The sequence below is a fragment of the Streptomyces sp. NPDC002669 genome (genome assembly GCF_042889165.1).
Classification (GTDB): domain Bacteria; phylum Actinomycetota; class Actinomycetes; order Streptomycetales; family Streptomycetaceae; genus Streptomyces.
Map to the genome: position 1 here is coordinate 57,672 of NZ_JBIAQQ010000030.1, position 47,191 is coordinate 104,862.

General features: G+C 72.2%; 41 protein-coding genes, 4 tRNA genes and 1 other RNA gene (1 of these 46 running past the window's edge). 18 read left to right on the forward strand and 28 right to left on the reverse strand.

Annotated features, from left to right (window positions below):
• A protein-coding gene (locus ACFYW1_RS32440; RefSeq protein ID WP_389001325.1) for an MFS transporter crosses the window boundary here: on the forward strand, positions 1 to 181 show its end. Its footprint begins 1,340 nt before the window's first position; 181 of the gene's 1,521 nt are visible here — the last part of the coding sequence; the start codon falls outside the window, past its left edge; its stop codon occupies positions 179 to 181.
• Between the two features lie 123 nt (positions 182 to 304).
• On the opposite strand, the gene purL is transcribed toward ACFYW1_RS32440, so the two are convergent.
• The 3 genes from purL to purS are packed head-to-tail and all read right to left on the reverse strand — an operon-like array spanning position 305 to position 3,494.
• Positions 305 to 2,554 carry a phosphoribosylformylglycinamidine synthase subunit PurL gene (gene purL, locus ACFYW1_RS32445; RefSeq protein ID WP_389001328.1) on the reverse strand — a complete coding sequence of 750 codons (2,250 nt, stop codon included), beginning with the start codon at positions 2,552 to 2,554 and terminating at the stop codon, positions 305 to 307.
• Positions 2,551 to 3,231: a phosphoribosylformylglycinamidine synthase subunit PurQ gene (purQ, locus tag ACFYW1_RS32450; RefSeq protein WP_389001331.1), complete on the reverse strand. Its 681-nt coding sequence runs from the start codon at positions 3,229 to 3,231 to the stop codon at positions 2,551 to 2,553. Before purQ ends, purL begins: the two co-directional genes overlap by 4 nt.
• Positions 3,228 to 3,494, reverse strand: a complete 267-nt coding sequence (gene purS, locus ACFYW1_RS32455; RefSeq protein WP_148837069.1) for a phosphoribosylformylglycinamidine synthase subunit PurS — start codon at positions 3,492 to 3,494, stop codon at positions 3,228 to 3,230. The genes purQ and purS overlap by 4 nt, the downstream gene beginning before the upstream one ends.
• Positions 3,495 to 3,878: 384 nt before the next feature.
• On the opposite strand from purS, the gene ACFYW1_RS32460 reads away from it, so the two are divergent.
• From ACFYW1_RS32460 to ACFYW1_RS32495, 8 genes are all read left to right on the forward strand, one after another.
• A complete protein-coding gene (locus tag ACFYW1_RS32460; protein ID WP_389001335.1) occupies positions 3,879 to 4,214 on the forward strand; it encodes an Lsr2 family protein in 336 nt (111 codons plus the stop codon).
• A gap of 234 nt (positions 4,215 to 4,448) precedes the next feature.
• Positions 4,449 to 4,520: transfer RNA gene (locus ACFYW1_RS32465), tRNA-Gly, on the forward strand.
• A gap of 95 nt (positions 4,521 to 4,615) precedes the next feature.
• A tRNA-Gly gene (locus ACFYW1_RS32470) sits at positions 4,616 to 4,688 on the forward strand.
• Between the two features lie 155 nt (positions 4,689 to 4,843).
• Positions 4,844 to 5,872 (forward strand): ABC transporter ATP-binding protein, encoded by a 1,029-nt coding sequence (locus tag ACFYW1_RS32475; RefSeq protein WP_389001338.1) that lies wholly within the window; start codon positions 4,844 to 4,846, stop codon positions 5,870 to 5,872.
• Complete coding sequence (locus ACFYW1_RS32480; RefSeq protein ID WP_389001341.1) at positions 5,869 to 6,720, forward strand: ABC transporter permease; 852 nt, start codon at positions 5,869 to 5,871, stop codon at positions 6,718 to 6,720. Before ACFYW1_RS32475 ends, ACFYW1_RS32480 begins: the two co-directional genes overlap by 4 nt.
• Positions 6,721 to 6,739: 19 nt before the next feature.
• Complete coding sequence (locus ACFYW1_RS32485) at positions 6,740 to 8,101, forward strand: sensor histidine kinase (RefSeq protein WP_389001449.1); 1,362 nt, start codon at positions 6,740 to 6,742, stop codon at positions 8,099 to 8,101.
• Positions 8,098 to 8,709 carry a response regulator gene (locus ACFYW1_RS32490; protein ID WP_389001344.1) on the forward strand — a complete coding sequence of 204 codons (612 nt, stop codon included), beginning with the start codon at positions 8,098 to 8,100 and terminating at the stop codon, positions 8,707 to 8,709. Before ACFYW1_RS32485 ends, ACFYW1_RS32490 begins: the two co-directional genes overlap by 4 nt.
• 22 nt (positions 8,710 to 8,731) lie before the next feature.
• Positions 8,732 to 8,804 (forward strand) — tRNA-Gly (locus ACFYW1_RS32495).
• A 61-nt stretch (positions 8,805 to 8,865) separates the two neighbouring features.
• Here ACFYW1_RS32495 and ACFYW1_RS32500 read toward each other — a convergent pair.
• The 6 genes from ACFYW1_RS32500 to ffs all read right to left on the reverse strand — a co-directional run bounded on the left by ACFYW1_RS32500 (position 8,866) and on the right by ffs (position 17,983).
• Positions 8,866 to 9,780, reverse strand: coding sequence for a phosphoribosylaminoimidazolesuccinocarboxamide synthase (locus ACFYW1_RS32500; RefSeq protein WP_389001347.1), 915 nt, complete (start codon positions 9,778 to 9,780; stop codon positions 8,866 to 8,868).
• Positions 9,781 to 10,051: 271 nt separating this feature from the next.
• Positions 10,052 to 11,515: a N,N-dimethylformamidase beta subunit family domain-containing protein gene (locus ACFYW1_RS32505; RefSeq protein WP_389001350.1), complete on the reverse strand. Its 1,464-nt coding sequence runs from the start codon at positions 11,513 to 11,515 to the stop codon at positions 10,052 to 10,054.
• Between the two features lie 207 nt (positions 11,516 to 11,722).
• Positions 11,723 to 13,612, reverse strand: coding sequence for a hypothetical protein (locus tag ACFYW1_RS32510; RefSeq protein ID WP_389001353.1), 1,890 nt, complete (start codon positions 13,610 to 13,612; stop codon positions 11,723 to 11,725).
• 475 nt (positions 13,613 to 14,087) lie between these two features.
• A complete protein-coding gene (gene purD / locus ACFYW1_RS32515) occupies positions 14,088 to 15,338 on the reverse strand; it encodes a phosphoribosylamine--glycine ligase (RefSeq protein ID WP_389001356.1) in 1,251 nt (416 codons plus the stop codon).
• A gap of 270 nt (positions 15,339 to 15,608) precedes the next feature.
• On the reverse strand, positions 15,609 to 17,792 hold the full coding sequence (locus ACFYW1_RS32520; protein ID WP_389001359.1) for a DNA polymerase III subunit gamma and tau: 2,184 nt from the start codon (positions 17,790 to 17,792) through the stop codon (positions 15,609 to 15,611).
• Between the two features lie 94 nt (positions 17,793 to 17,886).
• Positions 17,887 to 17,983, reverse strand: an RNA gene (gene ffs, locus ACFYW1_RS32525) — signal recognition particle sRNA small type.
• 142 nt (positions 17,984 to 18,125) lie between these two features.
• Here ffs and ACFYW1_RS32530 point away from each other — a divergent pair.
• Positions 18,126 to 18,213 (forward strand) — tRNA-Ser (locus ACFYW1_RS32530).
• Positions 18,214 to 18,287: 74 nt separating this feature from the next.
• Here the strand turns inward: ACFYW1_RS32530 and ACFYW1_RS32535 are convergent.
• From ACFYW1_RS32535 to ACFYW1_RS32555, 5 genes are all read right to left on the reverse strand, one after another.
• Positions 18,288 to 18,566 carry a helix-turn-helix transcriptional regulator gene (locus tag ACFYW1_RS32535; RefSeq protein ID WP_389001362.1) on the reverse strand — a complete coding sequence of 93 codons (279 nt, stop codon included), beginning with the start codon at positions 18,564 to 18,566 and terminating at the stop codon, positions 18,288 to 18,290.
• A gap of 753 nt (positions 18,567 to 19,319) precedes the next feature.
• Positions 19,320 to 20,654 carry a hypothetical protein gene (locus ACFYW1_RS32540; protein WP_389001365.1) on the reverse strand — a complete coding sequence of 445 codons (1,335 nt, stop codon included), beginning with the start codon at positions 20,652 to 20,654 and terminating at the stop codon, positions 19,320 to 19,322.
• Positions 20,651 to 22,549 carry a hypothetical protein gene (locus ACFYW1_RS32545; RefSeq protein ID WP_389001368.1) on the reverse strand — a complete coding sequence of 633 codons (1,899 nt, stop codon included), beginning with the start codon at positions 22,547 to 22,549 and terminating at the stop codon, positions 20,651 to 20,653. The genes ACFYW1_RS32540 and ACFYW1_RS32545 overlap by 4 nt, the downstream gene beginning before the upstream one ends.
• Positions 22,550 to 22,632: 83 nt before the next feature.
• A complete protein-coding gene (locus ACFYW1_RS32550) occupies positions 22,633 to 23,445 on the reverse strand; it encodes a toll/interleukin-1 receptor domain-containing protein (protein ID WP_389001371.1) in 813 nt (270 codons plus the stop codon).
• 200 nt (positions 23,446 to 23,645) lie between these two features.
• A complete protein-coding gene (locus tag ACFYW1_RS32555) occupies positions 23,646 to 24,866 on the reverse strand; it encodes a helix-turn-helix domain-containing protein (protein WP_389001374.1) in 1,221 nt (406 codons plus the stop codon).
• A 595-nt stretch (positions 24,867 to 25,461) separates the two neighbouring features.
• Here ACFYW1_RS32555 and ACFYW1_RS32560 point away from each other — a divergent pair.
• The 3 genes from ACFYW1_RS32560 to ACFYW1_RS32570 all read left to right on the forward strand — a co-directional run bounded on the left by ACFYW1_RS32560 (position 25,462) and on the right by ACFYW1_RS32570 (position 27,685).
• Positions 25,462 to 25,959 carry a SigE family RNA polymerase sigma factor gene (locus tag ACFYW1_RS32560; protein ID WP_389001377.1) on the forward strand — a complete coding sequence of 166 codons (498 nt, stop codon included), beginning with the start codon at positions 25,462 to 25,464 and terminating at the stop codon, positions 25,957 to 25,959.
• A complete protein-coding gene (locus ACFYW1_RS32565; protein WP_389001380.1) occupies positions 25,952 to 26,386 on the forward strand; it encodes a hypothetical protein in 435 nt (144 codons plus the stop codon). Before ACFYW1_RS32560 ends, ACFYW1_RS32565 begins: the two co-directional genes overlap by 8 nt.
• A gap of 78 nt (positions 26,387 to 26,464) precedes the next feature.
• Positions 26,465 to 27,685, forward strand: coding sequence for a mannosyltransferase family protein (locus ACFYW1_RS32570; protein ID WP_389001383.1), 1,221 nt, complete (start codon positions 26,465 to 26,467; stop codon positions 27,683 to 27,685).
• 46 nt (positions 27,686 to 27,731) lie between these two features.
• Here the strand turns inward: ACFYW1_RS32570 and ACFYW1_RS32575 are convergent, their stop codons facing one another.
• Entirely contained in the window at positions 27,732 to 29,324 is a 1,593-nt protein-coding gene (locus tag ACFYW1_RS32575) for a carboxylesterase/lipase family protein (protein WP_389001387.1), read from the reverse strand.
• A gap of 97 nt (positions 29,325 to 29,421) precedes the next feature.
• On the opposite strand from ACFYW1_RS32575, the gene ACFYW1_RS32580 reads away from it, so the two are divergent.
• The 5 genes from ACFYW1_RS32580 (at position 29,422) to ACFYW1_RS32600 (ending at position 34,539) form a co-directional block, all read left to right on the forward strand.
• Positions 29,422 to 29,994 (forward strand): TetR/AcrR family transcriptional regulator, encoded by a 573-nt coding sequence (locus ACFYW1_RS32580; protein ID WP_389001390.1) that lies wholly within the window; start codon positions 29,422 to 29,424, stop codon positions 29,992 to 29,994.
• Between the two features lie 164 nt (positions 29,995 to 30,158).
• Complete coding sequence (locus ACFYW1_RS32585) at positions 30,159 to 30,386, forward strand: ferredoxin (protein WP_389001393.1); 228 nt, start codon at positions 30,159 to 30,161, stop codon at positions 30,384 to 30,386.
• Positions 30,376 to 31,770: an NAD(P)/FAD-dependent oxidoreductase gene (locus tag ACFYW1_RS32590; protein ID WP_389001396.1), complete on the forward strand. Its 1,395-nt coding sequence runs from the start codon at positions 30,376 to 30,378 to the stop codon at positions 31,768 to 31,770. The genes ACFYW1_RS32585 and ACFYW1_RS32590 overlap by 11 nt, the downstream gene beginning before the upstream one ends.
• A 71-nt stretch (positions 31,771 to 31,841) precedes the next feature.
• Positions 31,842 to 33,077 (forward strand): cytochrome P450, encoded by a 1,236-nt coding sequence (locus ACFYW1_RS32595; RefSeq protein ID WP_389001399.1) that lies wholly within the window; start codon positions 31,842 to 31,844, stop codon positions 33,075 to 33,077.
• Positions 33,078 to 33,195: 118 nt separating this feature from the next.
• A complete protein-coding gene (locus ACFYW1_RS32600) occupies positions 33,196 to 34,539 on the forward strand; it encodes a diaminopimelate decarboxylase (protein ID WP_389001402.1) in 1,344 nt (447 codons plus the stop codon).
• A 100-nt stretch (positions 34,540 to 34,639) separates the two neighbouring features.
• On the opposite strand, the gene ACFYW1_RS32605 is transcribed toward ACFYW1_RS32600, so the two are convergent.
• From ACFYW1_RS32605 to ACFYW1_RS32665, 13 genes are all read right to left on the reverse strand, one after another.
• Positions 34,640 to 35,716, reverse strand: coding sequence for a discoidin domain-containing protein (locus ACFYW1_RS32605; RefSeq protein WP_389001405.1), 1,077 nt, complete (start codon positions 35,714 to 35,716; stop codon positions 34,640 to 34,642).
• On the reverse strand, positions 35,713 to 36,246 hold the full coding sequence (locus ACFYW1_RS32610) for a phage tail protein (RefSeq protein WP_389001408.1): 534 nt from the start codon (positions 36,244 to 36,246) through the stop codon (positions 35,713 to 35,715). Before ACFYW1_RS32610 ends, ACFYW1_RS32605 begins: the two co-directional genes overlap by 4 nt.
• A gap of 5 nt (positions 36,247 to 36,251) precedes the next feature.
• On the reverse strand, positions 36,252 to 38,210 hold the full coding sequence (locus tag ACFYW1_RS32615) for a putative baseplate assembly protein (protein ID WP_389001411.1): 1,959 nt from the start codon (positions 38,208 to 38,210) through the stop codon (positions 36,252 to 36,254).
• Positions 38,207 to 38,620, reverse strand: a complete 414-nt coding sequence (locus tag ACFYW1_RS32620) for a GPW/gp25 family protein (protein ID WP_148841585.1) — start codon at positions 38,618 to 38,620, stop codon at positions 38,207 to 38,209. The genes ACFYW1_RS32615 and ACFYW1_RS32620 overlap by 4 nt, the downstream gene beginning before the upstream one ends.
• Before the next feature lie 6 nt (positions 38,621 to 38,626).
• Positions 38,627 to 38,920 (reverse strand): PAAR domain-containing protein, encoded by a 294-nt coding sequence (locus tag ACFYW1_RS32625; protein ID WP_389001415.1) that lies wholly within the window; start codon positions 38,918 to 38,920, stop codon positions 38,627 to 38,629.
• A gap of 87 nt (positions 38,921 to 39,007) precedes the next feature.
• Complete coding sequence (locus ACFYW1_RS32630) at positions 39,008 to 41,014, reverse strand: VgrG-related protein (RefSeq protein WP_389001418.1); 2,007 nt, start codon at positions 41,012 to 41,014, stop codon at positions 39,008 to 39,010.
• Positions 41,014 to 41,802: a peptidase M23 gene (locus ACFYW1_RS32635; RefSeq protein WP_389001452.1), complete on the reverse strand. Its 789-nt coding sequence runs from the start codon at positions 41,800 to 41,802 to the stop codon at positions 41,014 to 41,016. The genes ACFYW1_RS32630 and ACFYW1_RS32635 overlap by 1 nt, the downstream gene beginning before the upstream one ends.
• 23 nt (positions 41,803 to 41,825) lie before the next feature.
• Entirely contained in the window at positions 41,826 to 42,263 is a 438-nt protein-coding gene (locus ACFYW1_RS32640; RefSeq protein ID WP_148841589.1) for a phage tail protein, read from the reverse strand.
• 27 nt (positions 42,264 to 42,290) lie between these two features.
• On the reverse strand, positions 42,291 to 44,078 hold the full coding sequence (locus ACFYW1_RS32645; RefSeq protein WP_389001423.1) for a hypothetical protein: 1,788 nt from the start codon (positions 44,076 to 44,078) through the stop codon (positions 42,291 to 42,293).
• Between the two features lie 29 nt (positions 44,079 to 44,107).
• Complete coding sequence (locus ACFYW1_RS32650) at positions 44,108 to 44,251, reverse strand: DUF6760 family protein (protein WP_093896703.1); 144 nt, start codon at positions 44,249 to 44,251, stop codon at positions 44,108 to 44,110.
• Positions 44,248 to 44,706: a hypothetical protein gene (locus ACFYW1_RS32655; protein ID WP_389001427.1), complete on the reverse strand. Its 459-nt coding sequence runs from the start codon at positions 44,704 to 44,706 to the stop codon at positions 44,248 to 44,250. The genes ACFYW1_RS32650 and ACFYW1_RS32655 overlap by 4 nt, the downstream gene beginning before the upstream one ends.
• Positions 44,706 to 45,149: a phage tail protein gene (locus ACFYW1_RS32660; protein WP_148833117.1), complete on the reverse strand. Its 444-nt coding sequence runs from the start codon at positions 45,147 to 45,149 to the stop codon at positions 44,706 to 44,708. The genes ACFYW1_RS32655 and ACFYW1_RS32660 overlap by 1 nt, the downstream gene beginning before the upstream one ends.
• 86 nt (positions 45,150 to 45,235) lie before the next feature.
• Positions 45,236 to 46,786: a phage tail sheath family protein gene (locus tag ACFYW1_RS32665; protein WP_389001430.1), complete on the reverse strand. Its 1,551-nt coding sequence runs from the start codon at positions 46,784 to 46,786 to the stop codon at positions 45,236 to 45,238.
• Positions 46,787 to 47,191: the final 405 nt, after the last annotated feature.

A 47,191-nucleotide genomic window follows, 5' to 3' on the forward strand; every position in this document is an offset into this window, starting at 1 on the left:
ACAGGCGGTGGACGCCTTCGTCTCGTCGATGAACGTGGTCTTCTGGGCCGCGACCGGGCTGATGTTCCTGGCGACCGTCCTGGCGTTCCGGATCCCGGCCCGCCGGGAACCGGGCCCGACGGACGGTGCGGGCGCGGTGGAGGCGGACGGCGAACGACAGGCCGCGCCGACGGCCGCCTGACGCGTACGCCCCCGCGCACACGCGGACGGGGACGGACCCGCCCACGAATGGGCGGGGCCGTCCCCGTCACGGAGAAACCGTCCCCGTCACGAACGGACCGTCGTCACGGACGGGTCGGCGTCGTCAGGCGAGCAGACCCGGGATGGTCTCCTCGTGCGCGGTGCGCAGCTCGCTCAGCGGAATGCCGAACTCGCCCTGGACCTCGATCTCCTCGCCGTCCACGACACCGATCCGGGCGACGGGCAGACCCCGGGCACCGCACATGTCGTTGAAGCGGAGCTCCTCGCTCCGGGGGACGGAGACGACCGCGCGCCCCGCCGACTCCGAGAAGAGGAAGGTGAACGCGTCCAGTCCGTCCGGCACGACCAGCCGGGCACCCTTCCCGCCGCGCAGGCAGGACTCGGTGACCGCCTGGATCAGACCGCCGTCGGAGAGGTCGTGCGCCGCGTCGATCATGCCGTCGCGAGAGGCCGAGATCAGGATCTCGGCGAGCAGCTTCTCGCGGCCCAGGTCCACCTTCGGCGGCATGCCGCCCAGGTGGCCGTGGACGACCTCGGACCAGGCCGAGCCGCCGAACTCCTCGTGCGTGTCGCCCAGCAGGTAGAGGAGCTGGCCCTCTTCCGCGAAGGCGACCGGCGTGCGCCGGGTGACGTCGTCGATCACGCCGAGCACGGCCACGACCGGCGTCGGGTGGATCGCCGTCTCACCGGTCTGGTTGTACAGCGAGACGTTGCCGCCGGTGACCGGGGTGCCCAGCTCCAGGCAGCCGTCCGCCAGGCCGCGGGTGGCCTCGGCGAACTGCCACATGACGTCCGGATCCTCGGGCGAACCGAAGTTCAGGCAGTCCGAGATCGCGAGCGGCTTGGCACCGGAGGCGGCGACGTTGCGGTACGACTCCGCCAGCGCGAGCTGCGCGCCGGTGTACGGGTCGAGCTTGGCGTACCGGCCGTTGCCGTCGGTCGCCATGGCCACGCCCAGGTTCGACTTCTCGTCGATCCGGACCATGCCGGCGTCCTCGGGCATCGCGAGCACGGTGTTGCCCTGCACGAACCGGTCGTACTGGTCCGTGATCCAGGACTTCGACGCCTGGTTCGGCGAGGAGACCAGCCTGAGGACCTGCTCGCGCAGCTCGGCGCCGTTCGCCGGACGGGCCAGCTTGCCGGCGTCGTCGGCCTGGAGCGCGTCCTGCCAGGACGGGCGGGCGAACGGGCGGTGGTACGTCGGGCCCTCGTGGGCGACGGACCGCGGCGGGACGTCCACGATCTGCTCGCCGTGCCAGAAGATCTCCAGCTGCGAGCCCTCGGTCACCTCACCGATGACGGTGGCGATGACGTCCCACTTCTCGCAGATCTCCAGGAAGCGGTCCACGTGCTGCGGCTCGACGATCGCGCACATGCGCTCCTGCGACTCGCTCATGAGGATTTCCTCGGGCGAGAGGGAGGAGTCGCGCAGCGGCACGGTGTCCAGCTCGACGCGCATGCCGCCGGAACCGGCGGAGGCCAGCTCGGACGTGGCGCAGGAGAGCCCGGCGCCGCCGAGGTCCTGGATGCCCGCGACGAGCTTCTCCTTGAAGATCTCCAGGGTGCACTCGATGAGGAGCTTCTCCTGGAACGGGTCGCCGACCTGGACGGCCGGGCGCTTGGCCGGGCCGGTCGACTCGAAGGTCTCCGAGGCCAGCACGGAGACGCCGCCGATGCCGTCGCCACCGGTGCGGGCGCCGTAGAGGATCACCTTGTTGCCGGGGCCGGACGCCTTGGCCAGGTGGATGTCCTCGTGCTTCATCACGCCGATGCAGCCGGCGTTGACCAGCGGGTTGCCCTGGTAGCAGGCGTCGAAGACGACCTCGCCGCCGATGTTCGGCAGGCCCAGGCAGTTGCCGTAGCCGCCGATGCCCGCGACGACGCCCGGCAGGACGCGCTTGGTGTCGGGGTGGTCGGCCGCGCCGAAGCGCAGCGGGTCGACGACGGCGACCGGGCGGGCACCCATGGCGAGGATGTCGCGGACGATGCCGCCGACGCCGGTGGCCGCGCCCTGGTAGGGCTCGATGTACGAGGGGTGGTTGTGCGACTCGACCTTGAAGGTGACCGCGTACCCCTGGCCGACGTCGACCACACCGGCGTTCTCGCCGATGCCGACGAGCATCGCGTCGTTGGCGGGGACCTTCTCGCCGAACTGCTTGAGGTGGACCTTGCTGCTCTTGTACGAGCAGTGCTCGGACCACATCACGGAGTACATGGCGAGCTCGGCGCCGGTGGGACGGCGGCCCAGGATCTCGCGGATCCGGGCGTACTCGTCCTCCTTGAGGCCGAGCTCCTTCCAGGGCTGCGCGGTGTCCGGGGTTTCGGCCGCGTGCTTGACCGTGTCCAGGCTCATGCGTTGACCAGCTTCTTGATGATCGAGGTGAAGAAACCGAGTCCGTCGGTGCGACCGGTTCCGATCAGCGGCTCGACGGCGTGCTCCGGGTGCGGCATCAGGCCGACGACATTGCCCGCGGCGTTGGTGATGCCGGCGATGTCGCGCAGCGAGCCGTTGGGGTTCACGTCCAGGTAGCGGAAGGCGACCCGGCCCTCCGCCTCCAGCTCGTCGAGCACCCGCTCGTCGGCGACGTAACGCCCGTCCATGTTCTTGAGCGGTACGGAGATCTCCTGGCCCGCGGAGTAGTCCGAGGTCCAGGCCGTCCCCGCGTTCTCGACGCGCAGCTTCTGGTCGCGGCAGATGAAGTGCAGGTGGTTGTTGCGCAGCATCGCGCCGGGCAGCAGGTGCGCCTCGGTCAGGATCTGGAAGCCGTTGCAGATGCCGAGGACCGGCATCCCCGCCTTCGCCTGATCGATGACGGTCTCCATGACCGGCGAGAAGCGGGAGATGGCACCGGCCCGCAGATAGTCGCCGTAGGAGAAGCCGCCCGCCAGAATGACCGCGTCGACCTGGTGCAGGTCCTTGTCGCGGTGCCACAGCGATACGGGTTCGGCGCCCGCGACCCGTACGGCCCTCAGGCTGTCCTGGTCGTCGAGGGTGCCGGGAAAGGTGACGACTCCGATACGAGCAGTCACTTCGACTCCTCGGCCTTCTCCACCTTCACGGTGAAGTCCTCGATCACGGTGTTGGCGAGGAAAGTCTCGGCCATCTCGTGAATGCGGGCGAGGGCGGCTTCGTCGACCGGCCCCTCGACCTCCAGCTCGAAACGCTTTCCCTGACGTACGTCCGCGATTCCCTCGAAGCCGAGACGGGGCAGTGCGCGCTGCACCGCCTGTCCCTGCGGGTCGAGGATCTCGGGCTTGAGCATGACGTCGACTACGACGCGTGCCACTGGCACTCCCGGTTTGGTGTGGTGCGGCTGTTTCTCCGGGGGGCTCCCCAGACCCCCGCAGGTCCCCTCAGCGTACCTGGCCGGAAATTCTACGCGAGTAGATATCACAGCTCCCGGATCACGTCGAGATATCGACGACAACGGATGGGGAAAGTCCTGCAAAAAAGATCCTCACCATCAGCACACATAGAAGGCTGACACGCGGATGTAATTGGGTGGGCTTCACAATGCGGCACCCCCCGCTGTACAAATGATTACCGGGGAATGCAGCATTGCCCTTAAACGGCCGACAACCGTCGGCCCCGTATCCGCCGCACAGGACCTGGCAGCCAGTAGGCCGGCATCGGTTCGCATCAGAAGCTCCGGTGCCGCAGGAAAGGACCGATATCCGTGGCTCAACGCGTAGTGGTCACGCTCTTCGACGACATCGACGGGGGAGCAGCGGCGGAAACGGTCACGTTCGCCCTGGACGGGAAGTCGTACGAGATCGACCTCAATCCGTCCAATGCCAAGAAACTGCGCAAGGCCCTCGCGCCGTACATGGCGGCCGGCCGGAAGCAGACCGTCGGCGGCAGACACGGCAAGAAGCCCGTGGCGTACCGGCACACCTCGCTCGCCCCCGACCCGGCGGCCGTACGGGCCTGGGCCCGCTCCCACCGGATGGACGTGCCGGCCCGCGGCCGCATCCCGAAGAGGGTCTACGAGGCGTTCCGCGAAGCGAGTTGAGCCGGGGCGCCCGCCGCCCCGGCCGGAACGCCGCGTCCCGGACCGGGCGGCGGGCGACCCTCGCCCGCCCGGCCGCACCACCCGGCCGGACCGGCCGGAACGCCTTCCCGGAGCCGTCCGGAGCACCCCGCGACGACACCGCTCGGGCACCGACTTGCGCTACACCCCCGCAGGTCGGCTAAAGTCTGGAGCACGCCGAGGGGCAAGGCCGAAAAGCCGAACCCCACGCAGCGTGCGGGTGTAGTTCAGTAGTAGAACATCCCCCTTCCAGGGGGAAGGCGCAGTGTGCAATTCCTGTCACCCGCTCTGCATCGCTCCAACGACCACTTCGGTGGATCGGGTAGAGTGTTGCTCGCACCGCACGGAGAACTCCTTCCGGGAGTACAATGAGCGGCAGCAATGCGGACGTGGCTCAGTTGGTAGAGCATCACCTTGCCAAGGTGAGGGTCGCGAGTTCGAATCTCGTCGTCCGCTCTTGATCGGATTGTTGAAGGCCCTGGTCGATTTCGACCGGGGCCTTCGCCGTATTCCCCTCCCCTCACCGCCGAGGACCGGTCCATGACGTTTGTCATGAGCAGTGGTGACAGCCCGCACTGAGCGCGGCGCCGATCCGGCGGGAGTCTGGGGACATGACCAGCGACGAGATTCCCAGCGACCGCGCGGGCGGCACCGCAGCCGATCCCGTGACCGATTCCACAACCGGTCCCGCGGCCGGCTCCCCCGCCGCTCCCGTGGCCGATCCCGTCATCGAGGTCGACGGCGTGCACCGCAGCTACACGGGTGGCTTCGAGGCCGTGGCCGGTGTCTCCTTCTCCGTGGGGCGCGGCGAGCTCTTCGCCCTGCTCGGCACGAACGGTGCCGGCAAGACCTCCACCGTCGAACTGCTGGAGGGCCTGGCCGCGCCCGACTCCGGCGCGATCCGAGTACTGGGCCACGACCCGTTCCGCGAGCGCGCCCTCGTCCGGCCGCGGATCGGGGTGATGCTCCAGGAGGGCGGCTTCCCCTCCGACCTGACGGTCGCCGAGACCGTACGGATGTGGGCGGGGTGCACCAGCGGGGCCCGGCCGACCGGTGAGGTGCTGGAGCTGGTCGGGCTCTCCCACCGGGCCCGGGTGCGGGTCAAGCAGCTCTCCGGCGGCGAGCGGCGCCGCCTCGACCTGGCGCTGGCCCTGCTCGGCCGGCCCGAGGTGCTGTTCCTGGACGAGCCGACCACCGGACTCGACGCCGAGGGGCGGCGCGAGACCTGGAAGCTGGTGCGCGAGCTGCGCGAGGGCGGCACCACCGTCCTGCTCACCACGCACTACCTGGAGGAGGCCGAGACGCTCGCCGACCGGCTGGCGATCATGCACCGGGGGCGGATCGTGACGGCGGGCACCACCGCCGACGTGACGGCCTCCCGCCCCTCCCACATCCGGTTCACCCTGCCCGAGGGGGTCCCGGCGGCCCGGATTCCGCTGACGCTGCGGGCCGCGGCCGAGGGCGGCCGGGTCGAGATCCGCACCCACCGGCTCCAGGAGTCCCTGGACGAACTGCTGACCTGGGCGAGGCAGTCGGACGTCCGGCTGATCGGCCTCGACGCCCGGTCGGCCTCCCTCGAAGAAGCATTCCTCGACATCGCGCGGAGCGCGACGGAGAACGGAAAGGCGGCCGTGCGATGACGACCACGACGACCGGCGACACCACCGGGACGAAGACCGGCACCACCGTCGCGGCGGGCGCCCCGGCGGGGCGGGCGACGACCACCACCACGGTCCGGGACCGGCTGACCGCCCTCGGACGCGCCGAGGTCACCCTGCTGGCCCGCAACCGGACGGCCGTCTTCGTGGCGCTGCTGATGCCCGCCGCCATGGTCCTGGCGATGAAGTCGACGCTCAAGCCGTCCCTCCTCGACGGGAGCGGGCTGAGCGTCGCCGGGGCGGCGCTCACCGGCGGCATCGGCATCGTGCTGATCCAGGCCGTCTACATGAACATGGTCTCGTCGTACGTGGCCCGGCGCGAGGACCTGGTCCTCAAGCGGCTGCGCACCGGCGAGGTCACCGACCGGGAGATCCTCGTCGGGACCGCGCTGCCGTCGGCCGCGCTGGCGCTGGCCCAGATCGTGGTGATCGTCGTGGCCGGGACGGTCTTCTTCGACCTCGACGCGCCGAAGCGGCCCGACCTGCTCCTGGCGGGGCTGCTGCTGGGCGTGGTGATGCTGACGGCGCTGGCCGGGGCCACCTCGGCGATCACCCGTACCGTGCAGACCTCGCAGCTCACCACCCTCCCGCTGTTCCTCGTCTCGATGATGGGCTCGGGACTCTTCGTACCGCTGGAGGTCATGCCCGAACGGGTGGCGGCCGTGTGCGAGATCCTGCCGGTGACCGGGACGATGACGCTCGTCCGGGCGGGCTGGCTGGGCGGGGCCGAGGGCTCCGACCTGCTCGTGGCCGCGCTGACGGGGCTGGCCTGGACCGCGTTCGCCGTGTTTGCTGTGCAGCGTTGGTTCCGCTGGGAACCGCGCCGCTGAGAAGGGACGTGCCGTGTCGGTGCTCGTACGGGGCTGGCGCCACGCCTGGCAGCAGCGCAGCAAGCTGGAACGGATCGACCTGTACTCGCGGATGACCATTTCGGCGATGCCCTGGTTCTTCGTCCTGGCGTGGCAGGTGGCCCCCTTCAAGTCGGACATCCACCACGAACCGCTCCCGCTGGCCCTGGGCCTGACCCTGCTGATCGTGAGCATCGTGCAGTGCGTGCTGAGCAACCGCAACGTGCGCCCGTCGTTCGAGCACTACCTCGGTGCGTCCGTCTTCCCCCGGCGCCGGCGGCTGCCGCCCCTGACGCTGGTCCTGGTGAGCCTGGGGCTGCTGTCGGTGCTGGCCGGGGTGGACGGGGTGAGCGACGCGGGACTGCTCCTCATGCTCATCAACACGCCGATGGCGTTCGCGACGACGCAGGCCCTGCTGGTCCCGGTCCGCGCCTTCCTGCTCCAGTCGCTCGCCTTCGCCGCGCTGAGCGTCGGCGCCCTCGCCGCTGCCGGGGCGCGCAACGGGCTGCTGGGCGGGGTGGCGCTGACGGCGTTCTTCGGCTGCGCGCTCATCCTGGTCTCCGTACGGCCAAGTGCCTGGAGCCTGAGCGTGATGTGGCAGGCCGAGGAGGCCCGGGACCTGCAGGCCCGGCTCGCGGTCGCCGAGGAGCGGCTGCGGTTCGGCCGGGACATGCACGACGTGCTGGGCCGCAATCTCGCCGTGATCGCGCTGAAGAGCGAACTGGCCGCGGAACTGGCCCAGCGCGGCAGGCCGGAGGCGGTGGACCAGATGGTCGAGGTGCAGCGGATCGCCCGTACCTCGCAGCAGGAGGTGCGCGATGTCGTACGGGGCTACCGGGAGGCCGATCTGAGTACGGAACTGGCCGGGGCCCGCGGGGTGTTGAGCGCGGCCGGGATCGAGTGCGAGGTGCGGGGGGCCACCGGCGGGGAGCTGCCCGCGCCCGTGCAGGCGGCGCTCGGCTGGGTCGTGCGGGAAGCGGCGACCAATGTGCTGCGGCACGGCGATCCGCGCCGCTGCACGATCCGGCTGGGGGCCTCGGCGGACGAGGTGGTGCTCCAGGTGGAGAACGACGGGGCGGCGGCGGACGGGGCGGCCGACGGCTCCGGGGGTTCCGGACTGGCCGGGCTGCGGGAGCGGCTCCGCGCGCTGGAGGGTTCGCTGGACGCGGGCCCGGCCGGCAACGGCCTGTTCCGGCTCACCGCGACGATCCCGCTGTCCGGCACGCGGACCCGGACACCGCCCCGCACGAAGCCGGGGGCGGGAGCAGAGGACACGGAAACGGCGGCGGGGGCGGCGTCGGAAGAAGCACGGGTGGTTCCGGGGCCCGCGGCGCCCACCACCCTCCGGGAGGAACGACGATGACGGCCGTGCGGGTACTGCTCGCCGACGACGAACACCTGATCCGGGGCGCGCTGGCCGCGCTGCTGGCCCTGGAGGACGACCTCGTGGTGGTCGCGGAGGCGGCGAGCGGGCCGGAGGCGCTGGCCATGGCACGGGCCCACCGGCCCGATGTGGCGGTCCTCGACCTGGAGATGCCCGGCGCCGACGGTGTGAGTGTCGCCACATCGCTGCGGACCGAACTGCCCGACTGCCGGACGATGATCGTGACGAGTCACGGTCGGCCCGGACACCTCAAACGGGCCCTGGCTGCGGGCGTGCGGGCCTTCGTCCCGAAGACCGCCAGCGCCCGTCAGCTCGCCGGGATCATCCGCACCGTGCATGCCGGAAACCGTTACGTGGACCCGGAGTTGGCGGCCGACGCGATCTCCTCGGGGAACTCTCCGCTGACCGCCCGGGAGGCCGAGGTGCTGGAACTCGCGGCGGACGGGGCGCCCGTCGCGGAGATCGCGGAGCGGGCCTCGCTGTCGCAGGGAACCGTCCGGAACTACCTGTCGGCGGCCGTCTCGAAGCTCGGGGTGGAGAACCGGCATGCCGCAGTGCGTCTCGCACGGGAGCGGGGATGGGTATAGTGGGTCTCGCGCTTCGGCGCTTGCGGACGTAGCTCAGTTGGTAGAGCGCAACCTTGCCAAGGTTGAGGTCGCCAGTTCGAACCTGGTCGTCCGCTCGGTTCAGCAAGAAGCCCCCGGCCTTCCGGTCGGGGGCTTCTTCGTGTTCCTCGGTCCGTCCTACTGCCAGGGCGTGCCGGTGAGGAGTTCGTACGCCTCCAGGTACTTCGCCCGGGTCGCGTCCACGATCTCCTGGGGCAGGGCCGGGGGCGGCTGCTCGCTCCCGCGGTCCCAGCCGGAGGCCGGCGAGGTCAGCCAGTCGCGCACGAACTGCTTGTCGTAGCTGGGCTGGGCCCGGCCCGGCTCCCAGCCGGACACCGGCCAGAAGCGCGAGGAGTCGGGGGTCAGCACCTCGTCCGCGATGATCAGTTCCTCGGTGCCGTCGGCCGCGGGCGCGAAGCCGAACTCGAACTTCGTGTCCGCGAGGATGATCCCGCGCTCGCGCGCGATGTCACGGGCCCTGCCGTACACGTCCAGCGTGGTGCGGCGCAGCCGGTCGGCGGTCTCCTCGCCGACCTGACGGGCCACCTCCTCGTAGCTCACGTTCTCGTCGTGGTCGCCGACGGCCGCCTTGGTGGCGGGGGTGAAGATCGGCTCCGGGAGTTCGGAGCCGTCGACGAGGCCCTCGGGCAGCGGGAGGCCGCAGACCGTGCGGGACTCCCGGTACTCGACGAGGCCGGAGCCGGTGAGGTAGCCGCGGGCGACGCACTCGACCGGGACCATCCGCAGCGACTTGCAGATCAGGGTGCGGCCGGCCCAGTCGGCGGGGGCCCCGGCGGGGAGCTCCGTGGACAGGACGTGGTTCGGCACCAGGTCGGCGAGCTGGTCGAACCACCACAGCGAGAGACGGGTGAGCACCCGGCCCTTGTCCGGGATCTCGGTCGGCAGGACCCAGTCGTACGCGGACATGCGGTCGCTGGCGACCATGACGAGGTCGCCCGCCTCGTTCCGGTACAGGTCGCGCACCTTGCCCGTGTGCAGGTGGGTGAGGCCCGGGACCTGCACTGGTTCGGGCTTTTCTACAAATCCGGACACGCTGCCTCCGCGTAGGTTGATCCAGGAGTCGTGCCGATTCTCCCGTATCGGGTGCGGTGGCATGGAACGGGGGCATCCACGACGCCGACGGCCGTGTCCCTGGAGGCAATTACGGGGCACTGGTGTCTCGTGCGTCTCATGGGTCATGCGGGTCTCGGGCGCCTCATGGGCCCTGTGCGTCTCGCGCGCCTCACGGGTCGTACGGGGCACGCAGGTCACGTACACCTCACACACCTCACAGGTCACGCCGGTCTCGCGGCCGCGGGGCCTTTCAGTCGCGCTTGCAGATGCGGTCGAGGAGGTTGGCCGTGGCCCGCTGGATACGGGGGTCCACGTGGCCGGGGCGGTCCAGGGCCGGGGACCAGGCGAAGGTGCCCGAGGCGAAGACGATGGCGCCGGACGGGGCGCGGTACACGGACGTCTCCTGGTGGCGTCTGACGCCCTCGCTGTCCAGGTACGGGGAGTGGGCGAGCAGGATGCGGCTCTCGTGCTCGGGGAGCGCGGTGCGCGGGAAGTAGCGATCGGCCTCGCCCGCGACCAGCCCGGCGAGTTCGTCGCCCTCGCGGGCGCCCGTCGCCTCCCACAGCCAGTGCTCGGCGTTCCGCACGACCATGGGGTGCGGATCGGGCACCCGGCCCGCGTACTGGATGCCCAGGACCTGCTGCTCGGGGCGGTCGATCTCGCGCCAGAGCGCGGGCTTTCCCGGACCGCGGCGTTTTCGGCAGGTCAGCAGGCGGTCCGGGACGCCGGACGGCGACGGGGAGAGGCTGACCTGCCAGTACATGGTGTTCGCGGAGAGGAACACCAGTGAGGTGCCGCCGTCGCGGGCGCTCTCGACGGTACGGCGCATGGGCACCGACCAGTACTCGTCGTGGCCGGGGAAGACCAGGCCCCGGTAGCGGCTCGGGTCGACGCGGCCGGCGTGCAGATCGCGGGTGTCCGCGTACGCGATGTCGTAGCCGTACCGCTCCGCCCAGCGGATGAAGTCGTAGGCGTGCCCGACGTGCAGCGGCAGTCCGGCGCCCGCGTAGGGGCGGTCGAAGGAGACCGTGACCGCGGCGTCCTCCTCGCCCAGGAGACGGCCCTGCTCGTCCCAGGCGTGGTAGAGGCTCGCGCCGGTGCGGCCGTCCTCCGGGTAGAGGTTGTACGCCTGCCAGGTGATGTCCGGCAGCACCAGCAGCAGGTCGGCCGGGTGCTGGTCGCGGACCGTGAACGGGATGTGGGAGCGGTACCCGTCGACCGTGGTGAGCACGGCCACGTACGCGCCGATCGACCAGTAGCTCGGGATCTGCAGACGCCAGGACTGCCACCAGTGGTGGCAGGAGACCGTGCGGTCGGCGGCGAGCGGGGCGGGCTGCACGATGCCGGAGATCCGGGGACTCGTGGTGATCTTGGCGGCGCCGTCGCCGCCGTAGTGACCGATGCGGTAGATGTCCACGGAGAACTGCCGGGGCGGGTCCACGGTGATGTGGAAGTCGACCGCCTCGCCGGGGGCGGCGGCGCCCGTGGAGATGAACCCCTTGATCTGCCGGTGCACGTCGTCGGCGGTACGGGTGCCGCCGTCGGTGGACCCGCGCGTCAGGGCCGGATCGGCGTACCAGGGAACGACGTGCCCGGTGTCGTCGAAGTAGTTCTCGCTGCCGCGCAACCAGGGCAGGGGGCCCTGGCCGAAGGGATCGGAGACGGCGTGCGCGAGGGCACCCGACTCCCAACGTCGAATCTGCTCCGCCCCCATACCCGTCCCCTCCCTCAGCTCCCCCGCAACAACAGTCGAGCCACCCGCGGCCATGCGTCATCAACGCGCCGACAGCGCTGTGGCGAATGTCAGCGTCGATCCCCAGCACATCACATAACGCACGCACTCCGTCACCGTTCGTCGCGAATTGACGTGAACGGAACGCACTCTTCCGGGTGTTGAGGTGTGACGGAACGGGTCCGTGTGTCAGACGAGGCGTACGGGCTTGTCGGTGCGTACGCCGATCGAGGCGAGCCAGGACCGCAGCGGTTCCGCGTCCCCGTCCTCGACCAGGCTGAGCACGGGGCCGCCCAGGTCCGCCCGGCGCTCGCCGTCGACGAGCAGGGCGGGGCCGTCGAGCCAGTCGAGGCCGGGCGCCGCGCCCGCCGTGTCCACCGCGGCGCAGCAGACCATCGCCACGACGTGGTCGGCGAGCAACTCCGCGCCCGTACGGGGCGGCTGGAGCGGAAGGAACGGGAGGGGGTCGGGGCCCCAGGGGTCCGGCGCGGGGCCGGTCGCACCGGTCGCTCCGGAGGCGCCCGGCGCATTGCCGGACGGGGTCTGCCGGGCCGCCGCGGCCTCCTCCCGGGCCAGCGCGGCGCTGATCCCGGCGGCGAGCGCCTCACCGCCCCCGGCCCGGCCCGCCAGGTGGTCGACCACCCGGGCCAGCGTGGGCACCCCCGCGTCGACGGAGCAGGCGGTACGGAGCGGCCGGCCACCGGCGCCGGGAGCGACGGAACCGGGGGCGGCCGTACCGGTGGGCGCGGGAGCGGGGGCGAGGGCGGCGTCCGGCGTGCCCATCGAGTCGAGGACCCGGTGCAGGCGGGCGGCCTCGGTGCGCCACTTCCGGTCCACCACCTCTTCCGGGTACTGCTGCCAGTCGACCGGTGACCAGTCCGCCCCGGGGCGTACGGGCCCGCCGTGGAACAGCCGGGCCGCCAGCAGCGACGCGGCCTCGTCGGCGGCGCCCGGCTCCTCCAGCAGGTCGCAGGCCGGGCGTTCGCCGAGCCGCGCGGCGAAGCCGTCGGCGAGCCGGTCGCGCCGGGAGAGCTCGGTCAGGGCGGAGACCACACCGGCGTCCAGCCGGGAGGGCCAGCGGCCCATCCGCCAGGCGGGCAGCGCGACACGGGTGAGCAGCCGGTCCCAGCCCGCGTAGGCGAGGCCGACCTGCTCCTGGGCGACGATCCGCAGCCCGTGGTCCACGTCCTGGGCGCGGATCGACGCGGCGGCGGCGACGCTCCGCTCCATCTCCGCCGCGTGATGGCGACAACCGCGCAGCAGCAGCCGGGCGATCCGGCCGGCGAAGACGCGGGGCACCCTGCGCACCGCGGCCAGCGGCCCCGGCACGGGCACGGCCGCGTCGGCGATCGCGCCGTCCAGCCCCCGTACGAAACGGCGGGCAGCGGCTATGTCGGGATGCGCGGAGGGGCCCGTGCCCGCGACGACCGGGGCGAGCACCGCCCGCAGCTCCCCGACCCTCATCCACCACAGGAACGGCGAGCCGATGACCAGCACCGGAGCCGCCTGGACCCGACGGCTGCGGCCGGGACGCCCCGCCGGGGCCGTACCGGGCGGGACGACTGCACGGGGCGACGCGGATGCGGATGCGGACACGGATGCGAGGGCGGTCGGGGAGGTCGGTGCGGAGGGGCTCGCGACAGGGGCCTCGGCCGACTGCGCCGAGGGGTGCGTACGGTCCTCCAACCAGCTGTCGCAGTCGGGCGTCAGGGCTATCGCGGAGGGCGCGGGCACCCCGAGCCGGTCCGCGAGGTCCCTGACCAGGCGGTAGAGGTCGGGGGCGGCCTCCTCGGCGAGCGGAACGGTCGGGCTGACCGCCGGCTTCGCCCGTACGATCGCCGTCCCGACGGCGGCGGCGAGCAGGAGCACGACGACCGCGCAGGCCGTCACGACCCAGCGGGCCGTGTCCCAACCGTCGCCCACGGCATGGCCCTGGGCACCCGCCACGAACAGGACCACGGCCACCGCCGCCGGCAGGATCGCCGCGGCCGTCGCCCAGCCGCGGATCCTCAGCAGGGCAAGAGCTCGTGCGCGCGCACCCGGCGCACCCCGCTCCTCATTCGTACCGATACCGGACATGGCCGGATGTCACCCCCTCTGTCCCCGCGGCGGTGTTCTTCACTCCCCCACTGTGACACCCGTCACTGACATCGCAATGTCAGTGGGCCAAGTGCCGGAATGCTTGCGCCGCACCCTAGTTGGGGCCTCGGCAGGCGTCATCCGGATGGCGCAGTCGTCACTCGATGGAATGGCTTTGGGCAAAGGTGCTGACGCGCTGCCGCCCTTGGGGCATCGGCGCGTTCCGGCACGGAACGGCGCGGCACATGGCGCTGCGCGCGGGGCGGAGGTGCGGTGCGCTGTGCGGCGCTGTGCCATGCGGCACGGTGCGGCGCACTGTGCGCGCAGGGGCGTGGCGCGCGCGTGTGCGTCGATGAGATGTGCCGATGAGGGGCGGCCGAAGAGCCGGTGAGCCGGCGGGCGGGGCGACGCGACGCGGGGCAGGCCGGTCGGCCTGCCCCGCGTCGGGATCCCGCCGCCCGCCGGGCGGCCGGTCTCAGCCTCCCGCGGCCTTGCGGGCGATGTCGGTGCGGAGCTGCGAACCGTCGAGCCGGATCCGGCCCGCGGCCGTGTAGGCGCGCTCACGGGCCTCGGCGAGGTCCTTGCCGGTCGCGGTCACGGACAGCACCCGGCCGCCCGCGCTGACGATCGTGTCGCCGTCCTTCTTCGTACCGGCGTGCAGGACGTACGCGTGCGGGGCATCCTGTGCCGCCACGTCGTCGAGTCCCTCGATGGGGTCCCCCGTGCGCGGCGTGCCCGGGTAGTTGTGCGAGGCGATGACCACGGTGACGGCGGCCTCGTCGCGCCACGTGAGCGGGGGCAGCTCGTCGAGGGTGCCGTTGGCGGAGCCCAGCAGGACACCGGCCAGCGGGGTCTGCAGACGGGCCAGGACCACCTGGGTCTCGGGGTCGCCGAAACGGGCGTTGAACTCGATCACCCGGACACCGCGCGAGGTGATCGCGAGGCCCGCGTACAGCAGTCCGGAGAACGGGGTGCCGCGGCGGCGGAGCTCGTCGACGGTCGGCTGGAGCACCGTCTCCATGACCTCGTCGACCAGCTTGGGGTCGGCCCACGGAAGGGGGGAGTACGCGCCCATGCCGCCGGTGTTCGGGCCCTCGTCGCCGTCCAGGGCGCGCTTGAAGTCCTGCGCGGGCTGGAGCGGCAGCACGGTGGTGCCGTCCGTGATCGCGAAGAGGCTCACCTCGGGGCCGTCGAGGAACTCCTCGATGACCACGCGGTCGCAGGCCAGGGCGTGGGCGCGGGCCGCCTCGACGTCGTCGGTGACGACGACGCCCTTGCCCGCGGCGAGTCCGTCGTCCTTGACGACGTACGGGGCGCCGAAGGCGTCGAGGGCGGTGTCGATCTCCGCCGGGGTGGTGCAGACGTAGCTGCGGGCGGTCGGGACGCCCGCCCCGGCCATCACGTCCTTGGCGAACGCCTTGGAACCCTCCAGCCGGGCCGCTTCCCGGGAAGGACCGAAGCAGGGGATGCCCGCGGCGCGCACGGCGTCGGCGACCCCGGCGACGAGCGGCGCCTCCGGGCCGACGACCACCAGTCCGGCGCCCAGGTCGGTGGCGAGGCGCGCGACGGCGTCGCCGTCGAGGGCGTCGACCGGGTGCAGTTCGGCCACCTCCGCGATGCCGGCGTTGCCGGGAGCGCAGTACAGAGCGGTGACGTCGGGGTCGAGGGACAGAGAGCGGCACAGGGCGTGTTCGCGGGCGCCGCCGCCGATGACGAGGACCTTCACGGGGTGCAGCCTAACCGCCGGGGCGCGGCCCCCTCGACGCGCGCCGCCCCGCGGACACCCGGACGATCCGACCGCTCACCCGCGCCCGGCGGCCCGGTCACCCGCCCGAGCCCGAGCCGTACCACGGGTCGCGAGCCGCAGGTCACCGGCTGTGAGTCGTCGACCGCGGGTCACGAACGTCGGTCGCGGACCACGCCCCCGCGCCCTTCCCGTCCTCCGGGTCCCTGCCCGTCCTCCGGGGCCTTCCCGTCCTTCCGGCCCCTGCCCGCTCTACTCGTTGGTGTACTCCTCGACGACCGTGGCCCCCAGTTCACGGACGATCAGCTCGTGCCCGGAGAGCGCCGAGTCGACGAGATCCGGGTCGTCGGCCTCGGGGATGTCGTCCTCGGGGGCGACCGCGCGCGGCGCCTCGGGGGCGGAGTACGGCTGGGGCGCGGACTGCGCGGCGGCCGGGGCCGTCGAGGCGGGGGCGGGCGCCGGGGCCGGCCGGGGCTCGTAGCTCTGCTGAGGTGCGGGAGCCGGGCGCTGCGCCATCGGCGGAGCGGCGGAGGGACGTCCCCCGCCGACCTGCGGCGGGGCGCCCGCGCCTCCCGACGGGTCGACGATCGCCTCGATCTTCCACTGCGCGTTGAACCGTTCGGCAAGTGCCTGCTTCAGCACGTCCTCGCTGCCGCTGCCCGAGAAGTTGTCGCGCGCGCCCGCGTTGAGGAAGCCGATCTGCAGGGTGGTGCCGTCGAAGCCGGTGACCTGGGCGTTCTGGCTGAGCAGGATCCAGGTGAACCGGCGGCGGTTCTTCACGGCCTCCAGGATGTCCGGCCACATGTTCCGCACCTGGGCGGCGCCCTGGGCCATGCCCGGGCTCGGCTCGGCGGCGGCGTGCGCCGGTGGCGCGGGCGCGGCGGCCGGGACCGACGCGGCCTGCGGGGCGGGCGACCGGCCGGGGGCGGAGGCGGTCGGCCAGCCGCCGGGGCGGCGTCCCGACTCCGGCGCGGCCGCGGTGGGCCAGGCCCCGGGGCGCTGGCCGCCCGCGGGGGCCGGGGCCCCGCCCGACGGCTGCTGGGCGACCGGGGCCATGGGCTGCGCGGGTGCGGCGGGTGCGACGGGCGGCGTCACCGGAGCCGGGGCGGGCTCGGGGGCAGGTGCGGGCGCGGGCGCCTCGCCCCGTACCGCGGCACGCGCTGCGGCGGGCCCACCGCCGGGCGGCACGGGCGGGGCGGCGGGCACCGGCGCGTGGGCCAGGGCCTCGGGCCCGGGTACGTACCCCATGGCGGGGCCCGGGCCCGCCGTCGCGAAGGAGGCGCCGCGCTCCAGCCGGTCGAGCCGGGCCTGGAGCGAACGCTCGTCGTCGAAGGCGGCGGGAAGCAGCACCCGGGCGCAGATCAGCTCGACCTGGAGCCGCGGCGAGGTCGCCCCGCGCATCTCCGTGAGCCCCGTGTTGACCAGGTCGGCGGCGCGGCTCAGCTCCGCGGCGCCGAAGACGGACGCCTGGGCCTGCATCCGCTCGACGACATCGGCGGGGGCGTCGATCAGCCCCTTCTCCCCCGCGTCCGGCACGGCGGCCAGGATCACCAGGTCGCGCAGCCGCTCCAGGAGATCGGCCACGAAGCGGCGCGGATCGTTGCCGCCCTCGATCACCCGGTCCACGACCTCAAACGCCGCGGCCCCGTCGCCCGCCGCGAAGGCGTCCACGATCGAGTCGAGCAACGAGCCGTCGGTGTAACCGAGCAGCGAGGTCGCCATGGCATATGTCACACCGTCGTCGCCGGCGCCGGCGAGCAACTGGTCCATCACCGACATCGAGTCACGCACGGACCCGGCACCGGCCCGCACGACCAGCGGCAGCACGCCGTCCTCGACGGGGCTGTTCTCCCTGCCGCAGACCTCGGCGAGGTACTCGCGCAGCGTCCCCGGCGGGACGAGCCGGAAGGGGTAGTGGTGCGTACGCGACCGGATGGTGCCGATGACCTTCTCGGGCTCGGTGGTCGCGAAGATGAACTTGAGGTGCTCCGGCGGCTCCTCGACCACCTTCAGCAGGGCGTTGAACCCCGCCGAGGTGACCATGTGCGCCTCGTCGATGATGTAGATCTTGTAACGGCTGGAGGCGGGCCCGAAGAACGCCTTCTCCCGCAGATCACGGGCGTCGTCCACGCCACCGTGCGACGCGGCGTCGATCTCGATGACGTCGATCGATCCCGGCCCGTTGCGCGAGAGGTCCCGGCAGGACTGGCACTCCCCGCACGGCGTGGGCGTCGGCCCCTGCTCGCAGTTCAGACAGCGGGCCAGGATGCGCGCACTGGTCGTCTTGCCGCACCCGCGCGGACCGCTGAACAGGTACGCGTGATTGACCCGGTTGTTCCGCAGGGCCTGCTGCAGCGGGTCGGTGACATGCTCCTGCCCGATGACCTCGGCGAACGACTCGGGGCGATAGCGGCGGTACAGCGCAAGGGACGACACACATACGAGGTTATCCGGGCCGACTGACAACCGACCCCGGCCCGGCCGAAGCCCGCCCCGTGCCCCGGCCCCCGGGAACACCGCCCCCGGAAAACACAAGGGCCCCCCACGCACCCGCCAGAGCCGACCTACCCTTGCTGCCTTCCGGCCCTGGGGGAGTTCAGTCAGATAGCGCCACGTGAGGGGCTGACGCCCACCTTAACCGATCCCCACCCCCACCGGTCCACCTCCCCGCCCTCCCCGCCCCTCCGAAAGCCCTTCGGAGGACCCCCGGAACGATCTTGAGGCGAACAGGTTCGCAAGCACCCCTCAACGTCTTGTATTGTTTGCGGCGGAGGATTCGCCTAGTGGCCTAGGGCGCACGCTTGGAAAGCGTGTTGGGGGCAACCCCTCACGAGTTCGAATCTCGTATCCTCCGCCAGCCCAGAGGGCCGGACCGCTTTTGCGGTCCGGCCCTCTGGCGTTCGCCGGTCCCGAGTGCCGACGGCAGCGTGGCTAGGAGTCGGCCTTCTCTCCGGCGAACCTCGCCCCGGCCTCGACATCGTCGTAGAGCACTCGCACGTCCTGGATACCGAGCCCTCGCATCAGGTCGGGCAGACGCACGACGTAGGTTCGCCCCTTCCTCCGGAGGGGGCATGGGAAGCCTCCATGGGCTGCCCGCCTGTACGCGGTGCTCGGGCTCAGATTCAGCGCCTTCGCCGCTGTCCTCAGACCCACCTCCAGGGGGAGCCCGAAGAGCTCCGAGAAAGGAACCGACTCGTCACGGCGCGTCATCTGTGTACTCCTCCATCTCGAACAGACATTGCTGCCCCGCCGATGCACGGTGTGCGCCGTCACGCCCCGGGCGTGACCTTGCACGACGGAGTCGGCGCACCTGGCGCACATGCGTCAAGAGCCCCAACCTGTGCGCCAGAGATCCCAGTCGCTCGCCCTGCGCCCTCCGGACAAGTGCTGCGGACATCCCGTCGACCCTCACCAGGTCGCCGACCGGCGACGGCGTCTCACACCCGTCGCACGCCGGGCCCTGGCTCGTGTCCCACTCTCCCGACAGGGTTTCGTGAGCGTTCCGCCGACCGGTCCGCCATCCGGCGGCGAACGCCGAATCAACCAGGTACTGCTCCACCCCCATGGCATCCGTCTCACCGAAGGTCCGTGTGCTCGCCAGCACTCCTTCCAGCAGCGCAGAGCACACGTCGTCCCGTTCCGCCCCCGTGCGGCGGGCAATCGCTCGTGCCGCTCCTCGCAGGCGGGGGGCGAGCAACCAGAGGGCGATCAGCACCCATCGGTCCGCCCGCCCGGTCTCCGCCTCTTCGCGAATGTGGTGTGCGATGTGGCACCAGGCATCAGCACGTGCGCGGTCATCGGAGTCTTGTCGGCCGATATCGGAACGCAAACCGTCCAGCGATACAGCCTTATCGCAGAAAGGCGTGGCAGTGGTTTCCGGAAACGCGCAGAGATGCGTATCGGCGTACCGGGTCTCCACCCATCTGCAGATACGGGTGAAGGCATCACCTGACGGTGGAAAGGTCAACGCTCCACCCCTTGGTCTCCGTCTTCAGGACGGTTCTGCACCGAGTCGCAGGAACCGGATCGATCAGGAGTCTCCGCTTCCGAGACCTCCCCTGTCGGTGTGACCTGCCAGCCGCCGGGCCGGGACTCCCCTACCGTGTCGGCTCGATGCACGGCATCGCCGCCTGCCGCTGACGCCTCGTCCTCACTCGGAGGCGGCGGACCGGCATCAGACACCGGCGTGCTTCCCCCCACCCATTCCTCATGGGATCCGGCGGCGAGATTCTCTTCCCGGCGCAGTACCCTGCGGATGCTTTCCGCCGCATCCGACCGACCCGCCTCATCCGACATCCGGGCGAGGCGGTGAACGAACGCAGCCCGCTCGGCCGATCCCTGGGGGAATCCCATCTCGTCCAAAAGGGCGGAGGCACGTTCACCGGGCGGCGCCGAGTACCCCTCCGAGCGTGTGCGTGGCTCCTCCCTCGGAGGAATTTCATCGTCGAGCGGTTCCGGGTGGCCGAACCCGCCCGCGGGCTCGCTGCCGGTCGAATCGTCACGAGACACGAACAGGTCGAAGAACTTGTCCGGAATCTCCTGGTCGTTGGCAGCGGCGGAAAGAACGGTCAAGGGCGCGATCATCTCCACCGCGCGCTCGATCTCGTCATCGTGACGCGCCATCCACCAGACCACCGCACTGCCGGGGCTCTGCAGCACTTCCTCACCCAGGTAGGCGCGGAGATTGCGTTCATGTTGTCGACGGCTCTCCCAAGTGCCCATGGCCTTGCGCAGGCCATCCAGCTCGTCCAGGTGTTCCTGGTCCCCCTGCCTCAGGACGAGGCGGACATCGGTGGCGTAAGAGGTCACCGTTCCGGAATCATCAGTCGTCGGAGTGCCGAGCACACCCTCCAACCAGTGCCCCAGAAAAGTGCAGCGGACAGGATGTTCCGCCATGGTCACGTGCTGCACGCGCTGCAGAATGGACGTTGCTGCCAGAGCAGCCGGATTTCCGTGCGGCAGGGAGATCGCCCCTTCGGCCTCCCGCCACCAGATGGTCGCCGAGAAAAGGAACGGGCAGTCCTCCAAGGCGCTCTGTACCGGTACCACCACCACGGAAGTATCCGAGTAGGGAGCTTCGGGCGGAGGCTCTGCAGTGCTTTCCTCGTCCTCCTCCGGAAACGGGGACGAGCCGCCTTCCACAGCGCTCGACACACGCATGTCGGCCAGAATCGCACCGGCTGCGAGAGCGGGCAGGAGGAACCAGATCCAGATCGGCCAGTCGAGGGCGGCGCCCAGCGCCAGGGCACCGGCAACCAAGCCGGCAGACATGAGGCGTGTCATGTGGTGAAGCTTCATGAATTCTCCCTTGCCTTTCGTGTGCCGGAACCGGAACGTGCTCCGCCGACCCCCTGCACCAGGTCGATCTCTCGGCAGAACCGGTCAGCGATCCGAGACCGGTCGTCGCGTTGTGCTCGTGTGTCCGTCGATGTGGCGGCGGGGGCCCGGGCGGCCCAGTCGCACACGGTCACGTAGAGGAGATTCAGCAGCTCGCGATCGCCCGAGGCCGCAAGCAGCAAAGCGCTCAGGACCTTGTCCTCGGCGCGGTGCTCGATCAGAGCCGTGAGCCAGTGCCGCACGAGGGAAGTCCAGACAGCTGCCGGCTTCGCGGTCATGGTCGCCCGCCAGGCCAGAGTGAACTCCTGCCAGGGCGGCACGATGCGCAGTTCGGCAGGGTCCAGCAATTCCAGGACCATGTTCGTGCCCAGACCTGTTGTCCCCGTACTCAGCAACCGTTGGACCAGTCGCCTGTACAGCCGCCGATTTGCCCGGGCCAGTTCCAGCAGGGCCGAACGGGCAGCCGCGGCGTCGCCCGCTGTCGTCTCCTGGCGCAGAGCGAGGTGCCGAAGTCTGACCATGGCCTGTTCGGGATGGGTCACGGCCATCACCTGCTGGCAGACATCAATGAGTACACGTGCCAGATCCGGGGAAATACGCGCTGCCGTCGCCCAGCCGTACACCTGCGCCCTGAAGCGCGAGCCGTACTCGTCATGGCTGAGTCCGAACTCCAGTGCCGCCGCGGCTTCGGCACGCAGTCGCCCGCCCGCCGAGGAACGCGTCCACTTCTCGACGAGTACGCGCAGATCATCTGGACGACCGGTGGAAAGCGCCTGTTCCGCGAATCGGGCAACCAGGTGCGCGCGTTCCTCCGTCCTGAGCCCGGGAAGCTCCATGCACCGGCCCACCCAGTCCCGAAAGCTCGGACGGAGGTCGGGGAAGTTCTCCCAGAAGTGCTTTCTGACCGCGCTGTCGTAGGCAAGTCTTCTGAACCGCACCCTTCCGTCCCCCTCCCGTTCGAGGGACAGCACTTCCAGTTGCTCACCCAAGTCGGCCTGGGCCAGCCGGGGGGTCTCGTCCGGCTGGTGGCGGAGCACGTCCAGCAGGACGTGCGCAGAGGCCAGCACCGTCTCCGCCGACGCGCCGCTGGTCATGGCCGCCGTGAGCAGGAGGGCCCGCTCCGGAACGCTCCGATGCTGCCGCAGGTGCCTGGACACCTCGTCGGACCAGTTGGTCGCGGCGGCCACGGCCTCGTCCCGCCAGTTCACGAAACGGGAGCCGTATCGATTGCTGTCCCGCGCCTGGACGACCAGTTCTCCCAGTCGGGACAGCTCCCGCATGGGAGCTGTGGTGAACATGTGGGTCAGTTCGTCGGTGGCCAGCTGATCGGGATCGAACGCCAAGCCACGTACCCGCAGGTACCGGCTGAAGACCGCACGCCCACGCGGCCGTTCGAGGGGCACCACCAGCGGGGAAAGATCCGGGTCGATCAGCCATCCCAGCCCTGTGGGAAGAACGGCGACCATGCGCGCACCGCATTGCTCGACGAGTGATCGATAACGCATGAGTGTGCGCTGGGCGGCGGGATAGTCCGCGTCGGTCACACCGGACAGGTCCAGCAGGTAACGGTCGTCCGCTGACGTGTCGGGATTGCCTTCTTCCCAACTCGACGGCAGTTCCTCGACCCTGCCCCCGGCAACCGACGCCTTCTCCAGCAACATGGTTGCCGCCGAACGCCGTCCCGTCCCGGGAGGACCGTCCAGGAGAACCACCGCGCCGGGAAGTGTCAGCCGGTCGGCGGCTTGGCCGTAGCCACGCGGATACACGAAGCACTTGGCAAGCCGCCGACGGTGCTCGCGTACGATCTCCAGTCGCGCGACTCCGGTTCTGACCAGGCCCTCGTTCGCACCGATCACCCAGGTGACGTTGTACTGGTCCCCACTGCCGCTGTGAACGGCTGCCCGCGGGTTGCTGATCCGCGTGGTGCTCCCCCTGCCGGTCAACGATCCCCGTCCACAGGGCGTTCGCTCCGGTTCGAGCGCTGCCGGACCGTGCCGTGGTTCTCGGCCACGTAGTTGACGACGCCCCCGTCACCGGAGACGCGCGGCCCGAAGGACTGCTCACGGGCCTGGTAGAGATGCCCGCTCCCCGTATGCACCGGGCCTTTGGGTTCACTGACGAACGTTCCGGAGAAATCACCGTTGAGGTTGCCGATGCCACCGCGCTGACGGTGCTTGATCACTCCGGCCCTCACCCGAGCGGCCCCGGACTCGTCTCCGCCCTCGTGCCCGCCGCCGTCCGGCTTCTCCGGACGACCCTCGTAACCGTGGTTCCGCGCGGCGGTCTCGAGCTCCGGCAACAGCCTCACCAGGTCATCCACCAGCCGTGACAGATCGGCTTCCGCGTTGCGGTGGTTGAACCGGCGGTACTGACAATCGGCAAGCTCTTCCAACTCCGCCGGAAGGTCCTCCCGTCCGAGTCGCTTCGCCCCGCCCACCAGGAGGGGGATGACGAAAGCCCCGGTTTCGAGAGCCTCCAGGATCTCCCGCCTGGTCCAGTCATCCTCGTCGTGCAAGGAGCTCCGGCCGTCGGAGCCTCCGGCTTCCAGCCACTGCGGGCCGATCACCGCCAGCAGAACACCACTGCGCCGCACCGCGGTGAGCAGTTCCTTGGGGTACCGGCTGCCCGGGCCGATGGACTTGCTCGCACGGAAGACGTTCTCGTTGCCGAATACCCTTGAGAGCTCCCTGTCCACGAGGGTTGCCGTGGCTTCCTCGTCATTGGTGCGGTAATTCACAAAGATCAGAGGCATGCGAAATCCCATTCCGTGAGTTCATTTTCGGATGCGCGAACACACCTGCGCAGATCATCCCCATACCATCCCGGGAAGGTTCAGAGAGTTTCCCTGCACCGGGGGGCATGCCGGACCGTAAGCAGTAATTCAAGCCAAACCCAATTCGACGACCGGGCGCGCGGGAGGTCTTTCCGCCGACCTCGTGGCGAAAGGAACGGTCAGCTGGGGTCGAGAACGTTCACCAGCGACGGACGGAGAGCCCGTACGGTGGGATGCCCCCGGAATCGGGACCACTCACGGTCGAGTCGGCGCACGTCCGCACGGACCGTGGCAGAGGGAATGATCTTCGCGAAGGCCAGCAGTTCGCGGGCTGTTTCGCATGAGCGTTCGATCTCGCCCGAAGCAGCTTCGGCGAGAGCGCTGCGGAGTCCGTACCGCATGCGGGTGGTCAGGGCGTGGGGGGCGATGCGCCGGCATTCCCGGCCCAGTACCGCAGCCGCTTCCTTGGGCCGTCCCAGGTCGTAGAGACACCAACCGGTCACCATGGAAACCGGGTCGGCCAACTGCGTCGTGCCCAGCACAGGGGCTCCCGTCGGCTCCGCCCCTGCGGCAAGGAGTGTGCGTGCCCGTTCCAGCGCCTTCCCGCAGGCCCTCTCGTCGCCGGCGAGCGCGTGCCCCTGCGCTTCTCGCTGGGCGGCCAGTCCACGGATCCGGGGCGGCACACTGCCCTTCTGGGCCTGCTGCGCAAGAGCGATCGTCTCCGACGCCTGCCCGTTGTAGAAGGTGACGAGCGCACGACGCACCAACGCGTAATCCGCCAGGTGACCGTCGCCCCCGGCCCGCGCCAGCTCCACCGCCTGGGCCGTCCACTTCAGGGCGTCGGCCTCATCACCGGCTTCCTGAGCGATCCACCCGATGTACTCGGCGAAACGGGACGCGGCAATGAGCAGGCCGGACCGGGTGGAACCCGCCGCCTGGGAGGCGAGCGTGGTCACCGTCACAGCTTGGGCCTGCAGGACGGGCAACAGGACGGAGGGGGCGGTGCTCTGGCCCAACCGCCTCATCTGATGCAACTGGTCGTGGAACAGCGCGTCCGGGGGCAACGCCGTGGCATCGGCACGCTCCTCCCTGGCACCTTCCGGCAGTGCGACGGCAAGCAGCGAGCCGACGCCCGTGGCGATCACCTGGCGGCGCGCCATTGTCGGCCGCCCCTCTGCGGTAACCGCATCGGATTCGACTGTTCGCCGCAGCTTCCCATCCGCTGCGAAGAACGCGTCGCACCGCTGCACAAAATCCATCGCCGGGGTTTTATCGCCTCTCTCGATCTTGCAGAGGTGACCTTTGCTGTAGCTCATGGCATCGGCCAGTTCTTGCAGCGTCATACCCGCGTCCTGACGCAGACGACGCAACTCCGCACCAAAGCGTAAAGGGACTTCCATGCCTCCGCCTTCCTCGAGCTTCTCCCTGTGCAGCCAATTCCCTGACTGCTTGTGACGAAGAGTCTTGCACGGCGACACTCCACGTCACCCGGATACGGGGAAGTTTCCTGTTTCCTCTTCCTCACGACAGCAGTCCCCTGCCCTCTCTCTCGCCCGTGGCACATTCCACGGGCGAGAGGTGAATCATTTAATTTCAGCCAGAAGTTCAAATCTCACCCTCTTCGCCATTACCTCTCGCCGAACGATGCGGCGAGACTCGGGCCGCGCCCGATACCCCCTATGACCTCGGCCGTCGCCGGTGGATCGGGGCAGCGGCGGGCGCGACGCCGAGGCGCGAACAGCACCGGTGTACATCCAGGACGCCTGGACCGCGATGCGTTCTCCAGCCGGTTCGACCGGGGCCCTCCCGGACCGCCGGGACCGCCGGGCCCGTGGGGGGTTCGGCCGGGTGGTCGGGATGTGGAGGGGGTGGGGTGTGCCGGGCCCGGTGGGGGGTGTGAGCGGGGTCACTGTGGGTTCTTCGGGTTTCGTGTCGTCCGGATGAGGGGTGCCGGGCGTATGCCGGGTGAGACCGAGGAGAGCCAGGAGTTGTTTGTTGACCGTCGAGGAGTTCGAAGAGTTCTACGCGCAGACGGCGGCCCGGCTGACCGGGCAGTTGTTTGTGATGCTCGGCGACCAGCACGAGGCGCAGGACGTGGTGCAGGAGGCGTTCGTCAAGGGGTGGAGCCGGCGGCGCCAGCTCGATCGTGACGGGCAGCCCGAGGCGTGGATCCGCACGGTCGCGTGGCGGCTGGCGGTGAGCCGGTGGCGGGGGCGGCGGCGGGCCGCGGACGCCTGGCGGCGCAGTGGTGTGCCGCCCCACTCGGAGGCGCCCGGCACGGAGTCGTTGGCCCTGGTGGAGGCGTTGCGGGAGCTGCCGCCCAAGCAGCGCCGCACGTTGGCCCTGCACTACGTCTGCGATCTGACCGTCGAGCAGATCGCCGCCGAGACCGGTCTGTCGGCCAGCACCGTCAAGACGCATCTGGCCCGGGGCCGGGCCACGCTCTCGCACCGTCTGCAGGATCCGCGCACCGAGGAGGGGCCCCGTGCCTGAGTCCCACGACCCGCTGGGGTCCTTGTTCAAGGAGGCCGCGGCCACCGGGCAGGCCCGTGCCCGTTCCGCTCCGCCGTCGTACATCACCGAGCGCGGCGCGCGTGCCCACCGGCGCCGGATGGTCGCGCTGGCCGTGGGGGCCTGTCTGGTCTTCTCCGGTGCGGGTGCGGCCGTGGCCTCGCTGCTGCCCGACAGTCCGGGTACCACCGTGCCGGCCACCACCCCGTCCCCCGTTCCCTCGCCCTCGCCCTCCCCCACCAAGCCCTCGCCCTCGACGTCCTCGCCCACCTCGCCGCAGACCACCCTGCCGCCGTCGTACACGCCCTCCTCCGGCGGGAACCCGTCGAACGCGCCGAGCGCGCCCACCCGGACCCTGTCGGAAACGCCGGCCTCCCCCACCCGGAGCGCCACCCTGCCGCCGCCCTGATCCCGAGTCCTTGCCGGACGGTCCGCCGGGGCCGTCCGAGCTGTTCGGCACGCGCGAGAACGACCCAGGAGATGTGCAGTGAGCCTTCTGACCCCGCAACGGCGGCGTGAGCGTCCGTCGTCCGTACCGTTGCCGCCACGGTCACGGTTGTGGTCGCGGTTGCCGGTGGCGCGGATCGGGGCCGCCGATCGCGAGGTGCTGTGGCTGTACCTGCTGACCCGGGTGGGCGTCTGGACCCTCGCGTACTGCACCCGGTGGCTGTTCCCCGACGACGGGAAGGCCCGCCACGCGGATTCGTTCTTCTCCTCGTGGCAGCGGTGGGACTGGTGGCACTACCTGCACATAGCCCAGTCCGGGTACTTCCCGGACGGGACCGGTCCCTGGACGCCCGACTGGGACAACAGGGAGGCGTTCTTCCCCGGCTTCCCGTTCCTGCTGCGGGCCGTCCACACCGTCGTCCCGAGCTGGCCGGCCGCCGGTGCGCTGATCTCGTTCGTCGCCGGGGGCGTCGCCGTACTGGCCCTGGCCCGGATCGCCCGGCTGCACCTGCCGCAGGAGGGGGCGGGACCGCGAGCGGCGCTGTTCTTCCTGCTGTCCCCGTGCGCGGTCTTCCTGGCCGCCGGCTACACCGAGGCGCTCTTCCTCGCGTTCGCCCTGCCCGCCTGGCTGGCCGCCCAGCGCCTCAACTGGCCGCTGGCGGCCGTCCTCACCTGCCTGGCCACCACGGTCCGGGTCAGCGGGCTCTTCCTCGCCGGGGCCCTGGCGGTCCACTTCCTGGTGACCGTCCGCACCCCCGCCCACTGGCGCCGGCTGCCCTGGCTGGCGCTGCCCGCCCTGCCGCCCCTGCTCCACAGCTGGTACCTCCAGGTGCACACCGGTGACTGGATGGCCTGGAAGCACGCCGAGGAGCGCGGCTGGTACCGCGACTTCCACGCCCCCTGGGAGGCGTGGAAGAACACCTGGCACGCCGCCTTCGGCCACTCCCAGCCCACCGGCTACGCCCTGATGTCCCAGGCCGAACTCCTCACCATGGTCATCGGCCTGGTGCTGTGCGGGGTGCTGCTGCGGCGGCGGCGCTGGGCGGAGGCGGCGTACATCGCGGTCAGCCTGTGGGCGCTGGGCACGTCCTACTGGTACACCTCCCTGCCCCGCGCGACCCTGCTGTGGTGGCCCCTGTGGACCGGGCTCGCCGCCTGGAGTCTGCGCAGCCCGCGCGTCAGGACCGCCTATCTCGCCGTCGTGGCCCCCCTGATGGCGGTCGTCGCCGTCACCTTCCTCTCCGGTCGGTGGGCCGGCTGAGCCGTGCGGCGGCCGGCCCGTCCGCGCTCCTTCTCCGGCTTCCCGGTCAGCCGTGCCGCTTCCAGAACCGGTAGTGGTGGTCGCGCGTGAAGTCCGTGCGGCCCCAGGCGTAGGAGGACAGCGTCTGCACGTGTCCGTCCGCGCCCCGGAAGGCGGGCCAGTCCGTACGGCCCGAGGCCGCGAACTCCACCCAGGTACGGATCATCCGGTCGCGGAACCCGGCCTGTTCCGGCTTCACGGCCTGGAACAGGTCCAGGTCGAAGAGGTAGGCCAGTTCGGACATGTGCTGGGCCCGCTGCTCGAAGCTCGGCGCCGGATACCCCTTGAACCAGGGGGTGTCGCGTTCGCCGAACTCGTACATCCGGGTCGGGGTCCAGCGCGACAGCAGCCGGGCGGTGTCCAGTGTCGGTGCCGACCACGACGCGTCGGTCATGGCCGTGGCGAGGGCCTCACCGGCCGAGGCGAAGCGGGAGAGCGGGTAGCGGCCCAGTACGTCGTCGGCCCGGTCGCCGAACGCCTGCCGGACGGCGGGTTCGTACTCCTCCGGCCTCATGGGCGCGCCGCCCGGTGCCAGTTCCCGGCCGAGCACGCTGCCGCGTTCCTCGTCGTGGTTGACGCCCACGAGCACGGGCACCCGGTTGAACCGGCCGGTGCGCAGCGCCTCCGCGGGGGACAGCGGCATCAGTTCCGTACCGGCCACCGGACGGGGCTCGTTGAACGGGCCGTACGCCTTCAGCAGGTCGGCCGCGGACGCCCGGCGCAGGCAGGACTCCGTGTGCTCGCCATTGCCGCCGTCCTCGTTCCTGTCGCAGCCGAGCGCCTTGACGATCCGTCGGGCGTCGGCCTCCGCCTCGGCCCGGGTCCGGGTGCCGCCGGTGGCGCACGGTGCGCTCTGCACGACGGCCCGGTCGAAGAGTCCGGCCGAGCGGGGCGAGGCGAGGTGGTCGCAGACGCTGTAGCCGCCGCCCGACTCCCCCATGATCGTGACGTTGCGCGCGTCACCGCCGAAGGCGGCGGCGTTGGCGCGGACCCAGCGCAGCGCCGCCTGCTGGTCCTCCAGGCCGAGGCCGTCGGCCCCCTCGACGGTGGTGCCGCTCAGGAATCCCATCACCCCCAGCCGGTAGTTCACCGAGACGACGACCGCGCCCCCGGCGGCCAGCCGGTCGGGCCCGTACATGTCCCCGCTGCCGTACATCAGGCTGCCGCCGTGGATCCAGACGATCACCGGGAGCCTGCCGTCGGTGCGGGCGGGCGCGGTGACGTTCAGGTGGAGGCAGTCCTCGTTCTCACCGGGCGTGCCGATCGGGAGTCCCGCCGGTTGGGCGCACGGTGATCCGGGGGCGGTCGCGTCGCGCACCCCGGTCCAGGGCGCGGCGGGCCGGGGCGGGGTCCAGCGCAGCTCGCCGGTCGGCGGGGCCGCGTAGGGGATGCCCCGGAAACTGCGCAGCCGCCCGTTCGCGGTGCCGCGCACCTTGCCCGCCGTCGTGTCGACGACGGTGCCGACGTCCCGCGTCTTCGAGGCGCCGGCCGGGGCCGGTGTCCGGGCCGCCGCGGGTTCGGGTGCGGCCAGGCCCCATGCCAGCCCCCCGAGCGCCAACGCGGTGACGAACCACTGGGAAACGTTCCTGGTGTGTCTCATGCGGCAGCACGTTAGACAGATTTGGGCGATCGCGCAATACAGATGTCTGGATCGATCGCCTGATGCGTTCGATCCAGGTGGTGGTAACCTGCCGCGCATGGGGAACCGTGAAGCCCTGCTCGTCGGCGCCAAGGAGTGCCTGCGGGAAAAGGGGTACGACCGCAGCACCGTCCGCGACATCGCCACCGCGGCGGGCGTGAGCATGGCCGCCATCGGCTACCACTACGGCTCCCGGGAAGCGCTGCTCAACCAGGCCCTGTTCGAGATCCTCGACGAGTGGGGCGACTCCATGGGGCGGGCCCTCGTCCCCGACGCCGACGGGTCCGCGAAGCGGCACTTCGAGCGGATGTGGGAGTCCCTCGTCGCGGACTTCACCGCCCACCCCGATCTGTGGCTGGCCTCGGTGGAGCTGTTCATGCAGGCCCGGCGCCGGCCCGAGCTGCGCGCCCCGCTCGCCGCGGGCCTCGCGGAGGGCCGCCGCGGCATGGCGGCCCTCCTGCGGAGCGTCCCCGAGGACGAGGTGCCGGAGGACTCCGTGCGCACCATCGGCAGCGTCCAGATGGCGCTGATGTCGGGCGTGATGATCCAGTGCCTCGGCGACCCGGAGTCCGCGCCCTCCGCCGCCGAGGTACTCCAGGGGCTGCGCGACCTGGCCGACCTCGCGCGCTGAGGCCGTACGGGCCGCCACCGGCCCGGCGCGCCGAGGCCGTCCGGGCGTGACGGCGACCGACCGGGCGTGATCGGGTGATGACCCCACTGGTCCGCCCGTGGTCGCGCATCCAGTACCGCCCTCGCAGCCTGGGCGGGAGCACTACTGGAAGGGACGGCCCCTTGATGAGGCTTGTCGTCGATCTCAACCGGTGTCAGGGATACGCGCAGTGCGCCTTCCTGGCCCCCGACGTCTTCGTCATGCACGGCGAGGAGTCGCTGCTGTACAACCCGCACGCCGACGGGGCCCATCGGGAGCAGGTGCTGCGCGCCGTCACCGCGTGCCCCGTACAGGCGATCCTGGTGGATGAGCCGGACGCCCCGGAGAACGAGGGGCCGTCCGATGTCCGGTGACGATGCCCTGGAACGGCTGAGGCGCAAGGGGCGGATCGTGATCGTCGGGGCCTCCCTCGCCGGGCTCCGGGCCGCGGAGACCCTGCGCAAGGAGGGCTTCACCGGTTCGCTCACGCTGATCGGCGACGAGCCCCACGAACCGTACGACCGGCCCCCGCTCTCCAAGCAGGTCCTGCTGGGCCACGCGGCCGCCGACCGCACCGCGCTGCCCCGGCGGGCGGCGCTCGACGCGCACTGGCGGCTGGGGGTCGCCGCCACCGGGCTGGACATGGCGGCCAGGAAGGTCCGGCTGGCCGACGGCGACGAGGTGGCGTACGACCGGCTGCTGATCGCCACCGGCGTCCACGCCCGGCCGTGGCCGCACGAGGCCGAGGCCGCGCTGGACGGAGTCTTCACGCTGCGCACGCGGGAGGACGCGGCCCGGTTGCAGCGGCGGCTGGCGGCATCGCCCCGCCGGGTGCTGGTCATCGGCGCGGGTTTCACCGGCTCCGAGATCGCGTCCGCCTGCCGCGAGCGCGGCCTCGCGGTGACCGTCGCCGAACGCGGGGCGACCCCCCTCGTGGGCGCCCTCGGCGGGGTGATCGGCCGGGTGGCCGCGGAGCTCCAGCGCGAGCACGGCGTGGACCTGCGCTGCGGGATCATGGTCACCGCGCTGGAGGGCGACTCGGCGGGACGGCTGCGGCGCGCCCATCTGTCGGACGGCACCACCCTCGACGCGGACGTCGCCGTCGTCTCGCTCGGCGCGCAGCGGAACACCGGGTGGCTGGCCGGTTCCGGGCTCGGTGCCGGGCCGCGCGGGATCGCCTGCGACGCCGGCTGCCGGGCCTTCGACTTCCGCGGCATCGTGACCGACGACGTCTTCGTCGCCGGTGACGTGGCCCGGTCCCCGCACGCGCTCTTCGGGTACCAGTTCCTGTCCCTCGAACACTGGGGCAACGCCGTCGCGCAGGCCGAGACGGCGGCGCACAACATGATCAGCAGCAGTTCGGAGCGCCGCCCGCACCTGTGGGTCCCGGCCTTCTGGTCCGCCCAGTTCGGGGTCAACATCAAGTCGGTCGGCGTCCCGTCCCTGGGCGAGGAACTCGTCGTGGCCCAGGGCTCGCTCGCGGAACGCCGCTTCGTCTGCGCGTACGGGTACCAGGGGCGGGTCATCGCCGCCGTCTCCTTCGACGGCACGAAGTGGCTGGAGTTCTACCAGCGGCAGATCGAGTCGGCCGCGGTGTTCCCGCCGGAGCACTCCGTGGTGGACAGCCGCCCCGAGGGCCTGCGGCCGGTCCCGGCCGAGTTCCCGGACCCCTCGCTGCCCACGCACGGGCCGACCGTCACCGTCAGCGGCTACTCGCCGACCGAGCAGCGGATCACGTTCACCCCCGCCCGGGCCTGACCTCCCCCTCCCTCTTTGGGCACGGCCGCGCGACGCGCCGCCCGCCCCGACGCCGGCAAGGACCGACCACCATGACGCACGACACGCTCCTGCGGCGGATCCTCGACCCCTCCGCCCGCGCCGACCCCTATCCGCTGTACGCCGAACTCCGCAAAACCCCGGTGCTCCGGGACGGGGACGACCTGTTCGTCGTCAGCACGTACTGGGAGATCAAGGGCCTGCTGCACGATCCGCGGATCAGTTCGGACGCCCGCAACCTCTCCCCCGGCGCCGCCGGCACCCTGCTCCAGGAGGAGGAGGACTCGCCGCTGCCGCCCGCCTTCCTGCGGCTGGACCCGCCCGAGCACGACCGGCTGCGCCGGATGACGATGCGTCCGTTCGGGCCGCCGGAAACGCCCCGGCGCGTGCACGACATGCGCGGCGAACTGACCCGCATCGTCTCCGGCCTCATCGACGACTTCGGGGACCGGAAGCAGGTGGACCTGGTCGACGACTTCTCGTACCCGTTCCCGGTGACCGTGATCTGCCGGCTGCTGGGGGTTCCGCGCGAGGACGAGGCGCGCTTCCACTCCTGGGCCGACACCATCGCCGCCGGTCTCGACCCGGCCCCCGGCCAGGACCCCGGCGAGAACCGCCGCGCCACCCGGCAGGCCCGCACCGACCTGGGCCGGTACCTGGCCGGGCTCATCGACGAACGCGGCGGGGCTCCCGGTGACGACATGCTCTCCGCCCTGGTCACCCAGCACGGCGCCGACGGGCGGATGACCCGGATGGAGGTGCTCAGCACCGCCGCCCTGCTGCTGATCGCCGGTCACGAGACCACGGTCAACCTCATCACCAACGGGATGCTCACCCTGCTGCGCAACCCCGACGTCCTCGAACGGCTGCGCACCGACCCCGCGCTGGCCGCCCCGCTCGTGGAGGAACTCCTGCGCTTCGAACCGCCCGTGCAGCTGCTCCCGCAGCGCACCACCGTCGCGGACATCGACATCGGCGGCACCACCATCCCCCGGGGCGCCTCCGTCTGGCTCGTCCTGGCCTCCGGCAACCGGGACCCGAAACGGTTCGCCGACCCCGACCGCTTCGACCCCGGCCGCCGGGACAACCAGCACCTCGGCTTCGGCAGCGGCATCCACAACTGCTTCGGCGCGCCCCTCGCCCGGCTGGAGGCGCAGATCGCCCTGACCGAACTGGCCCGCAGGCTCGACAACCCCCGGCTGGTGGCGGACCCGCCCCCGTACCGTCAGAACGCCGTGCTGCGCGGGCCCCGGCACCTGGAGGTCGCCTTCGACGCACTGGGCACCTGACCGGAGGCAGGTCGGTCCGGACATCTGTCCCGGGCCGGGGCGGGCGGCGATGATGTGCGGACGGCCCGCCCCGTCCCGGTGGGCACGGTGCACCACCGACCTACGGAGTGTGGTTCAGGTGACTTCCGGTTCGGCCCAACGGCGTGGTGACGCCCGTGACGCGGCGCTGGCACACGCGGTCCGGGAGGGGCTGCTCGGCCCCCGGTCGCCCCTGATCGGTCTGCTCGACGTCGACGGCGTGCTGGACGCGGTGGCCGCGCTGAACGAGGCGTTCGCGGGCCCGGCCACCGTGCAGCACACCTTCGCGGCCAAGGCGTGCGGCCTCGTGCCGGTGCTCCGGCTGCTCGCGGACGCCGGGATGGGCTGCGAGGTGGCCTCGCCCGGGGAGCTGGAACAGGCCCTCGCCGCCGGTTTCCCGTACGACCGGATCGTCTTCGACAGCCCGGCGAAGACCGTCGAGGAGCTGGAGTTCGCCCTCGCGCACGGCATCGCGATCAACCTCGACAACTTCCAGGAACTGGCCCGGGTGGACCGCCTGCTCGCCGGGCGGGAGCCCGCCGGGCCGATCGGGCTGCGGGTCAACCCCCAGGTGGGGGCGGGTGCCATCGGGGCGATGAGCACCGCGACGGCGACCTCGAAGTTCGGCGTCGCGCTGCGCGACCCGGGGGCCGTCGAGGCGGTGACGGAGGCATTCGCGGCCCGGCCCTGGCTCAACCGGCTGCACGCGCACGTCGGTTCCCAGGGCTGCCCGCTGCCGCTCATCGCCCAGGGCGTCCGGGCCGCCCACGACCTGGCCGAGCAGATCAACGAACGGCTCGGCCGCGCCCAGATCGTCGCACTCGACATCGGCGGCGGCCTGCCCGTCAACTTCGACGACGAGGACGACCGCCCCACGTACGCGGACTACGTCGCCGAACTGCGCGCCGCGGCCCCCGGGCTCCTCGACGGCCGCTACGCCCTCGTCACCGAGTTCGGGCGGTCGCTGCTCGCCAAGAGCGGAACCGTCGCGACCCTGGTCGAGTACACGAAGTCCGCGGGCGGACGGCGGATCGCGGTCACCCACGCGGGGGCCCAGGTCGCCACCCGTACCGTGTTCATGCCCGACGCCTGGCCGCTGCGCGTCGGGATATTCGACGCCTCGGGCCGCCCCAAGCAGGGCCCGGTCCAGGTCGTCGACATCGCCGGCCCCTGCTGCTTCGCCGGTGACCTCACGGCGACCGGGCGCGAACTGCCCGCCGTCGAGCCCGGTGACGTGGTGGCGCTGTACGACACCGGGGCGTACTACTTCTCCTCGCACTTCTCGTACAACTCGCTGCCCCGGCCCGCCGTGTACGGCTATCGCACGGGCGCCGACGGGCAGGTGCGCTTCGCGCCGGTGCGCGCGGCGCAGAGCGTGCGCGAGGTGGTCGAGGAGAGCGGGCTCGCGCAGGTGGACGCCCTGGTGGAGCTGCGCGCCGGGTGAAGCCGGCGGGCTTTTCGGCGTACGGCCCGAAGGGCACCGGCCCAAAGGCTTCCCGGCGTACGGCCCCCAGGGCACCGGACCGGGGCCTCCGGCGTACGGCTCAGGGCCTGCGGCCGAAGAACTCGACCTCGGCGAGGGCGAGTCGGCGGTCGCGGCCCGCCCCGTACGCGGCCCCGGTGGTGAGCCGGGCCCGGACGATCTCCGAACCGCGCAGGTCGAAGGTCTGCGGGCCCGGCTGGTCCTTGAGCCTCAGCCTCCGCTCGACCGACGTGCCGTCGGCGGAGGTCAGCCGGACGGTGATCCGCGCCGGGCGGGCCTGGTCGAGGAACTCGTCCTTCCTGGCCGACACACCCGGGAAGAGGACCACCTTCAGCACCCGTACCGGCTGCTCGAAGTCGCACTCCAGGTACTGGCCCACCCCGGTGTCGGGTCCCGCCTCCGCGGGTGCCCAGTAACGGTTGTTGAAGCCGTCGAACGCCGCGCCCGCCGGATGGCCCGGGGCCGTGCTGGAGGCCCGGAACCGGGTGGGCGGCACCGCCTCCGGCGTCCCGGTCTCGTCCTTGGCGAGGCCGAGCCACCCGGACAGGTGCGGCAGGGCGAACCACACCCCGCAGGCCAGCAGGACCAGCACGATCGGCAGCGCCAGACCGGGGCGGCGCCACAGCCGGTGCCGCGGCCGGGTGCCCGCGACGGGCGCCTGCCGCGGTCGCCGCCGGAGGATCCGGCGCCACCAGGGGGGCCGGACGCCGGGCGGCGGCCCCGGGTCCAGGAGCAGCGCGCACCGCACGCACAGGGTGCGGTCGGGGGCGTTCTCCGTACGGCAGTTGGGGCAGCGGACGGGCGCGGCGGGCGGCGGCCCCGGGGGCGCGGGCGCGGCAGCCGGGGGTGCGTCGGGCAGCGCCTCGGGCCCCGGAACCGGCTCGCTCGCCCCGTCGCCGGGGCGACGCGGGGCGGCGGTCGCGGGGACGGGAGGCTGCGGGGAGGGTTCGGGCTCGGGCCGCGGCGGGGGCGCGGGGGCGGCCGGGGGAACGCGGAGATTCCAGTGCGCCCGGGGCGGCCGGGTGGTGGAGGGCGCCGGGGTCCCGCTCTCCGGCTCCTCCCACTCCAGGTACGCCTGGCACGACGTGCAGAACTGCGTCCCCGGTGCGTTGTTCTGCCCGCACGTCTCGCAGATCACAGGACCTCCAGATCGAAGCCCACATGTGCCGGGATCTCCGTACGGATCAGCTCCTCCAGCCGCACCCGGTCGACCTGGTACGGCTGGGCGGCCCGGACCCGGACCGTCACCCACGGCCGCGGGCTGCCCGGGAACCGGGTGTCCGGCGTCGTCGACCACGCCGTGCCACCGCTCTCCACGATCTCCGGCTCGATCCCGGTCTCCAGGAACACCGCCTCCGAGAGACCGCGCCGGGTGCCCCGCCGGCTGTGCCGCTCGACCGCGCCGCGCACCGTCGCGCGCCGCTGCTCGACCGGCTGGTCCGAGCGGGTGTCGACGGCCACCCACTGGGCCAGCCAGGCGAGGAAGTCCTCGGGCGCGCTGCGCGGGTCGAGGTGGGCGGGCAGGTTGTCGATGGAGAGCAGGACCGGGGCGAGTACGTCGTCGAGCGCCGCGAGGAACCGCTGGAGGAAGTCCTGCTCCAGGTAGACCGCCGGGAGCTGTTCGATCAGCGGGTGCGGGGTCGGCAGGCCGGTCACGGCTGTGCGCATGGCGGTCAGGCCTCCCGTACCCGGAGCTGGTGCTCGTAGCTGAAGACCAGCGCGTGCCGGTCCAGCGCGATCTTGGTGGTGGGTTCGCCGCGCTGCCCGTTCACGGGGTCGGCGGGGAAGAGGCGTACGTCCTCCACCAGGTCCACGCCCGCCACCTGTTGCAGTACGGCGAATGCCTCGCCCGACTGGATCGGCCGGCCGAACGGCCAGCCGTCGCGGCCCGGTCCGCCGCTCAGCGGGTTGAAGTAGCTGTAGAGGGCGGTCAGTGCCTCCTCGCGCACGCGCTCCAGCACGGCGCCCCTGCGGGCCTGGACCGTGGCGACCACCGTGACCCCCTGGTAGAAGGGCCGCTCGACCACCAACCGGGCCCCGATCGGCCGCCGTTCGTCCAGGTGGCCCGCGATCAGGGCCAGGGTGTGCTGCGGCGGGACGAGTTCGTCGAACTGGATGCGGCCCTGTTCGTCGCTGCGCCCGGCCGGTACGACGAGCAGCCGCACCCCGCCCGCCTCGACGTCCGAGTCCCCGCCGGCCGGGATGCACTGCACCCGGGACGCGTCGGGCGCGACCTCGCGGGCCAGCAGTTCGTAGTCGTGCGGCACCACGGCCCGGTGCAGCGTCCGCAGCGTCATCGGGCCGCGCACCCGCGCGCTCTCCACCGTCTCGCCGTCGACCCCGCCGAGCGCCGGGCGGCGGTTCTCCACCCGGGCCACGTACGGGATGGCGCTGCGCAGCACCCGGAGGGTGGAGCGGGCCACGTTGCCGCGCAGGCCCCCGCCGGTGCGGTACGAGCGCACCCGCACGGTGGCGCCCTTCGGCGGCACCTTCCCGTAGTGGCGGACGGAGCCGTCCCGTTCCCGTACCGCGGGGCCGAACTCGACCCGCCCCGAGTTGGGGTCGAGCGTGACGTGCCGGTCCTCGGGTCCGGAGTGCGCGAAGTCGTCGACCCGGGTCCACTCCGTGCCCCCCGGTCCCGCCGAGGGGTCGGCGACCTCGACGACGAACTCGCCGGGGACGACGGGCGGGCGGCTCACCGTGAAGGTCTGTCCGGGTACGCCCTCGGCCGGGCCGAGCACCTCGTCGGTCACGGTCTCGGCGTGCACGGCCCCGACGGTCGCGCCGATCGTGAACGCGGTGATCCGGCGCACCACCGGCGGCGCCATGTAGGTGGGCTGCCCGGGTTCGGCCGCCACCAGGCGGCAGCGCAGCCAGCCGCCGGTGCGGCGCACGACGACGGCCGGGGCGTGCCCCCGGGGGAGGTGCAGGATCAGTTCGCCGGACCGGTTGAAGCCGCCGGTGTCGTCCTTCTCGACCTCGCAGGCCGTCCAGGCGCTGCCGTCCCACGCCTCCCAGAGCAGCGGCGGGCGCAGCGGGTCCACGCCGACGCCCTCGACCGCGCAGTCCAGCCGCAGCACGACGACTCCCGACGGCACGGCGGCGGACAGGCCCACGTAGAGGGCGTCGCCGGGGGCGGGCGTGGCGCCGAAGCAGGGCACGGCCCGGCCGAGCGTCAGCTCCTCGGTGCGGTCGGCGGCGTCGCCGGACGTCGGCCAGGTGGCGAGGTGGGCGAACTCGCAGGGGACGATGGACAGTTCACCGACCGTGGTGAAGACCACCGCCTCCTCGGTCTCCGTGCGCACGGTGGCGACCTCCGTGCCGGCCCGGACCCGTACCGGTTCGGGCCGGGGCGCGGAGAGCCGGAACGTCACGTCGGTGCGGGCGGCGGTGGGCGGGTGCAGCCGGACCCCGATCAGGTCGAGGAAGGTCAGATAGCTCTTCTCCGGCACCCGGTTCACCCGGTAGACGAGCTGGTCGACCATGGTCGCGAAGGCTTCGATGAGGGTCACGCCCGGGTCGGACACGTTGTGGTCGGTCCACTCGGGGCAGCGCTGCTGGACGAGGCGCTTCGCCTCGTCGACCAGGCCCTGGAAGCGGCGGTCGTCCAGATGCGGGCTGGGCAGCGTCACGCGCCGTCCACCTCCTCGTGCTGCGGGATCACATAGAACGGGAAGACCAGGTTCCGGGGGTCGTTGGCGCCCCGGACGGTGTAGCCGACGTCGATGTACAGGACCCCCTCGTCGGCGTCGTCGAACCGGACGACGACCTCGGTCACCTCGATCCGGGGCTCCCACCGGTCCAGCGCGAGGCGCACCTCGTACGCCAGTTGTCCGGCCGTGCCCGCGTCCGCCGGGGCGAACACGTAGTCGTTGATGCCGCAGCCGAACTCCGGCCGCATGGGGCGTTCGCCCGGCGACGTCGCCAGGATCAGCCGGATCGACTCCTCCAGTTCGTGCTCGCCGCGCACCAGGGCGATGGAACCGGTGGCGTCCGTGCGCGGCGGGAAGGCCCAGCCCGCGCCGATGAACTCCTGTCCCATGGACGCTCAGCCTCCGATCAGCACCGTCGGGCACCCGGACACGACGGGCGAGCCGCAGGCGGCGAGGTCCCCGACGCGGGCGGCCGGCCGGCCGCCGATCAGCACCGTGGCGCTGCCGGGCGGCGCGATCACGGACGGGGCGTGCGCCGCGGGCGGCGGCGAGGCGCACAGGTGCGGGGTGCCGACCGTGGCGGCGGGCAGCCCGCCGATCAGCACGGTCGGGACGCCGGGCGGCCCGACCGTGCCGGGGTGGCCGGTGGGGTCACCGACCCGTGCGGCTGCCGCCGCGGCTGCTGACATGGCAGTCCGTTCCTCTCGCTCTCGTGCGTCCGGTGCGTCTGCGCCGTTCGGTCCGCTCGCTCTGTCCGTTTCGTCCTGTCCGTGCGGTCAATTGATCTTCACCAGGGGGGCGTTGATGGCCAGGGAGGAGCCGCCCTTGATGTCGGTGCGCTGAGTTCCGTCGATCGCGACCGTGCCGCCCCGCACGTCCACCGTTCCACCGGTGGCGAGCTTCACCTCGCCGTTGCCGCCGTCGACGCTCACTCCGCTGCGGGAGGTCAGCGTGACGCTGTCGCCGCTCAGTTCGAGCGTTCCCTGCCCGCCGTCCAGCGCGACCCCGCGGGCCGCCTTGATGGACACCTGCTGCTTGGCCTCGATGTGCACGCTGCCGTCGCTGTTGATCACGATCACGGTGCCCTTGCGGTCGAGGTCGATCTTCAGCTTTCCGTCGCCGGTGAGCAGGCGTACGCCCTGCGGTCCGTTGGCGTCGTCCAGGATCTCCAGCTGGTTGCCGCTCTTGGAGGCGACCGAGCGCCGGTTGACGGCCCCGCTCGTCGGGTCCACCAGCGGGGCGGCGGTCTCCGGGGCGCCGCCGCCGGGGGGCGCCCCGCCGGTGGACGGTCCGCCGGTCACGGCCGCGGTCACCGCCCCGGCCGCCCCGCCGGGACCGCCCGCGCCGCCGCCACCACCGGAACCACCGCCCCCGCTTCCCTGGGACGGCCGGTCCTTCCCGTTGTACAGACCGGCCAGGACGTACGGGCGGTCCAGGTGGCCGTGCTCGAACCCCACCAGGACCTCGTCCCCGACCTCGGGGATGAACGCCTCGCCGCCGCTGGTCCCGCCCGACTGCGCGGTGCGCGCCCAGTCGCTCGCGTACTCGTCCGACAGCCAGGGGAACCGCACCTTGACCCGGCCCGAACCGTCCGGGTCGTGGGTGTCCGTGACCGTTGCGCTGACCAGCCCCGCGCACCTCGACCCGCCGCCGGACCCCGTGCCGGAACCACCCGCCCCCGGCCCTCCGCCGGTCAGCCCGAACAGCGAGCGCTCCTGCTGCCCCGACACCGTCAGCCAGGTCTCGTACCCGCGCACCGGGTCGAAGACGTGCCGCGACGACGTGACCGTGTACCGCCCCTCGAACGGTGCCCCCACCGCGTTGAGCGCCACCGTGCTGCCGGCCCGCACCTCCGGGTTCCCCCGGATCACCGCCTCCAGCTCCGCGAACGACCCGGCGATCCGCTCGGCCAGGGCCTTCGCCGCCTGGTCCACCTGTTCCTGCGCCCCGTACGCCGCGTCCGTGACCACGAAACGCGCCTCGCCGAACGGGGCGGACACCTCGGCCGCGCTCACCCCGAGCTCCAGCGTCGCCGACTTCCCCGCGGGGGCCCGCCCGACCAGCGGCTGCTTGGCCTTGACGTCCCAGCCGCGCACCTCGACCTCGGAGACCTGCTCGGCGGACGACACCCCGGCCCGGCAGCGCAGCAGGTTGCTGCCCATCTCCAGCACCAGCGGATTGCGGTCGGCGCGCGCCGAACCGTCCGGTGCGCCGCTCGCCTCCGCGGGCCGGGTGATGTGCAACTGCCCGTCGAGCACGTACGCCTGGGCGCCCGCCTCCTCGGCCAGGTCGCGGATGAACTCCCAGTCGGTGACGTTGGGCTGGGCGATGTGTTCGAGCACGGGCCCGGCCACGTCGACCGTGCCCGGTTTCAGCCCGGCGCGCTGGGCGACCTGGGCGCAGATGTCGGCGAGCGTCATGTTCTGGTAGCTGGCCACCCGGCGCCCGCGGAACAGCCGGTGCGACTCGTCGAGCCCGCGCACGACGGTGAAGGTGCCGGTCTCGTCGAGCTCCACCTCCAGTGCGGTGACGACCCCCTTCAGCAGCGGTTTCGGCGCGGTGTCGCCACCGGCGCGGGCCAGCAGCCTGGCCTCGCTGCCGATCTTCAGCCCGGTCTGTTCCAGCAGCACCCGGTCCGGGTCGCGGAACCGGAGGAGGAACAGGTCGGGCAGCGTCCGGCTGTCGTCGACGTACCCCTCGACCAGCGTGTTCACGAACTTCGGCGGCAGCGGGCCGCCGCCGAACTCCACCACCAGCGCCGACGCGACGCCCGGCGGCGCCATCAGGACCGCCCTCCGTCCCGGCCCTCTTCGAGCCGGCTCAGCTCGTCGAGCGCGGGCAGCAGCAGCTGCCGTCCGGGCGCCAGCCGCAGCGGGTCGTCGATGCCGTTCGCCTCCGCGATCACCCGCCAGGCCGCCGGGTCGCCGTACTCGCGCTGGGCGAGCGACGGCAGCGAGTCCCCGGCGCCCAGCCGGTGCACCCGGCGGGCGGCGAGCGCACCCGAGGTCGGGTTCTGGCCCGGCGTCTCGCCGCTGATCTCCTCCATCGTCACCTGGCAGACGGCCCGGATCGGCACGCCCGACGTGGTGAACAGGGTGTACTTCGCCTGTACTTGGCTCACGTAGCCGGGGAACCCGGTCAGGCCGCCCCAGTGGAACACCACCCACGGCGGCGAGGAACGCTGCTGCTGACGGGTCTCGTTCGTCGGCACGCAGCACGCGAAGAGCTGCTCCACCGAGGTCACCACCCGGGTGTCCTGGGTGTCACTGGCGTCGAAGAACATCTCCACGGTGAGCTTGCTGGGCTGCGAGCCCTGGTACTCCGGCGGGCCGGAACTCTTGGCGCCCTTGGCCGGGCTGCGCTTCCAGGAGGCGGCCTTGGTGAGGCTCAGCTCCTTGGGGTTGAACTGGAAGTCGATCCGCCCGCACGGGCCGCCGGGGGTGAGGCCGCCGCCGGTCGGCGGGGTCCGCAGCTCCAGGTAGGCGTGCTCCAGCTTGGGCCGGGCCGAACCTCCCCGGCCCGTCCTCGTGGCCGCCGACGCCCCGGCCGTACCGGCGGCGCTGAAGGCGATGGGACCCGCACCGCTCACGACGCTCAGCCCTCCATCACATAGCCGTGATGGGCGATCTCGATCGTCTCCATCGCGACCTTGGGCGATTCGGGGGTGAAGGAGGGGCCGGTCCAGCGGACGGGCACGACCTCCAGCAGCCCCCACTGGGCCACCTTCCGCCCGTCCCCGGTCCGCGCCTCGATGTGCGCCGTCTTGCGGCTGAACCCGGTCGTCATGGTGGCGAACCAGCGGGCCACCTTCTCGGTCTCCTTGGTCAGCGGCCTGGAGAGCTTCACGTTCGAGTACTTCAGGCGGGTCGGCAGCTGCCACAGATGCCCGTTGTTGCCGCCCTCCTCCCGGGTTTCGAGCACCACTTCGCAGCCCAGCCCGTCGCACGTGTTGAACGACCCGAGCTCGATGTCGTCGATCGTGACGACGAAGCAGACGCTGACGGCGGGATCGTCGTCCTGGGCGGTGGCCATGGTGCGTACCTCTCGATCTCATCGGTCTCAGTGGCGGGTGTTGATGAGGAATCCCGCCCGTTCGCGTTCCAGTCGCAGGTCCGCCTTGAAGAGCCTGCTGAGCGGCGGGTACAGGGCGCGCACCAGCTCGTCGGTGACCACGGGCGCGCCGCCCTCCCGGCCGCCCGGGCCGGGCGGTCCGCCGGAGGCCGCGGCTCCGGGTGCGTCGCGGTCGTCGGCGTCGGGTCCGGGGGCCGGCTCGGGGCCGGGGCCGGGTTCCCGGGGTGGGTCCGGGGGCGGCGGTTCCTCGGCCTCCGTCTCGCGCTGGACGACGGGCGACGAGTACGACGGCGGCGGGGTGCCGAAGACGACGCTGCCGTCGGCCGCCCGCTGGGCCACCCCCGCGGCCAGGGCGACCGAACCCGCCGAGGTGAAGGCGGGGACGGACGGTACGGAGGAGGCGGGGGCGGCGGCCAGCGAACGGGGCACCGGCGGTCCCCCGGCCGCCCGGCGCTGCACGGCGGGAAGCGGCGGGGAGGCGGGCGGCGCACCCGTCGCCCGTCCCGGAGCGGCGACGGTGCGTTGCAGCGCCGCCGGTGCGGACGGAGTCACCGCCACCATCGACGCCGTGCTCCCCCCGTCGGAGCTCCAGCGCACCGGAACCGCATCGGCCGGGGCCCCGCCACCCGGTACGGAGCCCGGCACCGTCCCCGTACCGGCCGGCGGAAGCGGTGCGCCCCCGCCCGCCCCGTCCATCACGGAACGCTGTACCGCTGCTCCCCAACCCTCGTCCCGCCCGTTCCGGAGCGGTACGGGACGGTCGGCGAGCAGCGGGGCGACCGGATCGGTGCTCGGGGGCGGCGCCAGGGGGGACGTCGACGGCACGGCGGGGGTCCGCTGCACCGCGGGCGTGGGGGCCGGCGGTGCGGGGTCCGACGTGGCGGGGAGCAGGGGCGAGTCACCGAGCAACGGCGCGGTGGGCCCGCCGGATTCGGGCTCGGGCACCGGCTGCGGCACCGCGGGCACCCCGGCATCCGCCGCGCCCGGGACAGCCGGAGCCGCCCCGGACTCCGCGTCCGGCCCGTCGGCGGCGGCCTGCCGCTGAGCCGTCGGCGGCAGCGCGGACATGGGCGCGCCGAGCCCCGGCACGCGCCGGGGCGAACCGGGAGCGGGCGCCGCCGCCGAGCGCTGCACGGGCGGGGGCGCGGACGGAAGCGGGTGCGGGTGCGGGCTCGTGGACGGATTCGGGGCCGGGGGCGGAGGTGGCGTCGCGGGCCCGGGAGCGGCCGATCCGGCTGCCGTCACGAGGGGCTGCTCCCCCACCAGTTGACGCACCGGCAGCTCCGCCACGGCCGACTCCCCGGCCGACGTCATCGCGGAAGCGTCCCCCGGAACGACGCGCTGCACGGGAACGGACGGAGGCAGGGGCCGCGGCGACGGCAGGGGCACGGACCGGGCCCCGCCCGGCAGTCCCTCCGCGCGTTCCGCGGACCGCTGCACCGGCGACGGACGGTCCGCGGTGACCGGGGCCGCGGGGGCGGTGACCCCGTGCACCAGCCCGGTGGGCGCGTCCGGGCTGACCAGGTGCCCGAGCGGGGTGCCGAGGGCGGGGTCCTGCCGGGTGGAGAGCGACCCCTGGAAGCCGGAGGGGTCGATGACCAGGTCCTGGGTGCCCAGGGTCCGCTGGATGGGCGGCAGTTCGGCCAGGTCCGCGCGCTCGCGCGGTCCGGCGGGCCGGGCGGCAGCCGCGCTTCCGGCCCCCTCAGCCGTACCCGTACTCGTGCTCGTGTCCGTACCCTTGCGCCCGTCGCCGCGCAGCCAGGACATCAGGCCCATGGATTCTTCCGCCCTCCCCGCGCTCTCCGCTACTGCCCGTTGAGGCGAGCGATCTGTGCGACGAACCTCAGTCGTTCCGGGTGCTCCAGGTCCAGCAGCTCATCGAGCGGCCAGTGGAAGTGGTAGGCGAGGTACGCGACCTCCTCGTAGAGCAGGTCGGCCGCGTACGTCACGATTCCCCCAGGCGGCCACCGGCGAGATTCACCGCGAACTCCTCCTGGCAGGAGGGACAGGTGACGGCGGCGCGGGTGTGCCCCTCGGCGTTGATCCGCCGGTAGAAGTCCTGGAGGAAGGCCAGGTCGGAGGCGAACAGGTCCTCGATGACCCCGGGGTGGATGTCGTCGACCGTGCCGATCCGGGTCACGACCCGGGCGATGAGCACGACCGAGAGGTACGCGGAGTTCTCCCGCACCCGGTCGTCCCGCAGCGGCACGAGTTCGTCGCGCGCGGTCGCGAGCCGCATGACGCCCGTACGGTGCACGACGCCCGCGTCGTCGACGTACCCGCGCGGCAGCTCGAAGGGGAACTCGGTGCGCAGCGGCTCCCGCCCGCCGGACCGCGCGCTCCCGCCCTCCGGGAGGTGCGCGTCCGGCCGCCGGGGGGCCTCCGCCGGAGCCGTACGCCGCATCAGTCGAGTTCCATGCTCTCGTAGGTGATGGCGAGCTTCTCCGTCAGGACCGAGGTGTCACCGGCCTTGAGGGTGCCGATCTCCAGGGACTTGGGCCAGGCGTTGATGAGCTTGTAGCGCTTGATGGCGATGCCCTCGTGGTCGTACACGATGACCGCGCCGTTGCGGCGGGCCGTGGTCATCCGGCCGAAGCGGGAGTCCTTGATCCACCGCTCGAAGCTGTTGTCCTCGGTCAGGCCCCGGGTCACGGTCACCTCACCGGCCTTGGGCCGGCCGGGGAGCTTCTTGATGGCGTAGCGGCCGTCGGCGGTGTTCTGCTTCAGCTCGATGACGTCCTGCTCCATCTTCAGACCACTGACCTCGGTGATCTGCTTGATGACGACGCTGTCGAATTCGAGGCCGAACGACGCCCCGACGGTGCTGTCGAGATCGGGAAGTGGCACAACAGACTCCTTTACCGCTCTTGCCGCCTACAGGGATCTCAGAGGTGCGCGCCGCCCGGCCCGGCCGCCCGCGGGGGAGGGGGCGGTCATTCGTCGACGCCGCCGGTCCCCCCGGTCAGCTGGGAGAGGCGGAAGACGACGAACTCGGCCGGCCTGACCGGTGCCACCCCGATCTCGCAGATGACCTGGCCCGCGTCGATGCTCTCCGGCGGGTTGGTCTCGCGGTCGCACTTGACGTAGAACGCCTCTTCCGGAGTGAGCCCGAACAGCGCCCCCTTGCGCCACTCGTTCACCAGGAACGCCGAGACCGTGCGCCGGATGCGTGCCCACAGGGCGTCGTCGTTCGGCTCGAAGACGACCCACTGCGTACCGGCGAGGATCGACTCCTCCAGGTAGTTGAAGAGGCGCCGGACATTCAGGTAGCGCCAGGCCGGGTCGGAGGCCAGCGTGCGGGCGCCCCAGATCCGGATGCCCCGTCCGGGGAAGGACCGGATGCAGTTCAGTCCGATCGGGTTGAGCATGTCGTGCTCGCCCTTGGTCAGTTGGGTCTGGAGCGCGACCGCCCCGCGCACGACCTCGTTGGCGGGCGCCTTGTGCACGCCGCGCGACTCGTCGTTGCGCGCCCACACCCCGGCGACGTGGCCGCTCGGCGGGACGAGCCGCGCCCGCCCGGACGAGGGGTCCGCGACCCGGATCCAGGGGTAGTAGAGCGTGGCGTACTTGGAGTCGAAGTTGGCGTGGTCGGTGCGCCAGGCCCGGATCTGCTGCGGGCTGAGCCCCGGCGGCGGGTCGAGGATGGCGACCCGGTCGCCCATCAGCTCGCAGTGGCTGATCAGCCCCTGCTGCACGGCGACGACCGACTCCAGGTCCAGCAGCCCGCGTTCGTGCGCGCTCATCAGGTCCGGCACGACGACCGTGGTGATCTCCTCGACCGCTTCGAGCCCGCCGAACCCGGTACGGCGGTCGGGGTCGCCGACGTACAGCTCGGGGGTCAGCGCCCCGGTGCCGGGTGCCGCCGGGGCGGCGGGGGCCAGGGTCACGCTCTGCGGTTCGGGCCGGGCGGGTGCGGCGCCGCGGGCCGTCTCGCGGATCTCGATCAGCTCGGACCTGGAGTTGACCCGGGTGGCGACGTTCTCCTTGCTGCGCTTGGTCGTGACGCCCGGGTACTCCTCGGCGGGCCGGCCGTCCCGCTTCACGATCAGCCGGAAGACGTCGGACGGCGGGTCGTCCCCCTCCGCCTCGGCCACTTCGACGCTGATCTCGCCGGTCACGCCGGGGCGGGGCTTCACCGCGTACGGACCGAGCTGCGTCTCCGACCCGGCGGGCAGGCTGCCCGCGACCCGGGCGCCCCCGTCGTCCACCACGTGCTCGGTGCCGTCGTCGATGCGCACCACGTAGCAGACACCGCCGCCGTTGGCGAAGAACCCGTACACGGAGGAGGCCAGGTACGCGCCCTCCACGAAGTCGCCGAAGGTGCCGGCGAACTGGCTCCAGTTCGTGATCAGCGTCGGTTCGTCGAACGGGCCCTTCTGCGCGAAGCCGACGAAGGCGGTGACCGAGGTGCCCACCCCTTCGATCGGCCGGGACCCGGACTCGATCTCTTCGACGTAGACGCCCGGGGACAGGTACGACGGCATGTGAGTCTCTCCTTGGCCGGGGAACGCCCGCAATTCTTGCGACAGCGGCGATCACCGGGAACGGACACACGGCCGCCCACCCGTGCACCGGCCACTGCCCGATCAGGCAACTCCCCCGCGCTGTGCGTACCGACGGGCACTGCCCCCGACCTCGGTCCGCATGCCCTGCGCACCGCGCGGGCACCGCGCACACCCTGGGACGGCGACAGGCGCGGGCGGGTGGGCCGGGAGGGTGGATGAGGGCGGTTCCGGAGAAGGACCCCGCCCCTGCCCGTACGGAGGTCTCGCGTACGGAGGTTTCGCGTACGGTGGCGCCTGCGGCGGAGCGTCCGGCCGGTGACCGCCCCGCCCCCGTCCCCGGCGCCGATCCCCGCAGCCTTCAGCGGCTGCAGCGTGCGGCGGGCA

What these genes read in the sequence shown, in the direction of transcription:
- ACFYW1_RS32540 (WP_389001365.1), bottom strand. Translation starts at nt 20,654, where the DNA reads ATGAAGCTTCACCACATGACACGCCTCATGTCTGCCGGCTTGGTTGCC.
- ACFYW1_RS32655 (WP_389001427.1), bottom strand. Translation starts at nt 44,706, where the DNA reads ATGCGGCGTACGGCTCCGGCGGAGGCCCCCCGGCGGCCGGACGCGCAC.
- ACFYW1_RS32590 (WP_389001396.1), top strand. Translation starts at nt 30,376, where the DNA reads ATGTCCGGTGACGATGCCCTGGAACGGCTGAGGCGCAAGGGGCGGATC.
- ACFYW1_RS32595 (WP_389001399.1), top strand. Translation starts at nt 31,842, where the DNA reads ATGACGCACGACACGCTCCTGCGGCGGATCCTCGACCCCTCCGCCCGC.
- ACFYW1_RS32510 (WP_389001353.1), bottom strand. Translation starts at nt 13,612, where the DNA reads ATGTCCGGTATCGGTACGAATGAGGAGCGGGGTGCGCCGGGTGCGCGC.
- ACFYW1_RS32490 (WP_389001344.1), top strand. Translation starts at nt 8,098, where the DNA reads ATGACGGCCGTGCGGGTACTGCTCGCCGACGACGAACACCTGATCCGG.
- ACFYW1_RS32580 (WP_389001390.1), top strand. Translation starts at nt 29,422, where the DNA reads ATGGGGAACCGTGAAGCCCTGCTCGTCGGCGCCAAGGAGTGCCTGCGG.
- ACFYW1_RS32555 (WP_389001374.1), bottom strand. Translation starts at nt 24,866, where the DNA reads ATGGAAGTCCCTTTACGCTTTGGTGCGGAGTTGCGTCGTCTGCGTCAG.
- ACFYW1_RS32535 (WP_389001362.1), bottom strand. Translation starts at nt 18,566, where the DNA reads ATGACGCGCCGTGACGAGTCGGTTCCTTTCTCGGAGCTCTTCGGGCTC.
- ACFYW1_RS32585 (WP_389001393.1), top strand. Translation starts at nt 30,159, where the DNA reads ATGAGGCTTGTCGTCGATCTCAACCGGTGTCAGGGATACGCGCAGTGC.
- ACFYW1_RS32630 (WP_389001418.1), bottom strand. Translation starts at nt 41,014, where the DNA reads ATGGCGCCGCCGGGCGTCGCGTCGGCGCTGGTGGTGGAGTTCGGCGGC.
- ACFYW1_RS32505 (WP_389001350.1), bottom strand. Translation starts at nt 11,515, where the DNA reads ATGGGGGCGGAGCAGATTCGACGTTGGGAGTCGGGTGCCCTCGCGCAC.
- ACFYW1_RS32475 (WP_389001338.1), top strand. Translation starts at nt 4,844, where the DNA reads ATGACCAGCGACGAGATTCCCAGCGACCGCGCGGGCGGCACCGCAGCC.
- ACFYW1_RS32550 (WP_389001371.1), bottom strand. Translation starts at nt 23,445, where the DNA reads ATGCCTCTGATCTTTGTGAATTACCGCACCAATGACGAGGAAGCCACG.
- ACFYW1_RS32480 (WP_389001341.1), top strand. Translation starts at nt 5,869, where the DNA reads ATGACGACCACGACGACCGGCGACACCACCGGGACGAAGACCGGCACC.
- ACFYW1_RS32645 (WP_389001423.1), bottom strand. Translation starts at nt 44,078, where the DNA reads ATGGGCCTGATGTCCTGGCTGCGCGGCGACGGGCGCAAGGGTACGGAC.
- ACFYW1_RS32620 (WP_148841585.1), bottom strand. Translation starts at nt 38,620, where the DNA reads ATGGGACAGGAGTTCATCGGCGCGGGCTGGGCCTTCCCGCCGCGCACG.
- ACFYW1_RS32665 (WP_389001430.1), bottom strand. Translation starts at nt 46,786, where the DNA reads ATGCCGTCGTACCTGTCCCCGGGCGTCTACGTCGAAGAGATCGAGTCC.
- ACFYW1_RS32640 (WP_148841589.1), bottom strand. Translation starts at nt 42,263, where the DNA reads ATGGCCACCGCCCAGGACGACGATCCCGCCGTCAGCGTCTGCTTCGTC.
- ACFYW1_RS32625 (WP_389001415.1), bottom strand. Translation starts at nt 38,920, where the DNA reads ATGTCAGCAGCCGCGGCGGCAGCCGCACGGGTCGGTGACCCCACCGGC.
- ACFYW1_RS32610 (WP_389001408.1), bottom strand. Translation starts at nt 36,246, where the DNA reads ATGCGCACAGCCGTGACCGGCCTGCCGACCCCGCACCCGCTGATCGAA.
- purL (WP_389001328.1), bottom strand. Translation starts at nt 2,554, where the DNA reads ATGAGCCTGGACACGGTCAAGCACGCGGCCGAAACCCCGGACACCGCG.
- ACFYW1_RS32575 (WP_389001387.1), bottom strand. Translation starts at nt 29,324, where the DNA reads ATGAGACACACCAGGAACGTTTCCCAGTGGTTCGTCACCGCGTTGGCG.